The 56,916-nt window shown below is 59.5% G+C and carries 53 protein-coding genes (2 of these 53 only partly in view); 32 read left to right on the top strand and 21 right to left on the bottom strand.

Annotated features, from left to right (window positions below):
* The 10 genes from atpA to CLU80_RS13415 all read left to right on the top strand — a co-directional run.
* Positions 1–381: the end of a F0F1 ATP synthase subunit alpha gene (gene atpA, locus CLU80_RS13465; protein WP_016984064.1), read on the top strand. 1,164 nt of this gene lie to the left of the window's left edge; 381 of the gene's 1,545 nt are visible here — the last part of the coding sequence; the start codon falls outside the window, past its left edge; it ends in the stop codon at positions 379–381.
* 50 nt (positions 382–431) lie between these two features.
* Positions 432–1,292 carry a F0F1 ATP synthase subunit gamma gene (gene atpG / locus CLU80_RS13460; RefSeq protein ID WP_099757596.1) on the top strand — a complete coding sequence of 287 codons (861 nt, stop codon included), beginning with the start codon at positions 432–434 and terminating at the stop codon, positions 1,290–1,292.
* Positions 1,293–1,319: 27 nt separating this feature from the next.
* On the top strand, positions 1,320–2,699 hold the full coding sequence (gene atpD, locus CLU80_RS13455) for a F0F1 ATP synthase subunit beta (protein WP_007911961.1): 1,380 nt from the start codon (positions 1,320–1,322) through the stop codon (positions 2,697–2,699).
* A gap of 45 nt (positions 2,700–2,744) precedes the next feature.
* A complete protein-coding gene (locus CLU80_RS13450) occupies positions 2,745–3,170 on the top strand; it encodes a F0F1 ATP synthase subunit epsilon (protein ID WP_093429554.1) in 426 nt (141 codons plus the stop codon).
* A gap of 117 nt (positions 3,171–3,287) precedes the next feature.
* Positions 3,288–4,655 carry a bifunctional UDP-N-acetylglucosamine diphosphorylase/glucosamine-1-phosphate N-acetyltransferase GlmU gene (gene glmU / locus CLU80_RS13445; protein ID WP_099757595.1) on the top strand — a complete coding sequence of 456 codons (1,368 nt, stop codon included), beginning with the start codon at positions 3,288–3,290 and terminating at the stop codon, positions 4,653–4,655.
* A gap of 231 nt (positions 4,656–4,886) precedes the next feature.
* The gene (locus CLU80_RS13435; RefSeq protein ID WP_007911964.1) at positions 4,887–5,663 is read left to right on the top strand and encodes a DeoR/GlpR family DNA-binding transcription regulator; all 777 of its coding nucleotides are present in this window, start codon (positions 4,887–4,889) and stop codon (positions 5,661–5,663) included.
* 2 nt (positions 5,664–5,665) lie between these two features.
* A complete protein-coding gene (gene glmS / locus CLU80_RS13430) occupies positions 5,666–7,498 on the top strand; it encodes a glutamine--fructose-6-phosphate transaminase (isomerizing) (protein WP_099757594.1) in 1,833 nt (610 codons plus the stop codon).
* A 73-nt stretch (positions 7,499–7,571) separates the two neighbouring features.
* Positions 7,572–8,498 carry a LysR family transcriptional regulator gene (locus CLU80_RS13425; RefSeq protein ID WP_099757593.1) on the top strand — a complete coding sequence of 309 codons (927 nt, stop codon included), beginning with the start codon at positions 7,572–7,574 and terminating at the stop codon, positions 8,496–8,498.
* 105 nt (positions 8,499–8,603) lie between these two features.
* On the top strand, positions 8,604–9,230 hold the full coding sequence (locus tag CLU80_RS13420; RefSeq protein WP_093429558.1) for a glutathione S-transferase family protein: 627 nt from the start codon (positions 8,604–8,606) through the stop codon (positions 9,228–9,230).
* A gap of 45 nt (positions 9,231–9,275) precedes the next feature.
* Positions 9,276–11,306 carry a pyridoxamine 5'-phosphate oxidase family protein gene (locus CLU80_RS13415; RefSeq protein ID WP_099757592.1) on the top strand — a complete coding sequence of 677 codons (2,031 nt, stop codon included), beginning with the start codon at positions 9,276–9,278 and terminating at the stop codon, positions 11,304–11,306.
* A 118-nt stretch (positions 11,307–11,424) separates the two neighbouring features.
* On the opposite strand, the gene CLU80_RS13410 is transcribed toward CLU80_RS13415, so the two are convergent.
* From CLU80_RS13410 to CLU80_RS13375, 8 genes are read right to left on the bottom strand one after another with little or no spacing between them, the layout of a single operon-like run.
* Positions 11,425–12,555 carry a glycosyltransferase family 4 protein gene (locus CLU80_RS13410; RefSeq protein ID WP_093429560.1) on the bottom strand — a complete coding sequence of 377 codons (1,131 nt, stop codon included), beginning with the start codon at positions 12,553–12,555 and terminating at the stop codon, positions 11,425–11,427.
* Positions 12,556–13,686 carry a glycosyltransferase family 4 protein gene (locus tag CLU80_RS13405; protein WP_093429561.1) on the bottom strand — a complete coding sequence of 377 codons (1,131 nt, stop codon included), beginning with the start codon at positions 13,684–13,686 and terminating at the stop codon, positions 12,556–12,558. It abuts the gene before it with no gap.
* On the bottom strand, positions 13,670–15,037 hold the full coding sequence (locus CLU80_RS13400) for a glycosyltransferase family 4 protein (protein WP_099757591.1): 1,368 nt from the start codon (positions 15,035–15,037) through the stop codon (positions 13,670–13,672). The genes CLU80_RS13405 and CLU80_RS13400 overlap by 17 nt, the downstream gene beginning before the upstream one ends.
* Entirely contained in the window at positions 15,034–16,287 is a 1,254-nt protein-coding gene (locus CLU80_RS13395) for an ABC transporter ATP-binding protein (RefSeq protein ID WP_099757590.1), read from the bottom strand. Before CLU80_RS13395 ends, CLU80_RS13400 begins: the two co-directional genes overlap by 4 nt.
* Entirely contained in the window at positions 16,287–17,084 is a 798-nt protein-coding gene (locus CLU80_RS13390; RefSeq protein ID WP_099757589.1) for an ABC transporter permease, read from the bottom strand. The genes CLU80_RS13395 and CLU80_RS13390 overlap by 1 nt, the downstream gene beginning before the upstream one ends.
* Positions 17,085–18,527: a mannose-1-phosphate guanylyltransferase/mannose-6-phosphate isomerase gene (locus CLU80_RS13385; protein ID WP_099757588.1), complete on the bottom strand. Its 1,443-nt coding sequence runs from the start codon at positions 18,525–18,527 to the stop codon at positions 17,085–17,087.
* A gap of 3 nt (positions 18,528–18,530) precedes the next feature.
* Positions 18,531–19,502, bottom strand: coding sequence for a GDP-mannose 4,6-dehydratase (gmd, locus tag CLU80_RS13380; RefSeq protein WP_093429566.1), 972 nt, complete (start codon positions 19,500–19,502; stop codon positions 18,531–18,533).
* Positions 19,499–20,413, bottom strand: coding sequence for a GDP-mannose 4,6-dehydratase (locus CLU80_RS13375; RefSeq protein WP_099757587.1), 915 nt, complete (start codon positions 20,411–20,413; stop codon positions 19,499–19,501). Before CLU80_RS13375 ends, gmd begins: the two co-directional genes overlap by 4 nt.
* A gap of 416 nt (positions 20,414–20,829) precedes the next feature.
* Between CLU80_RS13375 and CLU80_RS13370 the strand changes: the two genes are divergently transcribed.
* Genes CLU80_RS13370 through CLU80_RS13345 form a run of 6 tightly spaced genes read left to right on the top strand, consistent with a single transcriptional unit; the run spans position 20,830 to position 29,130 of the window.
* Positions 20,830–22,410 (top strand): glycosyltransferase family 4 protein, encoded by a 1,581-nt coding sequence (locus tag CLU80_RS13370; protein WP_286079737.1) that lies wholly within the window; start codon positions 20,830–20,832, stop codon positions 22,408–22,410.
* Entirely contained in the window at positions 22,404–23,708 is a 1,305-nt protein-coding gene (locus CLU80_RS13365; protein WP_099757585.1) for a glycosyltransferase, read from the top strand. The genes CLU80_RS13370 and CLU80_RS13365 overlap by 7 nt, the downstream gene beginning before the upstream one ends.
* Entirely contained in the window at positions 23,705–24,634 is a 930-nt protein-coding gene (locus tag CLU80_RS13360; protein ID WP_099757584.1) for a class I SAM-dependent methyltransferase, read from the top strand. Before CLU80_RS13365 ends, CLU80_RS13360 begins: the two co-directional genes overlap by 4 nt.
* Complete coding sequence (locus tag CLU80_RS13355; protein WP_099757583.1) at positions 24,624–25,772, top strand: acyltransferase family protein; 1,149 nt, start codon at positions 24,624–24,626, stop codon at positions 25,770–25,772. The genes CLU80_RS13360 and CLU80_RS13355 overlap by 11 nt, the downstream gene beginning before the upstream one ends.
* Before the next feature lie 48 nt (positions 25,773–25,820).
* On the top strand, positions 25,821–27,005 hold the full coding sequence (locus tag CLU80_RS13350) for a DUF3142 domain-containing protein (protein WP_099757582.1): 1,185 nt from the start codon (positions 25,821–25,823) through the stop codon (positions 27,003–27,005).
* Positions 26,992–29,130, top strand: a complete 2,139-nt coding sequence (locus CLU80_RS13345) for a hypothetical protein (RefSeq protein WP_099757581.1) — start codon at positions 26,992–26,994, stop codon at positions 29,128–29,130. Before CLU80_RS13350 ends, CLU80_RS13345 begins: the two co-directional genes overlap by 14 nt.
* Here the strand turns inward: CLU80_RS13345 and CLU80_RS13340 are convergent.
* The gene (locus CLU80_RS13340) at positions 29,127–29,756 is read right to left on the bottom strand and encodes a LysE family translocator (protein WP_093429574.1); all 630 of its coding nucleotides are present in this window, start codon (positions 29,754–29,756) and stop codon (positions 29,127–29,129) included. The genes CLU80_RS13345 and CLU80_RS13340 overlap by 4 nt on opposite strands.
* Before the next feature lie 144 nt (positions 29,757–29,900).
* On the opposite strand from CLU80_RS13340, the gene CLU80_RS13335 reads away from it, so the two are divergent.
* Entirely contained in the window at positions 29,901–30,374 is a 474-nt protein-coding gene (locus CLU80_RS13335; RefSeq protein WP_099757580.1) for an Lrp/AsnC family transcriptional regulator, read from the top strand.
* A 130-nt stretch (positions 30,375–30,504) separates the two neighbouring features.
* Here CLU80_RS13335 and lpdA read toward each other — a convergent pair whose 3' ends face one another.
* Positions 30,505–31,905, bottom strand: a complete 1,401-nt coding sequence (lpdA, locus tag CLU80_RS13330; RefSeq protein WP_099757579.1) for a dihydrolipoyl dehydrogenase — start codon at positions 31,903–31,905, stop codon at positions 30,505–30,507.
* Between the two features lie 210 nt (positions 31,906–32,115).
* On the opposite strand from lpdA, the gene hflK (CLU80_RS13325) reads away from it, so the two are divergent.
* The 8 genes from hflK (CLU80_RS13325) (at position 32,116) to cfaB (ending at position 41,394) form a co-directional block, all read left to right on the top strand.
* Positions 32,116–34,077: a protease modulator HflK gene (hflK, locus tag CLU80_RS13325; protein WP_099757578.1), complete on the top strand. Its 1,962-nt coding sequence runs from the start codon at positions 32,116–32,118 to the stop codon at positions 34,075–34,077.
* On the top strand, positions 34,074–35,120 hold the full coding sequence (hflC, locus tag CLU80_RS13320) for a protease modulator HflC (RefSeq protein ID WP_095049602.1): 1,047 nt from the start codon (positions 34,074–34,076) through the stop codon (positions 35,118–35,120). Before hflK (CLU80_RS13325) ends, hflC begins: the two co-directional genes overlap by 4 nt.
* A complete protein-coding gene (hflK, locus tag CLU80_RS13315; protein WP_099757577.1) occupies positions 35,117–36,166 on the top strand; it encodes a protease modulator HflK in 1,050 nt (349 codons plus the stop codon). Before hflC ends, hflK (CLU80_RS13315) begins: the two co-directional genes overlap by 4 nt.
* A complete protein-coding gene (locus CLU80_RS13310; RefSeq protein WP_099757576.1) occupies positions 36,163–38,070 on the top strand; it encodes a heavy metal translocating P-type ATPase in 1,908 nt (635 codons plus the stop codon). Before hflK (CLU80_RS13315) ends, CLU80_RS13310 begins: the two co-directional genes overlap by 4 nt.
* A 110-nt stretch (positions 38,071–38,180) precedes the next feature.
* The gene (gene bufA2 / locus CLU80_RS13305) at positions 38,181–38,432 is read left to right on the top strand and encodes a BufA2 family periplasmic bufferin-type metallophore (protein WP_099757575.1); all 252 of its coding nucleotides are present in this window, start codon (positions 38,181–38,183) and stop codon (positions 38,430–38,432) included.
* 65 nt (positions 38,433–38,497) lie between these two features.
* Positions 38,498–39,343 carry an MNIO family bufferin maturase gene (gene bufB / locus CLU80_RS13300; RefSeq protein WP_093429582.1) on the top strand — a complete coding sequence of 282 codons (846 nt, stop codon included), beginning with the start codon at positions 38,498–38,500 and terminating at the stop codon, positions 39,341–39,343.
* Complete coding sequence (locus CLU80_RS13295; RefSeq protein ID WP_099757574.1) at positions 39,334–40,122, top strand: HvfC/BufC N-terminal domain-containing protein; 789 nt, start codon at positions 39,334–39,336, stop codon at positions 40,120–40,122. The genes bufB and CLU80_RS13295 overlap by 10 nt, the downstream gene beginning before the upstream one ends.
* An 84-nt stretch (positions 40,123–40,206) precedes the next feature.
* Positions 40,207–41,394, top strand: coding sequence for a C17 cyclopropane fatty acid synthase CfaB (gene cfaB / locus CLU80_RS13290; protein WP_099757573.1), 1,188 nt, complete (start codon positions 40,207–40,209; stop codon positions 41,392–41,394).
* A 35-nt stretch (positions 41,395–41,429) separates the two neighbouring features.
* On the opposite strand, the gene cls is transcribed toward cfaB, so the two are convergent.
* Positions 41,430–42,869 carry a cardiolipin synthase gene (gene cls, locus CLU80_RS13285; protein ID WP_099757572.1) on the bottom strand — a complete coding sequence of 480 codons (1,440 nt, stop codon included), beginning with the start codon at positions 42,867–42,869 and terminating at the stop codon, positions 41,430–41,432.
* A 131-nt stretch (positions 42,870–43,000) separates the two neighbouring features.
* Here cls and CLU80_RS13280 point away from each other — a divergent pair, with 131 nt between their 5' ends.
* A complete protein-coding gene (locus CLU80_RS13280; RefSeq protein ID WP_034152149.1) occupies positions 43,001–43,519 on the top strand; it encodes a DUF3617 domain-containing protein in 519 nt (172 codons plus the stop codon).
* Positions 43,520–43,612: 93 nt separating this feature from the next.
* Here the strand turns inward: CLU80_RS13280 and CLU80_RS13275 are convergent, their stop codons facing one another.
* From CLU80_RS13275 to folE2, 6 genes are read right to left on the bottom strand one after another with little or no spacing between them, the layout of a single operon-like run.
* Positions 43,613–44,944 carry a dihydroorotase gene (locus CLU80_RS13275; RefSeq protein ID WP_099757571.1) on the bottom strand — a complete coding sequence of 444 codons (1,332 nt, stop codon included), beginning with the start codon at positions 44,942–44,944 and terminating at the stop codon, positions 43,613–43,615.
* A 3-nt stretch (positions 44,945–44,947) separates the two neighbouring features.
* Positions 44,948–45,508, bottom strand: coding sequence for a gamma carbonic anhydrase family protein (locus CLU80_RS13270; RefSeq protein WP_093429587.1), 561 nt, complete (start codon positions 45,506–45,508; stop codon positions 44,948–44,950).
* A complete protein-coding gene (locus tag CLU80_RS13265) occupies positions 45,505–46,380 on the bottom strand; it encodes a metal ABC transporter substrate-binding protein (RefSeq protein WP_099757570.1) in 876 nt (291 codons plus the stop codon). The genes CLU80_RS13270 and CLU80_RS13265 overlap by 4 nt, the downstream gene beginning before the upstream one ends.
* Before the next feature lie 11 nt (positions 46,381–46,391).
* Positions 46,392–47,258, bottom strand: coding sequence for a metal ABC transporter permease (locus CLU80_RS13260; RefSeq protein WP_099757569.1), 867 nt, complete (start codon positions 47,256–47,258; stop codon positions 46,392–46,394).
* A complete protein-coding gene (locus CLU80_RS13255; protein ID WP_099757568.1) occupies positions 47,258–47,926 on the bottom strand; it encodes a metal ABC transporter ATP-binding protein in 669 nt (222 codons plus the stop codon). Before CLU80_RS13255 ends, CLU80_RS13260 begins: the two co-directional genes overlap by 1 nt.
* Positions 47,923–48,819, bottom strand: a complete 897-nt coding sequence (gene folE2, locus CLU80_RS13250; protein WP_099757567.1) for a GTP cyclohydrolase FolE2 — start codon at positions 48,817–48,819, stop codon at positions 47,923–47,925. The genes CLU80_RS13255 and folE2 overlap by 4 nt, the downstream gene beginning before the upstream one ends.
* 84 nt (positions 48,820–48,903) lie before the next feature.
* Between folE2 and CLU80_RS13245 the strand changes: the two genes are divergently transcribed.
* Positions 48,904–50,106 (top strand): N-acetylmuramoyl-L-alanine amidase, encoded by a 1,203-nt coding sequence (locus CLU80_RS13245; protein WP_099757566.1) that lies wholly within the window; start codon positions 48,904–48,906, stop codon positions 50,104–50,106.
* Here CLU80_RS13245 and CLU80_RS13240 read toward each other — a convergent pair.
* A complete protein-coding gene (locus CLU80_RS13240) occupies positions 50,103–50,480 on the bottom strand; it encodes a glutamine synthetase (RefSeq protein WP_099757565.1) in 378 nt (125 codons plus the stop codon). The genes CLU80_RS13245 and CLU80_RS13240 overlap by 4 nt on opposite strands.
* A 224-nt stretch (positions 50,481–50,704) precedes the next feature.
* Here CLU80_RS13240 and zigA point away from each other — a divergent pair, with 224 nt between their 5' ends.
* Complete coding sequence (gene zigA, locus CLU80_RS13235) at positions 50,705–51,910, top strand: zinc metallochaperone GTPase ZigA (protein WP_099757564.1); 1,206 nt, start codon at positions 50,705–50,707, stop codon at positions 51,908–51,910.
* Positions 51,910–52,554: a DUF1826 domain-containing protein gene (locus CLU80_RS13230; RefSeq protein WP_099757563.1), complete on the top strand. Its 645-nt coding sequence runs from the start codon at positions 51,910–51,912 to the stop codon at positions 52,552–52,554. The genes zigA and CLU80_RS13230 overlap by 1 nt, the downstream gene beginning before the upstream one ends.
* 4 nt (positions 52,555–52,558) lie before the next feature.
* Here the strand turns inward: CLU80_RS13230 and CLU80_RS13225 are convergent, their stop codons facing one another.
* On the bottom strand, positions 52,559–52,915 hold the full coding sequence (locus tag CLU80_RS13225; RefSeq protein WP_099757562.1) for an NADH:ubiquinone oxidoreductase: 357 nt from the start codon (positions 52,913–52,915) through the stop codon (positions 52,559–52,561).
* 29 nt (positions 52,916–52,944) lie between these two features.
* On the opposite strand from CLU80_RS13225, the gene CLU80_RS13220 reads away from it, so the two are divergent.
* Positions 52,945–53,910 carry a CobW family GTP-binding protein gene (locus CLU80_RS13220; RefSeq protein ID WP_099757561.1) on the top strand — a complete coding sequence of 322 codons (966 nt, stop codon included), beginning with the start codon at positions 52,945–52,947 and terminating at the stop codon, positions 53,908–53,910.
* A gap of 78 nt (positions 53,911–53,988) precedes the next feature.
* Here CLU80_RS13220 and CLU80_RS13215 read toward each other — a convergent pair whose 3' ends face one another.
* Entirely contained in the window at positions 53,989–54,402 is a 414-nt protein-coding gene (locus CLU80_RS13215) for a DUF3301 domain-containing protein (RefSeq protein ID WP_026000521.1), read from the bottom strand.
* Between the two features lie 117 nt (positions 54,403–54,519).
* Between CLU80_RS13215 and pdxY the strand changes: the two genes are divergently transcribed.
* Positions 54,520–55,392, top strand: a complete 873-nt coding sequence (gene pdxY, locus CLU80_RS13210) for a pyridoxal kinase PdxY (protein WP_099757560.1) — start codon at positions 54,520–54,522, stop codon at positions 55,390–55,392.
* 127 nt (positions 55,393–55,519) lie between these two features.
* On the opposite strand, the gene CLU80_RS13205 is transcribed toward pdxY, so the two are convergent.
* The gene (locus tag CLU80_RS13205) at positions 55,520–56,002 is read right to left on the bottom strand and encodes an acyl-CoA thioesterase (protein WP_003229693.1); all 483 of its coding nucleotides are present in this window, start codon (positions 56,000–56,002) and stop codon (positions 55,520–55,522) included.
* Between the two features lie 279 nt (positions 56,003–56,281).
* Between CLU80_RS13205 and CLU80_RS13200 the strand changes: the two genes are divergently transcribed.
* Positions 56,282–56,916: the beginning of a cation:proton antiporter gene (locus CLU80_RS13200; RefSeq protein ID WP_007912064.1), read on the top strand. It continues 1,129 nt past the right edge of the window; 635 of the gene's 1,764 nt are visible here — the first part of the coding sequence; its start codon is at positions 56,282–56,284; the stop codon falls past the right edge of the window.

The raw sequence follows: 56,916 nt of genomic DNA, 5'->3' as shown, positions 1-56,916 counted from the left end.
AAGCTCTCCGGTGGTATCCGTACCGCTCTGGCTCAGTACCGTGAACTGGCGGCATTCGCCCAGTTCGCTTCTGACCTGGACGAAGCGACCCGTAAGCAACTTGAGCATGGTCAGCGCGTTACCGAGCTGATGAAGCAGAAGCAATACGCACCAATGTCGATCGCTGACATGGCGCTGTCGCTGTATGCCGCTGAGCGTGGGTTCCTGACTGACATTGAAATCGCCAAGATCGGCAGCTTCGAACAAGCGCTGATTGCTTTCTTCAACCGCGATCACGCCGATTTGATGGCCAAGATCAACGTTAAAGGTGACTTCAATGACGAAATCGACGCTGGCATGAAAGCCGGTATCGAGAAGTTCAAGGCCACCCAAACCTGGTAAGCCGCAGCGGGAGCCGCGAGGCTCCCGCTTGCTAACCTGATAGGTGTTACATGGCAGGCGCAAAAGAGATTCGCAGTAAGATTGCGAGCATCAAAAGCACGCAAAAGATTACCAGCGCCATGGAAAAAGTGGCGGTCAGCAAAATGCGCAAGGCACAAATGCGCATGGCTGCTAGCCGTCCTTATGCGGAGCGTATCCGCCAGGTTATTGGGCATCTGGCCAACGCCAACCCGGAATACCGCCACCCGTTCATGATCGACCGCACTATCAAGCGTGTCGGTTATGTCGTGGTGAGCAGTGACCGTGGTCTGTGCGGCGGCTTGAATACCAACCTGTTCAAGGCCCTGGTCAAGGACATGGCGGTAAACCGCGAAAACGGCGTCGAGATTGATCTGTGTGTTGTTGGTAGCAAGGGTGCGGCCTTTTTCCGCAACTTCGGCGGTAACGTCGTTGCAGCTATCAGCCACTTGGGTGAAGAGCCGTCGATCAATGATCTGATCGGCAGCGTCAAGGTGATGCTGGATGCCTACCTGGACGGCCGTATTGACCGCCTGTCCGTGGTGTCCAACAAGTTCATCAACACCATGACGCAACAGCCTACCGTGGAGCAGTTGATTCCACTGGTGGCCACCCCGGATCAGGATCTCAAGCACCACTGGGACTATCTCTACGAACCGGATGCCAAAGAGCTGCTTGACGGCTTGATGGTCCGCTACGTTGAGTCGCAGGTCTACCAGGCGGTGGTCGAGAACAACGCGGCTGAACAAGCTGCGCGGATGATCGCGATGAAGAACGCTACCGACAACGCCGGTGATTTGATCAGCGATTTGCAGCTGATCTACAACAAGGCGCGTCAGGCTGCGATCACCCAAGAGATCTCGGAAATCGTCGGCGGCGCTGCCGCGGTTTAACGGTTCAAATATTCAGAGGATCCAGCTATGAGTAGCGGACGTATCGTTCAAATCATCGGCGCCGTTATCGACGTGGAATTTCCACGCGACAGCGTACCGAGCATCTACAACGCGCTGAAAGTAGTGAGCGCGGCTGAAACCACTCTGGAAGTTCAGCAACAGCTGGGCGACGGCGTGGTTCGCACCATTGCGATGGGTTCCACCGAGGGCTTGAAGCGCGGTCTGGAAGTTACCGACTCTGGCGCAGCCATCTCCGTACCGGTCGGTAAAGCGACCCTGGGCCGGATCATGGACGTCCTCGGTAACCCGATCGACGAAGCTGGCCCGATCGACACCGAAGAGCGTTGGGGCATTCACCGTCCAGCGCCTTCGTTCGCTGAACAGGCAGGCGGCAACGACCTGCTGGAAACCGGCATCAAGGTTATCGACCTGGTTTGCCCGTTTGCCAAAGGCGGTAAAGTCGGTCTGTTCGGTGGTGCCGGTGTAGGCAAAACCGTAAACATGATGGAACTGATCCGTAACATCGCCATCGAGCACAGCGGTTATTCCGTGTTCGCCGGTGTGGGTGAGCGTACTCGTGAGGGTAACGACTTCTACCACGAGATGAAGGACTCCAACGTTCTGGACAAAGTGGCACTGGTTTACGGTCAGATGAACGAGCCGCCGGGTAACCGTCTGCGCGTAGCACTGACCGGCCTGACCATGGCCGAGAAGTTCCGTGACGAAGGTAACGACGTTCTGCTGTTCGTCGACAACATCTATCGTTACACCCTGGCCGGTACTGAAGTATCCGCACTGCTGGGCCGTATGCCTTCGGCAGTAGGTTACCAGCCGACCCTGGCTGAAGAGATGGGCGTTCTGCAAGAACGTATCACTTCGACCAAGGAAGGTTCGATCACTTCGATCCAAGCGGTATACGTACCTGCGGATGACTTGACCGACCCGTCGCCAGCGACCACCTTCGCCCACTTGGACGCCACCGTCGTTCTGTCCCGTGACATCGCTTCCCTGGGTATCTACCCAGCGGTAGATCCACTGGATTCGACTTCGCGCCAGCTGGACCCGAACGTAATCGGCCAGGACCACTACGACACCGCTCGCGGCGTTCAGTACGTTCTGCAACGTTACAAAGAGCTGAAGGACATCATCGCGATCCTGGGTATGGACGAGCTGTCGGAAGCCGACAAGCAGTTGGTAAACCGTGCTCGTAAGATCCAGCGCTTCTTGTCGCAGCCGTTCTTCGTGGCTGAAGTCTTCACCGGTGCTTCGGGTAAATACGTTTCCCTGAAAGACACCATTGCTGGCTTCAAAGGCATCCTCAACGGTGACTACGACCACCTGCCAGAACAAGCGTTCTACATGGTTGGCGGCATCGAAGAAGCGATCGAGAAAGCCAAGAAACTGTAATCCCGGCGCCCGGCAACGGGCGCTAATTTAGGTTGAGGCAATCAGATGGCTATGACAGTCCATTGCGATATCGTCAGCGCGGAAGGGGAAATCTTTTCCGGCCTGGTCGAGATGGTGATTGCGCACGGTGCACTGGGTGATCTTGGTATCGCTCTGGGTCACGCGCCGCTGATCACTAATCTGAAGCCAGGTCCGATCCGCCTGATCAAGCAAGGCGGGGAAGCCGAGGTGTTCTACATCTCCGGTGGTTTCCTCGAGGTTCAGCCGAACATGGTCAAGGTACTTGCCGATACCGTGCAACGTGCTGCCGACCTGGATGAAGCCTCCGCTCAGCAAGCCGTTCAGGCTGCCGAGAAGGCATTGCATGAACGTGGCGCCGAGTTCGACTACGGAGCTGCGTCCGCGCGACTGGCCGAGGCTGCAGCTCAGCTGCGCACCGTCCAGCAGATCCGCAAGAAGTTTGGCGGTTAATCCGTCAGCCGCTTGTTGTGCGATTGATAAAAAAGGGTAGCCTCGGCTACCCTTTTTTCTTTTCCGATTTTTACAACCCGGTCGCAGTTGCTGACCACCCAGGATTGGTAGCCAGTCATGTCTCTTGAAATCGTTATCCTCGCGGCCGGTCAAGGCACGCGTATGCGCTCGGCCCTGCCGAAGGTGCTGCACCCGATTGCCGGCAACTCCATGCTGGGTCATGTTATCCACAGCGCTCGGCAACTCGATCCACAACGCATTCATGTGGTGATTGGTCATGGTGCCGACGTGGTGCGCGAGCGACTGGCTGCCGACGATCTGAATTTCGTCCTGCAGGACAAGCAACTCGGCACCGGCCACGCCACCGCTCAAGCGGTGCCGTTCATTACTGCCGACACCGTGCTGATCCTCTACGGGGACGTGCCGCTGATCGAAGTCGAAACCCTGCAGCGTCTGCTCAAGCATGTCGTGCCTGGACAGATGGGCTTGCTCACCGTCGAGCTGGATGACCCGACCGGTTACGGCCGCATCGTGCGCGATGCCGACGGTAAGGTGGCCGCGATCGTTGAGCACAAAGATGCCAGCGAAGCGCAACGCGCAATTACTGAAGGCAACACCGGCATTCTTGCTGTCCCGGCCAATCGTCTGGCTGACTGGATGAGCCGTCTGTCGAACAACAACGCTCAAGGCGAGTACTACCTGACCGACGTGATCGAGATGGCGGTCAATGATGGTCTGGTGGTCGCCACCGAGCAACCACACGACCCGATGGAAGTGCAGGGCGCCAATGACCGCAAGCAGCTGTCTGAGCTGGAGCGTCATTACCAGTTGCGCGCTGGTCGTCGGTTGATGGCGCAAGGCGTCACTTTGCGTGATCCGGCGCGCTTTGACGTGCGTGGTGAAGTGACCGTCGGTCGCGATGTGCTGATCGACATCAACGTGATCCTCGAAGGCAATGTGGTCATCGAAGATGACGTGGTGATCGGCCCGAACTGCGTGATCAAGGACAGCACCCTGCGCAAAGGCGTGGTCATCAAAGCCAACAGTCATATCGAAGGTGCCGTACTGGGCGAGGGCAGTGACGCCGGCCCGTTCGCGCGTCTGCGTCCAGGCACCGTGCTTGAAGCACGCGCGCATGTGGGTAACTTCGTTGAGCTGAAAAATGCCCGCATGGGCGAAGGCGCCAAGGCGGGACACCTGACTTATCTGGGCGATGCCGAGATCGGTGCGCGTACCAACATCGGCGCCGGCACCATCACTTGCAACTACGATGGCGCCAACAAGTGGAGAACCGTGCTGGGTGCAGATGTGTTCATCGGTTCCAATAATTCGCTGGTCGCGCCTGTGGATATCTCCGACGGTGCAACCACGGCGGCCGGCTCGACGATTACGCAGAATGTGGATAACGCGCAGTTGGCCGTGGGCCGAGCGCGGCAGAGAAATATCGACGGCTGGAAGCGGCCGGAGAAGATCAAGAAGAGCTGAGTTATCCACAGTTTCTTTTTAACGACGAAAATCCAATGTGGGAGCGAGCTTGCTCGCGAATGCCGTAGATCATTCAACATTGATGTTGACTGACACGATGCCTTCGCGAGCAAGCTCGCTCCCACATTTTTGTTTGTGTCGTTTTCAAAAAAGCCTTGCTGCCGCTTGACGATTTAGAGCCGATAGGTTTTGATTGCTTCCGTTATCTTTCGAAACGAAACTTAAGTCGCCATGTCGAAACGCAACACGCCGCAACGCCGTCACAACATCCTCGCCTTGCTCAACGAGCAGGGCGAAGTCAGTGTGGATGAACTGGCCAAGCGCTTCGAAACCTCGGAAGTTACGATCCGCAAGGATCTCGCCGCCCTGGAAAGCCACGGTCTGTTGCTGCGCCGCTACGGCGGGGCGATCACCATGCCGCAGGAACTGGTCGCGGAAACCGCGCAGAGCGTTTCCAAGTACAAACAGGCCATCGCCCGCGCGGCGGTGAAACGCATCCGCGAACACGCGCGGATCATCATCGACAGCGGCAGCACCACCGCCGCGATGATCCCCGAACTTGGCCAGCAGCCGGGTTTGGTGGTGATGACCAATTCCCTGCATGTCGCCAACGCCCTGAGTGAACTTGAGCACGAACCGGTGCTGTTGATGACCGGCGGCACCTGGGATCCGCATTCGGAATCCTTTCAGGGCCAGGTCGCCGAGCAGGTACTACGCTCTTACGACTTCGACCAGTTGTTCATTGGCGCCGACGGTATCGATCTGGTGCGCGGCACGACGACTTTCAATGAATTGCTGGGACTGAGCCGGGTCATGGCCGAGGTGGCGCGAGAAGTCATCGTCATGGTCGAGGCCGACAAGATCGGTCGCAAGATCCCCAATCTGGAACTGCCGTGGAGCAGCGTCCATACCCTCATTACCGATGATCGCCTGCCTATCGAAGCGCGCGATCAGATACAGGCCCGCGGTATCACCGTGATTTGCGCGGCTGTCAGTCAGGAGAAATAAGCATGTGTGGAATTGTCGGCGCAGTTGCTGAACGTAATATCACCGCCATCCTGCTCGAAGGCCTCAAGCGCCTTGAATACCGTGGCTATGACAGCGCCGGTGTCGCGGTCTTCACCAACGACGAAACCCTCGAGCGCATGCGTCGCCCGGGCAAGGTCAGTGAACTCGAAGCGGCGCTGGCCGAACACCCACTGGTGGGCCGTCTCGGCATTGCTCACACCCGTTGGGCCACCCACGGCGCTCCTTGCGAGCGTAACGCGCACCCGCATTTCTCCGGCGACATCGCGGTGGTGCACAACGGCATCATCGAAAACCACGAAGCCCTGCGTGAACAACTGAAAGCGCTGGGTTACGTGTTTACTTCGGACACCGACACCGAAGTCATTGCCCACCTGCTCAACCACAAGCTCAAGGACCAGCCAGACCTGAGCGTTGCGCTTAAAACGACGGTCAAGGAACTGCACGGTGCTTACGGTCTGGCCGTGATCAATGCCAAACAGCCGGATCGTCTGGTCGCCGCGCGCAGTGGCAGCCCGTTGGTGATCGGTCTGGGTCTGGGCGAGAATTTCCTCGCCTCTGACCAATTGGCCCTGCGTCAGGTCACGGACCGCTTCATGTACCTGGAAGAAGGCGATATCGCCGAAATTCGCCGCGATAACGTACAGATCTGGGACATCAACGGTAATGCCGTCGAGCGCCAGACCGTGCAGTACAGCGATGGTGCCGAAGCTGCCGACAAAGGTGAATACCGCCACTACATGCTCAAGGAAATCCACGAGCAACCGGCCGTTGTACAACGCACCCTCGAAGGTCGCCTGAGCAACGATCAGGTGCTGGTGCAAGCGTTCGGCCCACAAGCGGCCGAACTGTTCGCCAAAGTCCGCAACGTACAGATCGTCGCCTGTGGCACCAGCTATCACGCCGGCATGGTCGCGCGTTACTGGCTCGAAGAACTGGCCGGTATCCCGTGCCAGGTCGAAGTCGCCAGCGAATTCCGCTACCGCAAAGTGGTGGTGCAGCCGGACACCTTGTTCGTGACCATCTCGCAGTCCGGCGAAACCGCCGACACCCTGGCGGCGCTGCGCAATGCCAAGGAACTGGGCTTCCTCGCCAGCCTGGCCATCTGCAACGTTGGCATCAGCTCACTGGTGCGCGAATCCGACCTGACCCTGCTGACCCAGGCCGGCCGCGAAATCGGCGTCGCCTCGACTAAAGCCTTCACCACGCAATTGGTCGGCCTATTGCTGCTGACCCTGTCGCTGGGCCAAGTGCGCGGCACACTGGCCGACGGCGTCGAAGCACGTCTGGTCGAAGAACTGCGTCGCCTGCCAACCCGTCTCGGCGAAGCACTGGCCATGGACAGCACGGTGGAAAAAATCGCCGAGCTGTTCGCCGAGAAGAACCACACGCTATTTCTCGGTCGTGGTGCGCAATTCCCGGTAGCAATGGAAGGCGCCTTGAAACTCAAGGAAATCTCCTACATCCACGCCGAAGCCTACCCGGCCGGCGAGCTGAAACACGGCCCGCTGGCGCTTGTGGATAACGATATGCCGGTGGTCACTGTGGCGCCGAACAACGAACTGCTGGAAAAGCTCAAATCCAACCTGCAGGAAGTCCGCGCCCGTGGCGGTGAACTGATCGTGTTCGCCGATGAAAAAGCCGGGATGACCAACGGCGAAGGCACCCACGTGGTGCAGATGCCGCACATCCACGACATCCTCTCGCCGATCCTCTACACGATTCCGCTGCAGTTGCTGTCGTACTACGTTGCGGTGCTCAAGGGCACGGACGTCGATCAGCCACGTAACCTGGCGAAGTCGGTGACGGTGGAATAAGTTATCCACAGCTGACCTACGCGCAAAAATCGCAGCTTCGGCTGCGATTTTTGTATCTGACTCGAGAGGCACCATGGATCGCTTCCAGGAAATGCACATCTTCACCACCGTCGCCCAAGAGCAAGGCTTTTCCTCTGCCGCGCGGCGTCTGGGATTGTCGGCTGCCAGCGTCACGCGGGCGGTGGCGGCGCTGGAGCAACGCATCGGTACGCAGTTGTTGATCCGCACCACGCGCAGTGTGCATTTGAGCGAAGCCGGGCAGCGTTATCTGGAGGATTGCCGGAGGATCCTCGCCGAGGTGCAGGAGGCCGAAGATTCGGCAGCGGGCAGTCATGCCGAGCCGCGTGGGCAACTGACGGTCACAGCGCCGGTGTTGTTCGGTGATTTGTTTGTGACGCCGCTGATGGCGCGTTATCTGGCGCAGTATCCGGATGTCACGATCAATGCGGTACTGGTCGATCGGATCGTCAACATGGTCGAGGAGGGCATCGATGTGGCGGTGCGTATCGGTGATCTGCCGGACAGCAGTCAGCATGCTGTTCGCGTGGGTGAGGTGCGTAGGGTCGTTTGCGGCTCGCCGGACTACTTTGCCAAATATGGCCGACCGGCTCATCCCCACGCGTTGGCGGGCGCGCCAGTGGTGGCGACTTCAGCGATTAGCCAGCAACGCAGTTGGCCGTTTCTCGACGCGGGCGAACCGCTTAGCGTGCGTCCTGAGCCGCGTCTGATCGTGACCGCCAATCAGGCAGCGATTACCGCAGCCTGCATGGGGCTGGGCTTGACTCGGGTGCTGTCTTATCAAGTTGCCAGCAAAATCGCGACCGGTGAGCTGGAAATCGTCCTCGCTGAATTTGAACTGCCGACATTGCCGATCCATGTGGTTTATCAGGGCGGGCGCAAGGCGCCGGCGCGGATTCGCAGTTTTGTCGATTTCACCGCCAACGCTTTGCGCGAACATCCTGCTTTGAAAGGCGCTGCGTTATTGCACCCAATGAAATAATCGATTGCAGTTACTGGTTATTCTGTTGTTTTTGCGATCAGCGCAAGATGGCCTCCATCGGCGCTCTCATTCCCGCAGTGGCGCCCCTGTTCAGCGGAGTCGACCATGCAAGCGATCAAACTCTACAACTTTCCACGTTCCGGCCACGCCCACCGTGTCGAGCTGATGTTGTCCCTGCTGCAACTGCCGACCGAGCTGGTTTTCGTCGATCTGGCCAAGGGTGAGCACAAGCAGCCGGCGTATCTGGCGATCAACAGTTTTGGCCAAGTACCGGCGATTGATGACGGCGGCGTGGTGCTGGCCGACTCCAACGCGATTCTGGTGTACCTGGCGCAGAAATACGGCAACGGCCGTTGGTTGCCAACGGATCCTGTCGGCGCCGCACGTGTGCAGCGCTGGTTGTCGGCCGCAGCCGGACCTATCGCTTTCGGGCCCGCTGCAGCGCGACTGGTCACGGTGTTTGGCGCACAACTGAATGCGGACGAGGCAATCACCCGGGCGCATAACCTGCTCAAGGTGATGGACATCGAGTTGGGCAAAACCGCGTACCTGGCCGGCGACGAACCGACCATTGCCGACGTTTCTGCCTACAGTTACATCGCCCACGCACCGGAAGGCAACGTGTCGCTGGACGACTACGGCAACGTCCGCGCCTGGCTGGCGCGGGTTGAAGCCTTGCCTGGTTTCGTCGGCATGCCGCGTACGGTTGCCGGTCTGCAAACCACTGCCTGATTTTCGCAATCGACACTGCGCCGACGGTGCAGGGGAGAGGTCGTGATGGAACGTTCACCGTGGCACGCTGGCGAACAGCAATTGCAGGCCCATGTCGGCGTTGCCGATCGTATGGAAGCATTCGGGCGTAAGGTGATTCGCACCTGGATGCCGGATCAGCACCGTGAGTTCTATCAGCAACTGCCCTTCATGCTGTACGGCGCAGTCGATGCGCAGGGGATGCCGTGGGCCAGTGTGCTCGAAGGTGCGCCGGGGTTTGCCCGGTCGCCGGATCCCGAGCATTTGCATTTCGCCAGCCAGCCTGCTGCCGATGACCCGGCGCAACTGCGCAATGGCGAGCCGATCGGTTTGCTTGGCATCGAATTGCACACCCGCCGGCGCAATCGGCTCAACGGCCATGTCGGCAATCTAAGCGCTGATGGTTTTGACGTCAGCGTGGATCAGGCCTTCGGCAACTGCCCGCAGTACATTCAACTGCGGCAGTTTCAGCGGGTGCCGCTGACAGATCCGCAGACACGCCCGGCTGAGCATCTGAGCGGCCTCGATGATGCAGCCATAGCGCTGATCGCTGGCGCTGATACGTTTTTTGTCGCCAGTTATGTCGATGTCGACGGCCAGCGTGCGGTGGATGTTTCTCACCGGGGTGGCCAGGCCGGTTTCGTACGGGTGGAAGGCAATCGTCTGACCATCCCTGACTTTGCCGGCAACCTGCATTTCAACACCCTCGGCAATCTGCTGCTCAATCCCAAGGCCGGCTTGCTGTTCATCGACTTTTCCACAGGTGATCTGCTGCAACTCAGCGGGCGTACCGAGATCCTTCTCGATGACCCGCAGATCGAGGCCTTTCAAGGTGCGGAACGGCTGTGGACATTTGAGGTGGAAAAACTGGTGCGGCGTCCGGCAGCTCTGGCGTTGCGCTGGCGCTTCGAAGGCATGTCGCCGACCAGCCTGCTGACCGGTAATTGGGCCGAAGCCGACGCCCGTTTGCAGGCGCAGGCACTGGGTAATCAATGGCGGCCGCTGCGCGTGGCGAAGATCGAAGCGGAGAGCCGCCACATCCGCTCGATCTATCTGGAGCCGACCGACGGCGCCGGTTTGCCGGTGTTTCTCGCCGGCCAGCATCTGCCGCTGCGTTTTACCCTCGACGGTGAGGTACACATCCGCACCTACAGCCTTTCGAGTGCGCCATCGGATGGTTTCTACCGGATCAGCGTGAAGCGCGAAGGGCTGATCTCCTCGCACCTGCATGAGCAGATTCGCGTTGGTGATGTACTGGAGGCGCGGGCACCGCAAGGGCATTTCACTGTCGCGCCACTGGAGCACCGACCGTTGGTGCTGTTGGCGGCCGGAGTAGGCATCACGCCGTTGCTGTCGATGTTGCGTGAGGTGGTTTACCAAGGCTTACGCACTCGAGGGATTCGTCCGACATTGTTGCTGCAGAGTTCGCGCAGCCTCGCCGATCAGCCGTTTCGCAGGGAGCTGGATCGTCTGCTCGAAACCGCAGGCGATTCTGTACGAGTGCTGCGTCTGCTCAGCCAGCCGGAAGCCGATCTGCAAGAGGGCGAGGATTTCGATGTGCATGGGCGCATCGACGGCGCGGTGCTGAGGAACCTGCTGGAGGCCGAGGATTTCGACCAACTCGACTTTGTCCTCTGCGGTCCCGGTGGTTTTACCCAAGGGCTTTACGACACCCTGCGCGAACTGGATGTGCGCGACGCGCAGATTCACGCGGAAACCTTTGGCCCGTCGACGCTGAAACGTCAGGCCGATCCGGATGCGATCGTGATCGAGCAACCGCCCGCAGCGACCACTTCGGTGCCGGTGGTGTTTGAGCGCTCGGCGAAAGAGGCACGTTGGCAACCCGATGGCGGCAGTTTGCTGGAACTGGCAGAAAGTCGCGGACTACGCCCGGAGTTCAGTTGCCGTGGTGGGTCGTGCGGTACCTGCAAGACCCGGCTGGTCAGTGGCGCGGTGAATTATCCACAGGTGCCGGCGGATATTCCGGAAGCGGGGCATGTGCTGATTTGTTGCGCGGTTCCAGCGCAAAGCACGCAGCCACTGGTACTGGATCTGTAACCTGACCCTGTAGGAGTGAGCCTGCTCGCGATCGCGTCGGGTCAATCAACATCATTGTTGCTGACAGACCGCTATCGCGAGCAGGCTCACTCCTACAATGAATTTGTGTTGAATAGCATTATGCGTAAGACAGGGATTTCTCTTCCAGCAATTCCTGATACAGCTCTGTCCACTTGCGGCCCATGTCATCGGCTGTGAATAACTGCCGGTAACGCGCTTCGGCTTTCACCCCCATCGCGGCGGCGCGCACCGGGTCTTCCCACAGTGTGCGCATCGCCTCGCGAAACGCCTGTGGATGACTCGGAGGCACCACCAGCCCGGTTTCGTTGTGAATATTGATGTAGCTGGTGCCAGTGCCGATCTCGCTGGAGATCATCGGCTTGCCGTACATCGCGCCTTCCAGCAAAGAAATGCCGAACGCTTCCGAGCGCAGGTGCGAAGGGAAGACGATGGCGTAGCTCAGTTGCAGCAGTGCGACTTTGTCTTCGTCACCCAGGCGCCCGAGGAAATGAATGTTGCGCAGGCCCAGCGCCCGAGCCTGAGCGTGCAGTTCCAGTTCCAGAGGCCCGGCGCCGACAATGACCACGGGATAGTCCACGTCTTTCAGGGCCTCAAGCAGGATGTGCAGGCCTTTGTAGTAACGCATCACGCCGACAAACAGAAAAAACTTGTCCCCAACCCGCTGGCGCCAGCGATTCATTCGTTCGGTATCCGGCTGTGGATAACCGGCCTTGTTCAAACCGTAGGGAATCACTCGGGTCTTGTCCTGGAACTGCTGCAGCACATCGCTGGTGTGCAGGTAGTTCGGTGAAGCGGCAACGATGCGGTCGGCGCTGGCGAGGAAGCGATTCATCAACGGGCGATAGAGTTTGAGCAGGTGCTTTTGGCGAATGATGTCCGAATGGTAGGTCACCACGCTTGGTTTATTCATCGCACTGGCGAAATGCACCATGTCCATGAACGGCCACGGGAAGTGGTAATTGACCACGTCGGCCTCGGCGGCCAGCTCGCGAAACTGTTTGAACACACTCCAGGAAAAACCGGTGGAGGCGAATTGAATATCGAGTTTGGCCCGGTGCACTTCGTGCTGACCGAGTTGCACCACGGCCGGTGTCGGGTCAGCGCTCAATGTCAGCACCTGGCCATCGATGCCGTGCTGGGCGCCGCTCTCGCAGAGCTGGAAGATCACTTGCTCAATGCCGCCGACGGAGTCAGGCAGGTACGTCTTGAAAAAATGAAGAACTCGCATTCAACCTCCCATGGCCTGGCGGTAGGCACTGGCTGTGGCCTGTGCACAACGCTCCCAGGAAAAAAGCCGTGACTGCTGTAACCCGGCTTCTTGGCATGCCTGCCAATGCGCTTGATCGTCGATCAGTCGGCTCAGCGCGTCACGCAGGCCTTCTGCATCGTCAGCTTCAATATAGTTGCCCGCCGCGCCCGCGACTTCCGGCATCGCTGAAGAACGCGTGAGCACCACCGGTGTGCCGCTGGCCATGGCCTCCAATACCGGCAGACCAAAACCTTCATACAGTGATGGAAAAATCAGCGCCCGGGCGCCGGCCAGCAGTTGCGCGACCTGTTCATCGGGCAGATAACCGAGCAGGCACACGTGCCCGCTGGCCAGTGCCTGACGCAAGGGGTCGCTGAACTGTTCGCGCTCCCACCCGGCCATACCGACGATCAACAGCGGAAAGCGCTGGCGCACAGCCTCCGGCAACAGGGCATGGGCACGTAGGGCCAGGCCAAGATTCTTGCGCGGCTCCAGCGTACCCACACTCAGGAAATATTCCCGCGCCTCGACCGCGTGCGCCTTGAGCACCGCGTCAATGGTGCTCGCCTCGCGTGGATGAAAGCGCTCGGCGACGCCCAGTGGCGCCACCACAAAACGCTCGGCAGGCAGGCCGAAATAAGCTTGAGCTTCCTCAGCAATGGCTTGCGAGTCGGTGAGAATCACCTGCGCCTGTTGCACACCCTGAGCCAAGCGACGCTCGATTTCCTTGAGCCGCGCCGGGGGCTGGGTCTCGGGGAAATGCAGGTGTGTCAGGTCGTGGAGGGTGATTACGGTCGGGCCGTCGAAGGCCAGCGGCCACAGACTTGGCTCGTGATAGAGGTCGATACCTTGCGCGCGCCCCTGATCGAAGCGTTTCTGCTCCAACCAGCGGCGCGCCTGATAGGCACCGGGGATTTGCCGCAGCAGTGGCGTCAGACGCGAGTAACCGGGCATGGCCGCTTCCGGCAGCGCCGAACTCCAGCCCCAGCCATGGAATAACGTCACATCCATATCAGGCTCGCTGCGCAAGGCGTTGACCAGTTCGGCGACGTAGTGGCCGATGCCGGTACGCGGCGCCTGGAGAATTCGTGCGTTAAGGGCAATGCGCATGCAGCCTCGCTGGCGCCGCCGGCGCTTGCAGAACGTTACGCACGCTGCGTTCGGCCAGTTGCAGACTGGCTTCGCGCCAGCCGATCCACTGCCAGTCCGTGACGTCGCGAGCAGCGGGGAACTGGCCGCTGCGCTGGAATTGATTGATCAGGTCGGCAAGGCTTTGCGGATCCTGCAGATCAAAGTACGCCATGAACTCGCCGCCGATTTCACGGAACACCGCGATATCACTGCCCATCGCCGGCAAGCCACGCTGCATGGCTTCCACCAGGGGCAGACCAAAGCCTTCGACGAACGAGGGAAACACCAGCGCACTGGCATGGGCGTAGGCGTGTTCAAGGCTGGTGTCACTGAGGTCGTTGAACATGAACAGACGCTGGTTCAGCTCGGGATGATTGCGCACCCGGGCGAGGAGGGTGTCGCATTTCCAGCCGACCCGCCCGGCGATGCACAGCCGGGCCGTCGAGCCTGTGGCCCAGGCGCGCTCGAAGGCATCGAGCAGATACGCATGATTCTTGCGCGGCTCGATGGTGCTGACCATCAGGTAAACCGGGTCTGTTGTCGTGAACAATTGTCTTAGGCGTGGATCAACCGTGGCCTGGTCGTTGTGCAGATCCAGTTCGGAACCCAAGTGAAAGAAATCGAACCAGCGCTTATTGGACTGCTCGGCACCGATTCTGCGCTGCATCTCTTCATGCATTTGATCGCGCACCGTGGCGGAAATCGCCATGTAGCCATCCGCTGTGCGAGTGATCCAGTCGAACCATTCGCTGAAGACCTCGACCAGACGCGTATCGTAAAACTGTGGGTGAGTCAGCGGGATCAGGTCGTAGATCACCGCAATCATGCCGACGCCGTCGCGTTTCAGTCGCTCGACGTGGGCAAAAAAATCCGAGTGCCAGGATGAATCCAGCAGCACCAATTGATCGCCCGGCTGATGTTGCAGTGGTGAACAACGCTTGAGCAATTGCCTGCGGTTGATTCTTCGGATCAGGCGGATCGGCAGGCCGAATGCGGCGAAGATGGTGAGCCGGTATCCGACATACAAAATTCGTCGCGCCAGCTTCGAGGTGCATTGGGCGTCACGCCGCTGGTGCCATTGCCAGACGCGATGGGCGAGGCGCTCCAGGCGTCCACCGAAGGTTTCCAGCGCGTTGAAAAAAGGCGTATCGCACGCTGCCAATTGCAGGACGCGATAAAGTTCGCCATTGAGCACCACCACTGGCATGCACTCGACGCCTGCGGCGCTGGCAGGCAGTTGCTTGATGACGTTGCGCACCACACGCTGAATCCCCGAGTTGACCGTCGGGTTTTTGAATACATGGGTGCACTCCACCAGCAAGCGGGTCATGGTGTGCGCTCGACATGGCTGACTTCGGTGTCACGGCTGATCGTGGTCTGCGCGTTGAGCCATGCGCAACCGACGAAATCTTCTCGTCGATTGTTGATGACATGAAACACCAGACCGAGATCACGCCACTCGTAATTTCGATCCAGGTGCGAGTCCAGCCGCGACAGGCTCAGGGCCACGGAGTAGTTGCCTTTGCCCAGCCCCATGACAAACGCAAAGCGATAGCTGATGCGCTCGCCGGCCCGCAGGTTTTCCAGTGCCTGATGCTGGCGATGAGTGTTGATGCCGTACATGGGCTGGCCGAGGCGATCCTTGATCATGAACCCCAATACCAGCCGTTCGATGTCCTGACGCACTTCGACGTCAACCGCCAGTACCACTGGCTGACCGACTTCGGCGGCTTCGATCGAGCGTTCGGACTCGTCCAGCAGGCGCACCCGCAGAATGCCGGCTTCGCCAGTGCCCGACACCGTTTGCACCTGGCCGTCGCTGAGTATTTCCTGACGTACGGTCTGGCCTTCACGTTCAGCGAGCAAGGCGTTGTAGTAATCCATCACCGTTTCGGGCGTGTCGTGCATGGCCATGCGGCCACCCTCTAGCAGTATCGCCGAATCGCAGATCGATTGAATCGCCGAACGGTCATGGGACACGATCAGCAGGGTGGTGCCGGCCGCGCGGAAGCCGCGGATGCGTTCGAAGCTTTTATGCTGGAAATAGGCATCGCCCACGGACAACGCTTCGTCGACGATCAGAATATCGGGGCGGCGCGCGGTGGCGACGCTGAATGCCAGCCGCATCTGCATGCCACTGGAGTAGGTGCGCACCGGATGATCAATCGCCTCGCCGATTTCAGCAAAGCGCTCGATCTGCGGCATCAATGCATTGATTTCCTCCAGTTGCATACCGAGCAGTTGCCCGGCCATCACGGCGTTTTGCCGGCCAGTGAAGTCCGGGTGAAAGCCCATGCCCAGTTCCAGCAATGCGGCGACCCGACCCGATAGCTCAATGGTGCCGCAAGTCTGTCGGCTGGTGCCGGTAATCATCTTCAGGAGCGTACTCTTGCCCGCGCCATTGGCCCCGACGATGCCCACGGCCTGGCCGGCCGGGATCTCGAATGTCAGGTCCTTGAGTACCCAATGCTGGCGGTGACGCAGTGCTGAAAAAGGAATCAGCCATTCAGCCAGGCGACTCCAGCGGCTGGGGTATTGCTTATAGGCTTTGCCCAGCCCGGTGACACGGATATGTCCCATCAGAGTTCATCCACCATTTCACCAACCCGTTGACGGAACAGGCGCAGGCCGATGGCGCAGAACACTGCGCCGATCACGAATGTCGGCAGCAGTGAGCTCCAGAGTGGCCATTGGCCGTAGAGGAACAGATTCTGGTAGCTGGCGATCAGGTTGGTCAGCGGGTTGTATTGCAGCAGGCTCTGCAACCACTCCGGCAAGATGGAGATGGGATAGACGATCGGCGTCAGCCAGAACCAGAATTGCAGACAGATACCGAAGAGCTGCCCGACATCACGGAAGAACACATTGAGTACGCCCAGCACCATACCGAGTCCGGCGCAGAGCATCATTTGCAGGGCCACCAGCGGCACCAGCGCCATCAGGGCCATGCCCGGCCAGCGTCCGGTGACGAGCAGGAAACCGAGAAACAAGCCGATGATGATGGCGAAATTTATCCCGGCATTGATCAACACGATCACCGGCAGGCAGACCCTCGGGAAACTTATTTTCTTCAGCAGGTTGGCGTTGTCCAGAAACATGTTCTGGCTGCGCAGGGTGATTTCCGAAAACAGCCCCCACGTCAGCAGGCCGGCGCACAGGTAAATGCTGTAGGCCATGCCGTCATCCACACCGGGCAAGCGGGCGCGCATGATGTGAGAAAAGATCACGGTGTACACGATGATCATCGACAGCGGATTGAAGATCGGCCACAGGGCGCCGAACAGCGAATTGCGATAACGCGCTTGAAACTCTCGTTGTACGCTGCCGAGGATGAAACCCCGGTATTCATGCAGCGAGCGGAACAGGGAAAGCAGCATCTAAACCGTCCTGCCGTACTGGTCTTCGAAGCGGACGATATCGTCCTCTCCCAGGTATTCACCGCTTTGCACCTCGATGATCACCAGATCGATCACCCCGGGGTTTTCCAGGCGATGCTTGTGGCCGGCGGCGATGAAGGTCGATTCGTTCTTGGCTACCAGCGTCGTACCGCTGCCATTGTTGGTGACCTTGGCCATGCCTTCGACCACTACCCAGTGTTCATTGCGGTGATGGTGCATTTGCAGCGACAACTTGCCGCCAGGCTTGACCACGATGCGTTTGATCTTGAATCGCGGGCCTTCCTCGAGCACGGTGTAGGTGCCCCACGGACGGCTGACGGTGCGATGCAGGCGATAGGCTTCGTGGGATTTGTCCTTGAGTTGCTTGGCCACGCGGCGCACATCCTGCGCACGGTCGGCGTGGGCTACCAGCACGGCGTCAGCAGTATCGACCACGATCAGGTTATCCACACCCACTGTTGCTACCAGCCGGCCATCGCTCTGGACAAAGTTGTTATGGCTGTCGATAAAGATCGCTTCACCGCTGGCGCGGTTGTTGTCGGCGTCGGCCGGTACCAGGGCCGCGACGGCGCCCCACGAACCGATGTCGCTCCAGTCGAAACCGGCGGGCACGACCACCACTTTTTCCGAGCGCTCCATCAGTGCGTAATCGATGGAAATGTCGGTGATTTCAGCAAACAGCGCCGGTGAAAGCTCCTGTTGCAGGCAGCCGACGGTTTCGATCGGCGCACTGGCGGCCATACAGACGCGGGTCTGCTCCAGCAGTTCAGGCGCATGTAATTGCAGTTCGGCAATCACGCTGGCAGTGGTGAAGCAGAACATTCCCGAGTTCCACAGGAAGTTGCCGCTTTCCAGGTAATGGGTCGCGGTTTGCAGGTCGGGTTTCTCGACGAAACGCTGCACTTTCGCCGCGCCTTTGGCATCCAGCGGGGCACCGGTTTCGATGTAGCCGAAGCCGGTTTCCGGCGCCGTCGGAATCACACCGAAGGTCACCAGATAACCGTCTTTGGCCAGATTGACCGCGTGCTCGACCGCCGTCTTCAGCGCGTCCTGATTTACGATCAAATGATCGGCGGGCATCACCACCATGATCGCGTCGTCACCGTGCAGTGCTTGCAGCGACAACGCGGCAGCAGCAATGGCCGGCGCGGTGTTGCGCCCGCTCGGCTCCAGCAGGAAATGCCCGCGATGACGCGAGACATGGGCGGCGCAATAATGATCCTTGCTCTGGAAGTAGTACTCGCGGTTGGTCACCGTGACGATGTCGCCCCAGCCGTCGAGCAACGCTGCCGCACGCTGATAGGTCTTGCCCAGCAGCGATTGGCCGTCGGGCAGATTCATGAACGGTTTCGGATGGCCCTCGCGGGACACCGGCCACAAACGGGTGCCGGCACCGCCGGACAAAATCACGGGAATCAGCATGGCCTACTCCTTGGCGACGCGTTTCATGTCCGCATCCATCATCATGCGGATCAAGGTATCCAGGTCTGTTTTCGGCTTCCAGCCCAGCACGCGCTGAGCCTTGGCCGGATTGCCGAGCAGCACTTCAACTTCGGCGGGGCGGAAGAACGCCGGGTCGATCTTCACGTAATCGCGGTAGTTGAGGCCGACGTGATCGAAGGCGATGCGGCACATTTCCCGCACGGTGGTGGTGACACCGGTGGCCACCACGAAGTCGTCAGGTTTGTCCTGTTGCAGCATCAGCCACATGGCTTCGACGTAATCACCGGCAAACCCCCAATCGCGTTTCGCATCGATGTTGCCCAGGGCCAGCTCCTGCTGTTTGCCTTGCTTGATGCGTGCGGCGGCATCGGTGACCTTGCGTGTGACGAACTCGATGCCGCGCAGCGGCGATTCGTGGTTGAAGAGGATGCCGCTGTTGGCGTGCAGGTTGAAACTTTCGCGGTAGTTGACGGTGATCCAGTGACCGTAGAGTTTGGCCACTCCGTAAGGGCTGCGCGGATAGAACGGCGTGTTTTCATCCTGTTGCTCGGCCTGGATCAGACCGAACATTTCGCTGGTCGAGGCTTGATAGAACCGGGTGTGCGGGCTGAACTGGCGGATCGCTTCGAGCAGGTGGGTAACGCCCAGGCCATCGACGATGCCGGTGGTCACCGGTTGACTCCACGACGCGGCGACAAAGCTCTGCGCGGCGAGGTTATAGACCTCGTCCGGCGCTGATTGAATGACTGCTCGCTGTACCGAACAGGCATCGGCCATGTCACCGTCCAAATAGACGATGTCGGCTTCGACGCCCATTTCGCGCAGACGCCAGCGCGAGTCGCTGCTGCGTCGTGCAACGAGGCCGTGAACCTTATAGCCCTTGTCGAGCAGCAACTTGGCCAGATACGCGCCGTCCTGGCCGGTGATCCCTGTGATGAGTGCACTTTTTGTCATTCTTGTCGTACTCGCGTCTCCCAGTCGGACAGGATCGTCCGCAGGGATTGTTGTGTGGTGATGGCTGGCGACCATCCGGTGGCTTTGGCCAGTTTTGCGTGGCTGCCGCAAACGCGACGCTGATCGGCGCGGCGTATGCGCGCGGGGTCTTGCACCAGTTGCATCTCCACTTCGGCCAGGTCGCCGAGTTGCTCGATCAGGCTGCGGATGCTTTGCTCACGACCCGAGCAGATGTTGTAGACCTGGCCGGGTGTGCCTTTTTCCAGCAGCGCGAGATAGGCCGAGATCACATCGCCGACATCGAGAAAATCTCGCGTCACGTCGATATCGCCGACTTCAAGTTGCGGTGCTTGACGGCCCTGTTTGATGCGACTTATCTGGCGGGCGGCACTGGCGATGACAAAGCTGTCTTTCTGGCCGCTGCCGATGTGGTTGAACGGACGCGCCACCAACACCGGCCAGCCTTCACTCAGGCCCCATTGGAGGCTGAGAAATTCGGCCGAGAGCTTGCTCACTGCGTAAGGATTGCGCGGGCAGGGCGCCTGTTGTTCGGTGATGGGCAGATCGCTTTCGCCAACCTGGCCGTAAACGTCACCGGAGCTGACATACAGGAAAGTGCCGGCAAAGCCGCGTGTCTTGAGGGCTTGCAGCAGATTGAGCGTACCGAGCAGATTGATCTCGAGTGTGCGTGCCGGATCGCGGAAAGCTTCGGGGACGAAAGTCTGCCCGGCTAGATGAATGACTGCATCAGGCAGTTGCGGCCACAGATCGGTGAGGCTGCTCGCATCGGTGAGGTCGTAAGGCAAAGCGGCAGGCAGCAGCTCCCACGACGAATCCGGCAATGCCAGACGCGACTGAATATGGTGTCCCACGAATCCACTGAGACCCGTGACGAACAGACGCTTTTTCAAACAGCGACCCCTTGGTCTTGAACTTGCGCCACTTTCCCACAGGCTTTGAAGGAAGGTCTGTCAGAACAGTAGAAAAACTGCTTTTAAGAAAGGCGAAGTCAGTTGTTGTAGTTGTTTGTTGCCAATCTGTGCCAAATGCTCGGCAATTTCAACAGGCCAAACCGTGACCGGTCAGTTCTCGTTAGCGTAGTCCGGTTTATTCTCGCCGGGCGGTTCACGAACCCTTCGCGGATGTGTTTAGAATGCGCCTTGTCACGATTGGCCGGGCTCGTCGGCATCGTCGTGAAAAAAGGTGAAACTGACCACTAAAACAAGAACAAGACGGGACCGAAGACGGAGGACGGATATTGATCCGATCCAACGCTTTGCCGTCATAGTGTGAGGCTGCCGGGATGGCAGTTTCATTGTGGAATGCCATGAATTTCATTCTTTATTCGGACATCAACGACAGTTCAATCAGCCAGAATCTTGGGCATCCCGATGCCAGTCACTACTTTGTGCTGAAGGCCTATGTGCCGTTGCTCGAAACGCTCGGGCGAGTGCACGTGGTCAGTGCTGTGACAGAGGTAGATCCGCTCTACCGACAGTTGCTCGCCGCTGGCCAGGAGAGTGTTTTCCTCTCGTTCACCCGGCCGCAGAAAACCCTGACCGATCTCCAATGCCCGACCGTTTGTGTTGTGACGTGGGAGTACGACTCCATCCCCAACGAGCAGTGGGGCAACGATCCACGCCAGGACTGGACGCGCATGCTGGCCAAACATGGCCGCGTGATCACACTGTCCAGCTACACCGCCCGAGCGATCCAGCGCACCATGGGCGAAGACTTTCCGGTGTTGGTCTTGCCAGCCCCGCTGTGGGAGCACTTTGCAGCGATTCGTGAGCAACACGTCAGCGCGCCGGTCAATGCGGGTACGACATTGACGGTCAAAGGTTGCATCTTTGATTCTCGCCAGATGAACCTGCATCCGGATAATCTGCTGCCCGAGCCGCTGACCCCCGAAGAGCTGGCCGAAATCGAGGCACAGCTGGAGGCCTTGCGTCCACCACCGCTGACCTTGAAGCGGCGCTTTGTCATTGCCCGACATTTCCTGCGGTTGTGGTTGCTGAATCTGGGCCACGAGCAGGAGCCGCCAGTGCCACGCGTGAGGTTTCTGCAGAACTGGTACTGGGAAGGGATTCGCGATCTGGTTCCAGAGACTTTGCATGACTGGCTCGGCAAACGTCTGCCAAACATCGCAGGCCCACAGCCTTTACCGGTAGCCGTCCAACCGCCACCCCGAGATATGCCGGACAGTTCATTAACGGTGCAAACCCGTGTGGACGGTGTGGTCTACGTGACGGTGTTCCGCCCCGATGACGGGCGCAAGAACTGGCTACAGATCCTGACGGCCTTTTGCGCAGCGTTTCGTGACACCCCCGACGCCACACTGGTGATGAAATTTACCCAGAGTGATCTGGCGGCGGTGTACGCACACTTGATGACACCGCTGGCGCAACTGGCGCCGTTCTCCTGCCGTGTCGTGATGATTCAGGGCTATCTGGATGATGCTGAATACGCGCGGCTGTACCAAGCGGCGAGTTTTTACGTCAACGCTTCGCACTGCGAAGGCTTGTGCTTGCCGCTGATGGAGTTCATGGCGTGCGGCAAACCGGTGATCGCTCCCGATCACTCGGCGATGCAGGATTATATCGATGAGTCTGTGGCGTTCGTGGTCGGCTCCAGCGTAGAGGCGTGCACATGGCCCCATGACCCGCGAATGCTGTTTCGCGCACAACGGCATCGACCGGACTGGGGGTCATTGAAGACGGCCTACGAAAACAGCTATCGGATGGCCAAGACACAACCCCAGGAGTATCAGCGCATGTCGCTGGCGGCGATCGAACGCATGCACGATTACTGCGCGCAACCGGCGTTGCAAAAGCGTGTCGCCGATTTTTTCGGGTTGGCATCACCGGTCGACAACGTTGCCCCGATTACGGATAACGCCTCATGCTGATCATCATCCATTCGGAAACCAACCAGCACACCATCAGCCGCAACCTCGGGCGTTCCGAGTACAGCTATTACTTCGTACTCAAGGAGTATCGACCGGTGCTGGAGCGGCTCGGGCGGGTGATCGAGGTCCTGGACCCGAACACTGAAGTCGATGCGCTGTATGCAGATTGCCAGTCCCGAGGCGAGCCTTGTGTATTTCTGTCGTTCTCGCCTCCGCACCGCACCCCGGTGCATCTGGCCTGCCCGACGTTGCCGGTATTCGCCTGGGAATTCAGCACCATCCCCAACGAGCCGTTTGCCGGCGATCCGTTGAACGACTGGCGTACGGTACTCAACGCCTGCGGTGCGGCGATCACCCATTCCAGTTACACGGTCGATGCGGTGCGCGAAGCGATGAGCGTCGGTTACCCGATTGTTGCCGTACCCGCCCCGGTCTGGGATCGATTCGCCGCGCGTGGCGTTCAGTTGCAGGGGCAACCTGTGGTCGATTCGGTACGACTGACGATCAGAGGGCTGGTGGTCGACAGTCGCGAAGTCGATCTGGATGCCTTCGGCCCGGTGCATTTGCGCAGTGGCCCGGGCATCGATTTCCTGGCGCCTGTCACCGAGCAGACGTTGTTGCTTGAAGGCGTGGTCTACACCTCGGTGTTCAACCCGCGCGATGGCCGCAAGAACTGGGAGGACATGATCAGCGCATTCTGCGCGACGTTCCGTGAGACTGATGACGCGACACTGGTGCTCAAACTCACTCACCACGATGCCGAAGAAGCACTCACCGACATCCTTCATCATCTGTACAAAAACCAGCCTTATCGCTGCCGCGTCGTATTGGTCTATGGCTATCTGGCGGACGCGGATTACGAGCGGCTGGTGCAGGCGACGCGCTACGTGGTCAATACGTCCTACGGCGAAGGCCAGTGCCTGCCGCTGATGGAATTCATGTCTTGCGGCAAGCCGGCCGTGGCGCCGTGCACGACGGCGATGATCGATTATCTGAACGCCGATAACGCGTTCCTGATCGAGGCGACCGAGGAGTTTACGGCCTGGCCGCACGATCCGCGCTCGGCCTACCGGACCCTGCGCTACGCGGCCAATTGGGCGTCGATTTGCGCGGCCTACCGAGCCAGCTACGCGGTGGCCAAAAACGATCCGCAGCGTTACGCGCACCTGTCGGCGCAAGCCGTGGAGAGTCTGCGAGGGTTTTGCAGTCAGGCTGTGGCTGAACAGCGCTTGCAGGCATTTTTTGCGCAACTGTTCGAGCGCCGCGCTGAACTTGCCATGGAGGCTGCCGGAGCATGATACGTCGATTGTTCCAGCGATTTTTAGCCGAACCGCAAGCGCCGCAAGCCGTTGAACCCGTCGACGAACTCGTGGTTGATCCGACACCTGAATCCGAACCGGAACCTTTGTTCACCTGGTCGCCGCGCGACGTCGGTTTGCGTGATGCGGTTCTGGACGGCTGGTTTCTCAATGACAGCGGCGAATTGCTCAAGGGCTTCGCCATAACGCCTGAAGACACCTTGCTCGATGTCGGTTGTGGCGAGGGTGCCGCGACGTTGTTTGCGGTACGTCAGGGCGCATCGGTGATCTTTACCGACAGTGAGCACGACAAAGTGAGCGAGCTGGCGCGTCAGGTTGAAGCCAAGAGTTCCAGGCCGAGTCTGGGGCTGGTCAGTAACAGCTTGCCCTTGCCTCTGGCGGACGGTTGCGCGAGCCGAGTGGTGTGTATGGAGGTGTTGGAGCACGTCGACGAGCCCGAGCCGTTCATGGCCGAACTGGCGCGTATGGGGCGGCCCGGTGCGTTGTATCTGCTCAGCGTGCCGGCACCGGTTGGCGAGCATCTGCAGAAAGGTATCGCCCCCGCGAGTTATTACCAGTCTCCCAATCATGTACAGATTTTCACCCCGGAGCGCTTCGAGGCGATGGTCGAGGATGCCGGATTGGTCATCGAACATCGGCAAGCCACCGGGTTCTTCTGGGTGATGGGGATGATTTTTTTCTGGGCCAGCGAAAAGGCTGCCGGCAAGGATCCGGGCGGTGCGGTGCGCGATCGCATTCATGCACCGTTCCCGCATTTGATGGGCGGGTGGGCGAGGACCTGGGAAGAGATGCTTGACCGGCCCGACGGGCTTGCGATCAAACAGGTACTCGACCAGTTCATGCCCAAGAGCCAGGTGATCATTGCCCGTAAACCACTCGATGCGGGGGAGCCGGATGGGCAGTAAGCGAATCATGGACATCGAGGTGCTGCGCGCCATTGCAGTGCTTGGTGTGTTGTTTCATCACTTGCCTGCTCTGTTCAGAGACCCCGTGCCGCTGCTCGAATCCAGTCGTGCCTGGTTTGGACTGTGGTGGGGGGTGGATCTTTTTTTTGCGATTTCCGGATTTGTCATCGCCCGCAGTCTGATTCCTGCGCTGCGCAGTTGCAGCAATCGTCAGGAGTACTGGGAGCAAACGCGTAACTTCTGGTTGCGGCGAGCCTTTCGCCTGCTGCCATCGGCCTGGTTGTGGCTGGCACTGATACTGCTGCTGTGCGTTTTTTTCAACCGCTCCGGGGCGTTTGGCACGGTGCAAGCCAACGTGCAGGCCACGCTTGCGGGGGTATTTCAATACGCCAATTTCCGCTTTGCTGATGCGATTTTTCATTACGAGTACGGCAGCAGTTTCGTCTACTGGAGCCTGGCGCTGGAGGAACAGTTCTATCTGCTGTTTCCGTTGCTGATCCTGCTCTGTCGCAAGCACCTGGTGTGGGTCTTGCTGGCGCTGGTTGCGGTGCAACTGTTCACGGTGCGGACAACGCTGTTGATGACCATACGAACCGACGCGCTCGCCCTTGGCGTTTTGTTGGCAATGTGGAGCGTTCAACCGGGTTATCGACGCTGGCAGCCGACGTTTCTGCGCCGTCCGTGGACCGGGATTTCGGTGCTGGTCATTGTCGGGTTGCTGATGGCTTTCCTGGGCGCCGAACGCTTTACCATGGCGCCCTATCGCATCGGTGCCATCGCCATTCTCAGCGCCGTGCTGGTATGGATCGCCTCGTACAACAGAGACTATCTGTTGCCGACCGGGCGCTTGCAGCGAGTGATGGCGTGGGTAGGCAACCGTTCCTACGGGATCTACCTGATCCACATTCCGGTGTATTTACTGGTACGCGAGGTCACTTTCCGTTTGCAGAGTGCAGGCCTGCCGAGTCCGGCGGGACACCCGATCGTTACCCTGTTGCTTGCAGGGGGCCTGATTGTATTGATCAGCGAACTGAATTATCGCTTCATTGAAATGCCTATGCGACTTCGCGGTACCGCACTAATACAACGTCTCGGGACGTCGCGAAAATCCGTTGCGTCTACTGAAGCCACGTTCTGATCGATTTGTGTAACCTTGCAGCCTTGAGGTGTCAGGGATCTGGAAGGTATGCGGTTTATTGTCGGTCTGTTTGCTTTGATGGTGCTTTGTGCTTGCGAGCAGCAGGATGCGCCAGCCCTCGACCAACAACTCTACATCTGGCAACGGCAATGGACGCCGGCCCATGAGACGGCGTTGCGTGACAGCCGCCAAGACTTCTCGACGCTGCGCGTGCTGGCGCTGCAGGCCTTTCCGAACGCGGGATGGAGTCGGGCGCGGATCGATGCGCACTTACTGAAAGCCGAGGGTCGTCCGTTGATTGCGGTGATTCGTCTCGACGGCCAGCTCATGTCGCTGGATCAGGATCAGGTCACCGCGCAGATTCTGCAGGTGCTTGCCGATTGGCAGGCGCAAGGGCTGACGCTGAGCGGTGTCGAAATCGACCACGACGCGGGCAATGCGCGGTTGCCGGCGTATGCTGAATTTCTCAGACATCTGCGCTCGGCCTTACCGACGAATCTGCCCTTGAGCATCACGGCACTACCGGCCTGGCTCGGCAGTGTGCAATTGCCCGAACTTCTGCAAACCGTCGACAGCAGCGTGCTGCAAGTGCATGCCGTCAGCGATCCACGCCGGGGTTTGTTCGATCCTGATCAGGCGTTGAAGTGGGCCAAGGCCTGGGCACGGATTACCGACAAACCTTTTTATCTCGCGCTGCCGGCTTACGGTGTCGCGCTGTTGCCGGATGACGGCGGGGCGCCGGTGGTGGAAAGCGAGGTGCAACTTGAGCGCGGCGGTGAGCGTCAGGAGTTGCTCGCCGATCCGCTGCAGTTGAGCCAACTCGGCAAGACCCTGCGCGAAGACCCGCCGGCGCATCTGGCCGGGCTGATCTGGTTTCGCTTGCCGCTGGCCAATGATCGCCGCGCCTGGAGCCTGACCACCCTGCGCGCGGTGGCCCGGGGTGATCAACTCGTCAGCCAGCTCGGCGTGACGTTCAGCGAACACGACGGTCTCTACGACATCAAACTCGAAAACCCCGGTAACCTCGACAGTGCCTGGCCTGCGCAAATCACCTTGAAGGCGCAAAGCTGTGAAGGCGCCGATGCGCTCGCCGGTTACTCGTTGCAACAAGCCCCGGATCTGCTTACCTTCACCCGCCTGCGCGACGGCCGTTTGCCGGCGGGCGGGCAGCGCGCCATCGGTTGGGCGCGTTGCGCCAATATTGATCAAGGAGGTTCGCATGTTGACCCGTAACTGGCCCCGCCATCTGCTCTGCCTGAGCCTCTGCCTGCCGCTGGGTTCGGCGCTGGCCTGCGGACCGGATTTCCCCATGCGCCTGCTCGACAATCGCGGGCAAACCCTCGCGGATCTGCCTGAGAGCAACTTCAACTTCGAACTCAGTCGCCTCGGCAAAGCCATCGCCGGGCTGAAGAATGTCACCGCGGCAACGCACAATCCGAACGATATGTACGGCGAGGAAAACGCGGCCGCCGAGGCACGGGAGAAGGCCGAGCAGGCCGGACTGAGCGCCGAGCAGCAAGCGTTGGTCAAACAACTGCGTGGCCTGACCGATGCGCGTCAGGTCGAGGTGCAGGGCGCCAGTCTGCCGACGGAAATCCGTTTGTATGTGGCCGGTGCGGTGGCGTTTGCCACAGGCGATCATCAACTCGCGGTCGCGTATTTCAACAAGCTGCTGGCGCTGCCGGCAGATCAGCGTCCGTTGCGCAGCACGTGGGCGGCGTATTCGCTGGGCCGTACCTGGTTTGCGATGAGCAGCGAAGGAGGGGATGGGGTCGAGGCGCTGGAACAATCGCGTGATGCGTTCCGCCAGGCCCGGCAACTGAGCATCGACGGTTTCAGCGATCCGCTGGAGTTGGGTGTTGCCAGCCTCGGTGAAGAGGCGCGGGTGTTGCGCTCGGCAGGCGACTGGAGCGGCGCCATCGAATTGTATGAAGCACAGAATCTGCACGGTTCGGCCGTGGGTTACACCTCGCTCAAGCAATTGATGAATGAACTGGCGGAGTTGCCCGAGGCCGAACTGGCCGAGCTGCTGCAACACAAAGCCGTGCAGCAAATGGTCACGGCATCGCTGGTCAGCCGCCAAGGCTGGTCGTTTGGCGATGAGCCGCCGAACGAGAAGAAACTGGTCAAGCTGCTGCAAAACAGCACCCGTGGCAGCCTCGACAACGCTGATCGTCTGGCGGCAATGAGTTATCAACAGGGTGATTACGCTGGGGCCAAGGCTTTTCTCGAGAACGCCGGCGACGGCGGATTGGCGTGGTGGCTACGGGCGAAACTGGCGGTGCGTGACGGCGATAAAAATGCCGCGGCCGCAGCCTATTCGAAAGCCGCGCAGGCCTTCCCGCAGAGCGAAGACTGGGGTTACCGGCGCACCCCGGACTGGGCGTATGAAGCCGTTCAGCCGAAGTGCCGGGTCGAGGGCGAAAGCGCGATTCTCGCCTTGCAGCGCGGCGAATACCTGCAAGCCTTCGTGCAGTTGTATCGCAGCAACAGCACCTATTGGTTCGACGCTGCGACCGTGGCCGAACGCGTGCTGACGGTCGAGGAATTGAAAAAATACGTCGACGACAACGTCCCGGCGCCGCCGGCGTTGACCCAGCAGGAGCGTGACAACTACGTGCCGCTGCCGGTCGCCGCCAGCCTGCGCAATCTGCTCGGTCGACGCTTGCTGCGTGAAGGGCATTACGCCGACGCGGTGGCTTATTTCGACAATTCCGACCTGCAAAACAAGGCCCGACTCTACGGCGAACAACGGCTGAAGGCTGATGCCGCGTGGTGGCCGACCAAGCGCGCCAGTGCCTTGTACAACGCGGCGTGGACAGCCCGCGAGTGGGGCATGGATATTCTCGGTTACGAGATGGCGCCGGACTACGCCACGTTCGGTGGCAACTACAGCCTGGAAAGTACCGAGCTGAAAGTCGGTCCGCTGGTGAGCGAAGCCGAAGTGCAACGTCAGGTCGCCAGCGAAGCGAAACCGGATCAGCGCTATCACTACCGTTTCGTCGCCACCGCGCTGGCCGGGCGCGCCGCTGACAACCTGCCGCACACCAGTCAGGCGTTTGCCGCAGTGCTGTGCAACGCCGCTGGCTGGAACAGCAGCCTGGAAGATCAGAGCGCGCTGTATCAGCGTTACATCAAGGAAGGTCCGTTTGTCCCGTGGGCGGTGGATTTCGGCAATCAGTGCCCGTACCCGGATTTCGAAAACGCCGACAAGCGTTACGTCACCCAGGTCACGGATGCCGTGCGTTCATCGCTGCGGCCGTACAAGTGGCCGGTGCAGATCGGCGCGGTTGTGCTGGTCGCCGGTGCTGCGTTGCTGTTGATCAGCCGTCGCCAGCGCAAGGTCCGTAAAGGCTAAGCTTGCTGGACGAAGGTCAGGCGCACGGCGAAACCGATCAGCAAGCTGCCGAACAACCATTGTTGTACGCGTTGGGCCGTTGGACTGTGTTGCAGCCAACGACCCAGCGCGGCGCCGGTGAGGGCGTAGGCGCTGTCGAACAGCAGGCCGATACCGACAAGCAGCATGCCCAGCACGGCGAACTGGCTTAGCACCGCCACGCCGTCATTGACGATGAACTGCGGCAGCAACACCGAGCAGAACAGCAGCGCTTTGGGGTTGAGCAGGTTGGTCAGCAAACCGCGTCGGACGGCTTCGCGCCATTGCCCGTGCGCGTCGACAGCTTCACCGGTATTCAGGTTCGGCAGCAGGGTGCTGCGCAGGCATTGAATGCCGATCCACAGCAGATATGCTGCCCCCGCCAATCGCACCACCTCGAATGTCCACGGCGCCGCTTTGAACAGCGCCGCCAGCCCCAACGCCGCAAGGGCCACGTGACAACCACGGGCGATGCCCAGACCGACAGCGGTGGCCAGCGCCGCGCCGCGTCCCTGCCGAGCGCCGGTTTGCAGCAGCAGGATCATGTCCGGGCCGGGCAACAGATAGACCACCGCCAATGCCAGGAAGAACAGCCAGAGACTCGCCATGTTGCAGCCCTTTCGTTGTCGATTCGGTGCGCCAAGTCTAGGCCCGAAAGGTGAGGCAGGTGCTTGCGTAGTCCGCTTCAAAAGCCTGCTGCTTTGGCATAATCTGCTGGTTTTCAACGCCCCGACTATCAGGATCTGCCAACCATGAAACTCGACGCCTTCGACCGCAAGATTCTCGCGGCGCTGCAACGCAACGGACGCTTGAGCAATGTCGAGCTGGCGGACGAAATCGGCTTGTCGGCCTCACCGTGTCTGCGCCGGGTGCGGATGCTCGAGGAGGCCGGGGTGATTCGCGGTTATCAGGCCAATCTCGATCGCGATGAAGTCGGGCTGGGACTGACGGTGTTTGTCGGGGTCAAGGTCGAGCGCCACAACGATGCACAGGCCGAGGCGTTTTACACCGCAGTGACGGCATTGCCGGAAGTGATTTCAGCATTTCTGGTGTCGGGGGAGTCGGATTTTTTGCTGCAAGTGGTGGTGCCGGATTTGCGTGCGTATGACCTTTTTCTCAGCGGCTGCCTGTTGAAACTGCCGGGGGTGAGTGACATCCGCAGCAACTTTGCGATTCACACGGTGAAGACGCCGGGGGCGTTGCCGCTGGGGCATCTTCCTGCCTGAGACCGAGTTGTCCCCAATCGCGAGCAGTCTCGCTCCCACATTGATCGCGATGCTTCTGAACAAACGCGATCAACTGTAGGAGTGAGCCTGCTCGCGATAGCAGACGCCCAGTCACCACATACTTTTTTGCTTACATCTGCGTCGCCATCCCCTCGACATTCATCGCCGCCTGGCGCAACGCCTCTGACCGCGTTGGATGCGGATGGCACGTCAACGCAATGTCCTCCGCCGAAGCACTGAACTCCATCGCCACGCAAAACTCGCTAATCATTTCACTCACGCTCGGACCGACCAGGTGTACGCCGAGGACTTCATCAGTGCGCTCGTCGGCGATGACTTTGGCAAACCCCTCGGTCTCGTGGTTGATCTTCGCCCGGCTGTTGGCGGTGAACGGGAATTTGCCGACCTTGTAGGCGCGTCCTTCAGCCTTGAGCTGTTCTTCGGTCTTGCCGACGCTGGCCAGTTCCGGTTTGGTGTAGATCACGTTGGGGATCAGGTCGTAATTGACCTCGCCGGCCTTGCCATGGATCTGCTCAACGCAGGCCATCGCTTCGTCTTCAGCCTTGTGCGCGAGCATCGGCCCGGAGGTCACATCGCCGATCACCCAGACCCCTGCCGCTTCGGTGCGGTGCTGTTTGTTGGCGAGCATGCCGCGCTTGTCGGTGCTCAGGCCGACGTTTTCCAGACCTAGGCCCTGGGTATAAGGGCGGCGACCGATAGCGACCAGCACGTAATCGGCTTCCAGCAACTCGGCAGTGCCGCCAGCGGCCGGCTCGACGCTGAGTTGCACACCGTTGGCGGAAGCGGTGGCGCTGGTGACTTTCGAACTCAACTTGAACGCGATGCCCTGTTTGCTCAGCGAGCGCTGCAGGGTTTTGCCGGCCTCACCATCGACGCCCGGGCAGATGCGGTCGAGGTATTCGACCACGGTGACCTGCGCGCCGAGCCGCCGCCACACCGAGCCCAACTCCAGACCGATCACACCGGCACCGATCACCACCAGGTGTTTGGGCACTTCGCTCAGGGAAAGCGCACCGGTCGAATCAAGGATACGTTTGTTGTCGATCTCGACACCGGGCAGGGGAGTGGGCTCGGAACCGGTGGCGATGATGATGTCCTTGGCGGTCAGTTCGACTTTGCCGCCCTGATCGTCGGTCACCGTAACCTTGCCGGGGCCGTCGATGTGGCCCCAGCCCTTGATCCAGTCGACCTTGTTCTTGCGAAACAGAAATTCGATGCCTTTGGTCAGGCCTGCCACGCTTTCGTCTTTCTGTTTCATCATTTGCACAAGGTTTAGCGTCGGTTTGACCTCGATGCCGAGGTTGGCGAATTCCGCACCCATCGCCGCATCGTAAAGCTCTGATGCATGCAGCAAGGCTTTGGACGGCATGCAACCAACGTTCAGGCAGGTGCCGCCGAGGGTTGCCCGGCCTTCGACGCAAGCGGCCCTGAGGCCCAACTGGCCGGCGCGGATCGCCGCGTTATAACCACCCGGGCCGCCGCCCAGAATCACTACGTCATAGTTGCTCATGTGCTTGCTCCTGATGGATGGATGCAGATCGCTAACGGTAGTTTCGGATAAAAATTACGAACGTAATATGTGCGTTTGCGGACATTTCGGTCAAGGCTTCAGCCAAGCGACAGGTTGGGCATCTTTGAATAAGCGTAATTGTGTACGAATATTTCACGCTTTTCGTTATATCGTAACGATATGCAGTGTGGGCTAATGAATTGGGGTGATATGCAAGTCGATCTGGAGGTGGATGGCACGCACGTGACCGGACTGCCGCGTTTTCAGCAAGCGGCCGTGCAGAGCCGGCGTCTGCGCCGCTGGGCGATCGGCTTCGGCGGATTGGCCGGGGCAGGGTGGGTGCTGGCGTTCTTTGTCGGGCTGTTTGCCCCGCAATCATTGTGGCTGCCGCTGCTGGTCAATCAGAGCGCCGCGCTGCTGGTGCTGGTTGCCGGGCTGCAATCGGCGTGGTGGGTGACGCGATGGCGTGCGCGGGTGATCAATCCTGTGGTGCTGGCGCCGCTTGCTGGGGAGGAACAATTCCCGCCGCTGGGGTGGTATGAGCGGCTGCTGGACCGTTTGAGCCAACGTAGCCTGCACCTGCTCGGCCAGATCGGCGCGGCGACGCTGTGGTTGGGTGGCTGGGCGCTGCTGGCGGTGCTGAGCATCGAGCAAGTGTGGAACCTGACGTTGCCGGCCGCTGCGGTGGGTTTATCGGCAACGGTGGGCGCAGCGCTGGCATTGTTGCTGGCGTTCGGTCTGCTGGTGCTGGAGCGGCAACTGGCCCAGGAAAACCCGGCGCAATGGCCCGAAGCGGTTTCACTCGCGCAACTGACGCGTGTGGCGATCATCAGCCTGGTGCTAGGCGCACTGTGTTTGTTGTTCGCTGGCGAGAATGCGGTGTGGCCAGTTCGTGTCGCTGTCCTGATCGGTATCTTGCCGGGATTGGTCGCGATCGAGTTGTTATTGCGCGCCGTTCTTTCAGTGTTCAGCCCTCGTCGCGAGCAGCTTGAGCCGCGCCTGCTGGCGCGCAGTTTTGTCGCCGATATGTTGCGCTGGCCGCCACAACCTTTACTCGCGTTGCAGCATGAATTGCACAACCGTTTTGGCATCGATCTGCGCCAGATCTGGGCGTTCAGCTACATGCGCCGTGCTTTTCTACCGGTGCTGGTGCTAGTAGCCGCAGCCGGTTGGTTGCTCACCGGGATCCATGAAATTCCGTTACAGGGACGCGGTATTTATGAGCGCTTCGGCAAACCGGTGCAGGTATTCGGCCCGGGGTTGCACAGCGGCTTACCCTGGCCGCTGGGGCGGGTGCGGATCATCGAAAACGGCGTGGTGCATGAACTGGCCACCAGCGTCGGCGACAACCCGGTCCCGCTGCAAGCCGACCCTGCTGAGGGTCCGGCACCGATGACCGCCAACCGTTTGTGGGACGCCAGCCACGTCAACGACAAATCGCAAGTGATCGCCAGCAGCCGTGGCGATCAGCAGAGCTTTCAGATCGTCAACATGGACGTGCGCTTCGTCTATCGCATCGGCCTCAGCGATCAGGCCGCACTGGCGGCGACGTATAACAGCGCCGATGTGCCAACGCTGATTCGCAGCACCGCCAGCCGGATTCTGGTGCACGACTTTGCCTCGCGCACGCTGGACGGCTTACTTGGTCAAGACAGGGTAGGGCTGGGCGATGAGATTGGTCGCGCGGTGCAGCATGATCTGCAAACACTCAACAGTGGCGTGGAGATTCTCGCCACGGTCGTCGAAGCCATTCACCCGCCGGCCGGTGCCGCCAATGCCTATCACAGCGTGCAAGCCGCGCAGATCGGCGCGCAGGCATTGATCTCCCGCGAGCGTGGCGCGGCAGCTGAAGCGAGTAATCAGGCGCAATTGCAGGCCAGCTTGGCTCGCGATCAGGCCAGCGCCAATGCGCGGGAAATCAATGCTACGGCGCAGGCGGCGGATCTGAAATTCAGCGCCGAGCAAAAAGCTTACGCCAGTGCCGGCCAAGCTTTCGTGCTGGAGCAATACCTCGGTCAGCTCAGCCAAGGGCTGAGCAAGGCCAAGTTGCTGGTACTCGACCATCGTCTCGGGGGCAGCAGCAATGCGCCGACCATCGACTTGCGGACCTTCACGCTGCCGGCTGACCCGACGCCCGCGCGTACCACCGCTCAACCAGGAGTCGCCCATTGAGCCAGTCGCATACTCACGAACCGCATGATCACAGCGGCCACGATCATGGCAACGGCGGACATCACCATCATCATGGGCATCATCACCATCACCACGGTGCGCCGGAAGAGGCAGGGCCTTTCCCGTGGCGACGCATGAGTTGGGCCCTATTGCTGGTGGCGTTCGCCATCGCGGCGGCAAGCCTGGTGCAAGTGCGCTCGGGCGAGGCCACGGTCATCACGCGTTTTGGTAACCCTGCGCGGGTGTTGCTTGATCCGGGTTTGAGCTGGCGTTGGCCAGCGCCGTTCGAGGCGGCGATTCCGGTCGACTTGCGTTTGCGCACGACGTCCAGTGGCTTGCAGGATGTCGGCACCCGTGACGGCTTGCGCATCATTGTGCAGGCCTACGTGGCGTGGCAGGTGCAGGGCGATGCGGACAATGTGCAGCGTTTCATGCGTGCGGTGCAGAATCAGCCGGACGAAGCGGCGCGGCAGATTCGTACCTTTGTCGGCTCGGCGCTGGAAACCACCGCGAGCAGTTTTGATCTGGCGAATCTGGTGAACACCGATGCCAGTCAGGTGCGTATCGCCGATTTCGAAGCGCAGTTGCGCCAGCAGATCGATCAGCAATTGCTCGCGACGTATGGCGTGCGGGTTGTGCAAGTCGGCATCGAGCGTTTGACCTTGCCGTCGGTGACACTCACTGCCACGGTCGATCGCATGCGCGCCGAGCGTGAAACAATTGCCACTGAACGCACGGCGATCGGCAAACGTGAGGCCGCGCAAATCCGTTCCGCAGCTGAGCGCGATGCGCGAATTGTGCAGGCTGACGCGACGGTAAAAGCGGCAGAGATCGAAGCGCAGTCTCGTGTCGAAGCGGCGCAGATTTATGGCCGTGCTTACGCCAGTTCACCGCAGCTTTACAACTTGCTGCGCTCGCTCGACACCCTCGGCACCATCGTTACGCCGGACACCAAACTGATTCTGCGCACCGACGCCGCGCCATTTCGAGTATTGGTCGACGGCCCGCCGACACTCGACAGCAAATCCGGATCGCAGCCATGAATGATGAAGTTCCACGTGGAACATCTTCGCTGAACAGTCCATGGATTCAGGCGGGGCGTTTGGCATTTTTTGCCTTGTACGCGGTGACGATCCTGGCTGCATTGGTCTGGGTGTTTTCCAATGTGCGGCAAATTGATCCGCAAAATCGTGCCGTGGTTTTGCATTTCGGCGCGCTGGATCGCATCCAGAATGCCGGTCTGCTATTGGCTTGGCCGCAGCCATTCGAACAGGTGATTTTGCTGCCGGCAGCCGATCGGGTGATCGAGCGTCGCGTCGAGAATCTGTTGCGCAGTGATGAGGCGCTGAAGGCCGATCGGGTCGCTTCCTTTGCCACCCCCCTGAGTGATGCGCTGGCCGGATCCGGTTATTTATTGACCGGTGATGCCGGCGTGGTGCAACTGGATGTGCGGGTGTTCTACAAAGTCATTGACCCTTACGACTTCGTGTTGCAGGGCGAGCATGTCTTGCCGGCGCTGGATCGTCTGGTGACACGCAGCGCGGTGGCGCTGACGGCCGCACGCGATCTGGACACCATCCTGGTCGCCCGCCCGGAGTTGATCGGTGCCGACAATCAAGCCGCAGAACGTCGTGAAAAACTACGTGGCGATCTGGTGCAAGGCATCAACAAACGCTTGGCCGAGTTGAAGGCAGGCGGGCAGGGCATCGGCATCGAAGTGGCGCGGGTGGATGTGCAATCGAGTCTGCCCGATCCGGCGGTCAGTGCTTTCAACGCGGTATTGACCGCTAGTCAGCAGGCCGACAAAGCTGTGGCCAATGCACGCACCGACGCCGAAAAACTCACCCAGACCGCCAATGAACAGGCCGACCGCACGCTACAAGTCGCTCACGCGCAGGCTGGTGAGCGCTTGGCCAAAGCCTCAGCCGACACAGCCACGGTGTTGAGTCTGGCCAACACTACCGACCCGCAAATGCTCCTGCGCCTGTACCGCGAGCGCATGCCGAAAATACTCGGCCAGGCCGGATCGGTGACCACGGTCGACCCGAAAGACGATTCCCGTCTGATCATTCAGGGAGCCAGTAAATGACTGCGACCACCGCCGCACCGAGCCTGTTGTCTTCGGCAGAACAACGCCGTGCTGCACGGCAACTGACCTTGGCCATGCTTGCGCTGGGCCTGCTTGGTCTGGGTCTGATCTGGCGCTGGCAGATGCCCGAGCAAACCGGTGTCAGTCAGTTGCTGCTTGGGTTTGCATCTTTATTGGTTGGCGTGCCGGTAATGCGCTCGGCGTGGTACAGCCTGCGCTATCCGAGCTTGCACGGCATCACCGATCAACTGATTGCCCTGGCTATGCTCGGTGCATGGGCGACTGGTGACTTGCTGACAGCGGCGTTGCTGCCAATCATCATGATCTTTGGCCATGTGCTGGAGGAGCGCAGCGTCATCGGCTCGCAAGAGGCGATCCATGCCCTTGGCCAACTGACGCGCAGCCATGCGCGCAAGGTGCAAGTGGATGGCTCGATCATCGAAGTGGACAACGGCACGTTGAAAGCCGGCGACACCGTTGAAGTGCGCGCCGGTGATCGGATTCCCGCCGATGGTCGAGTGTTGTCAGGTCAGGCCAGTCTCGACACTGCATCGATTACCGGTGAATCGGTGCCGGTCGAGGCGGGTGTCGGCATGTCGGTGTTCGGCGGTGCGATCAACCTCGACGGTCTGTTGCGTATTGAAGTGACGCGCACCGGTGGCGAATCGACGCTGGGCAAGGTCATTGCGTTGATGCAGAACGCCGAGCGCTCGAAACCGCCAATCACCCGGTTGCTCGAACGTTACGCTGGCAGCTACATGGTGCTGGTCTTGCTGCTGGCGGCAGTGACCTGGTTTATCACTCACGATGCGCAAGCGATGCTTGCGGTATTGGTCGCCGCTTGTCCGTGTGCGTTGGTGCTGTCGGCTCCGGCCACGGCGATTGCGGGTGTGGCGGTGGCCGCACGTCACGGCATACTGATCCGCAGTTCGGCGTTCCTTGAAGAACTGGCCGACCTGACTTCGCTGGTGGTCGACAAGACCGGCACCCTGACTTTCGGCACCCTGCGCCTGCAGTCGATCAACAATCCGTGTGCAGATACGTCCGTGATCATCGCGCTTGCCGCCAGCCTTGGCGCGGCAAGCAGTCATCCGGTCAGTCGTGCGCTCGCAGGGTTGGTCAGTCAGGAAGAATGTTTGGCACTCAGTGATATCCACGAACGTCAGGGCCTCGGCGTGGTGGCCATGACCGCGCAAGGCGAAGCCGCGTTGGGCCGACCGGAGTTGTTCGCGCAACTGGGCATCACCACGACGACGGTTCCCGATCACGACGGTCCGATTGCCGGGTTGGCATTGAACGGTGCATTCCTCGCTTGGTTGTTGCTCGCCGACACGGTTAAACCGGAAGCGCGTTTTGCCCTCGACGAATTGCGCGAGTTGGGTCTTGGTCGGCAATTGCTGCTGACCGGCGATCGCCAAAGCGTGGCGCAATCGCTGGCCAGCGAGGTCGGCTTGCATGAGGTGCAAGCCCAAGCCCTGCCCGAGGACAAACTCAATCACGTACTCAAGGAAATCAACAATGGTTTCCGGCCGATGGTAGTCGGTGACGGTATCAACGATTCCCTCGCACTGAAGGCGGGCGTGGTCGGTGTAGCGATGGGCGCGGGCGGAGCGGACATCGCGCTGGCCTCAGCCGACATCGTGTTGATCGGCAGTGACCTGCGCCGTCTCGGTACATGTGTGCGGCTTAGCCGCCAGTGCCGCAGGACGTTGCAGGTCAACGTGATCATCGGCCTGGGCTGGACGCTGGCCATTGTCGTGTTTGCCGCTTTCGGTTGGCTGGGTGCCGCCGGGGCGATGATCGCCGCGCTGCTGCACAACCTCAGCACGTTGCTGGTCCTCGGGAATGCCGGGCGCTTGCTGCGCTTTCAGGAGCCGTTGCTCAAGCTCAAGAACGATCTTTGAAATTATTTTTCGATCCTCTGTAACGCCGTCGGGGCCGCTCTCTCTAGTGCTATGTCGGGACTGAACAACCTTCCAGCCGACACCCCTGACGATTACCGAGGATAAGAAAAATGACCATCAAGACCGCTGCTGCTGGTGTCGCTCTCGCTTTGGCTGCCGCCACAATGTTTGCCGGTGTTGCCTCCAACGCGATGGCCGCCGATGCCAACGTTCACTGCTACGGCGTGACCGCTTGCAAAGGCCAGAACGACTGCAAAACCAAAGACCACGCCTGTAAAGGCATGGGCGCCTGCAAAGGCCAGGGCTTCAAGGCAATGACTCAGGCGGCGTGCGAAAAAGCCGGTGGCAAGGTCGGCGAATAACTGACCGGCAAGTGTTGTCGCAGTGGTTTGCGCCACTGCGGCCACTTTTTATCAGGAGTCCGCACATGTCCGCCTCTTTTCCTTTTCTGGGTTATGGCCTGGGTTTACGCAGTGCTTATTATCAACAGATCCTTGAGCAGTCGCCGGATGTCGACTGGTTCGAGGTGGTCTCGGAAAACTTCATGGTGCAGGGCGGCAAGGCTCTGTATTACCTCGATGCCTTCGCCGAACGCTATCCGTTGGTGATGCACGGCGTATCGTTGTCCATCGGCGGGCCGCATGCCCTCGATCCTGACTACCTCAAACAACTCAAACAATTGGCCGAACGCGTCCGACCGGCATGGATTTCTGATCACCTGTGCTGGAGCCGCGGCAATGCCCATCAGCTACACGATTTGCTGCCGTTGCCTTACACCGAAGAAAGCCTGGTCCACATTGCTGCTCGGGTGATGCAGGTTCAGGACATTCTGCAGCGCCCGTTGGTGCTGGAAAACGTCTCCAGTTACGTGCGCGGCGCCTCTGACGAATTCACCGAGTGGGAGTTTCTTGCTTTGCTCAGCCATGTGAGCGGCTGCGAATTACTGCTGGATGTGAACAATGTCTACGTCAGTTCACGTAATCATGGCTTCGATCCATGGGACTTCATCAGCAGCCTGCCCGTTGATAAAGTCCGCCAACTGCATCTGGCGGGGCACAGCGATTACGGCGATTACGTGATCGACACCCACGACCATCCGGTGAGCGATCCGGTCTGGGCGCTCTATCAACGCACACTCGAACATTTCGGCCCGGTGGCGACGTTGCTGGAACGCGACGATCATTTTCCGCCCTTCGAAGCGCTGCTTGATGAACTGCAAACGGCCCGTCAGCTCGGGAACAAGGTTCTTGCGCGGAGGCAACCATGCTCCTGAAAGAGTGGCAACTGGCGTTTGAAGCGTTTCTGCTCGAAGAAGACCCCAACGCGAATCCGACGTTGAGCGAGAGCCTGATCGGTGGCCCGACACTGGATGTCGGCACGGGACTGGCGATCTACCACAATGCTTACAAGGCGCGTTTGCTGGACGTGTTGCGCAATGACTTTCCCACGAGCCTGCACTGGCTGGGCGATGAGGAATTCGACCGCCTCGCAATGGCTTACATCTATCGGTATCCGTCTGCGCACTTCAGCCTGCGCTGGTTGGGTAAAGGCTTCGAAGGCTTCGTCCGCGAGCATCTGGTGCCGGAACAGAGCGCGCCGCTGGCCGAGCTGATTGCGCTCGAATGGGCCTTCACCCTGGCTTTCGATGCACCTGCCGCTGAGCCGCTGACAATTGAGGCCATGGCGGCTTTGGCTCCGGAGGAGTGGCCCGAATTACGCGTCAGAGCGGTGTCGTCCATGCAACGGCTGGAGTGCCGTTTCAACAGCCTATCTTTATGGCGCTCGGTGAAGGAAGAAGCGCAATTCCCTGAAAGCGCGCCGCTCGAAATCCCACAGATCTGTCTGATCTGGCGAAACCAGTTGATCTGCAGTTACCGCAGCCTGGATTCAGCCGAAGCCTCAGCTCTCATGGGCATACTCAACGGTGGCTGGAATTTCGCCGAACTGTGCGCCGAGTTAGCAGTCACTTATGGTGAGGGCGCGCCACTTCACGCGGTTACCTGGTTGAAACAGTGGATACAGGATGGTTTGCTGGAGCGTCTGCAACGATAGACAAGGTTAATCAAATCGATAGCCTGCTATTTTTTCGGGATGGTCTACCCTCAGATCTGACGTCTGAAACAAGGGGGATTTTCCATGCTCGCGCAACTTCCACCGGCCTTACAGAATCTGCAGCTTCCGCTGCGCCTGCGACTCTGGGATGGCCATGAGTTCAATCTGGGGCCGGCGCCCAGCGTCACCATCGTGGTCAAGGACCCGACGATGGTCACCCAGTTTACCCATCCAAGCCTCGACACGCTCGGAGCGGCATTCGTTGAAGGCAAGCTGGAACTGGAGGGCTCGATCAGCGAGGTCATCCGGGTCTGCGACGAATTGAGCAACGCGTTGCTCGGCGAAGATGACGACAGTCAGCCAGTGCGTACCTGGCACGACAAGGAAACCGACGCCAAAGCCATTTCCTACCATTACGACCTGTCGAATGCGTTCTACCAGCTCTGGCTGGACAGCGACATGGCCTACTCCTGCGCGTATTTCGAAACCGGCAGCGAATCCCTCGAGCAGGCGCAACAAGCCAAATTCCGCCACCTTTGCCGCAAGCTGCGTTTGCAGCCGGGTGACTATCTGCTGGATGTCGGTTGCGGCTGGGGTGGGCTGGCCAGGTATGCCGCGCGGGAGTTCGGGGCGAAAGTGTTCGGCATCACCCTGAGCAAGGAACAGCTGGAACTGGCCCGCGAGCGGGTCAAAGCCGAAGGCCTGGAAGACCAGGTCGAACTGCAATTGCTCGACTATCGCGACCTGCCTCAGGACGGGCGTTTCGACAAGGTAGTCAGCGTCGGCATGTTCGAACACGTTGGCCATGCCAACCTGGCCGAGTACTGCAAAACCCTGTTTGGCGCGGTGAAGGAGGGCGGTCTGGTGATGAACCATGGCATCACCGCCAAGCACACCGACGGCCGCCCGGTGGGACGTGGTGCCGGGGATTTCATTGAGAAATACGTCTTCCCCAACGGCGAATTACCGCACCTGGCGATGATATCGGCCGAGATCAGCGAAGCCGGTCTGGAGATTGTCGACGTCGAAAGCCTGCGCCTGCACTACGCGCGCACGCTGGACCACTGGAGTGAGCGGCTGGAGGACAACCTGGAAGCCGCTGGCAAACTGGTGCCGGATCAAGCGCTGCGTATCTGGCGTCTGTACCTGGCCGGCTGCGCTTATGCGTTTGCGCGCGGCTGGATCAATCTGCACCAGATCCTCGCGGTGAAGGCGCATGCGGATGGCAGCCATGAACTGCCGTGGACGCGCGACGATATCTACAACCCTTAACCGTTAAGCAGTCCTTTTCTTACCGGTGAGGGCTTTCATAGAATCGGTGAAATGAGCCGGGCGATCCGCATGCCGACCTGTTGCAGGCGGTGGATCTCCCGGCTTTCTTCTTTGGCGACCTCGTAGGCTTGCGCGAAATCGGCGCTGAGCATGTTCTCCACGCTGGCGGCGAAGTCACTGTCGACGGTCAGCAGCATCACTTCGAAATTCAGCCGGAACGAACGGTTGTCCAGATTGGCGCTGCCGATCGCGCTGATCTCGCTGTCGATCAACACCACTTTCTGATGCAGGAAACCGGGTTCGTAGCGGAATACCCGCACGCCGGCCCTCACGGCTTCAAAGGCGTAGAGACTGGAAGCAGCGTAAACGATGCGGTGATCGGGACGCGACGGCAGCAGCAATCGCACGTCGACGCCACGCAATACGGCCAGCCTCAGTGCGGCGAATACGGCTTCGTCCGGAATGAAATACGGGCTGGTGATCCACACCCGTTCGGTCGCCGCGTGGATCGCTTCGACAAAGAACAACGAGCAGGTTTCGTAGGCATCCGCCGGGCCGCTGGCGAGCAATTGGCAGAGCACGCCGTCATCCGGGTACTCGTCAGGCAGGATCAGTGGCGGCAGTGCGCGCGCGGCCCAGAACCAGTCTTCGGCAAAGGATTCCTGCATACACGCGACCACCGGGCCACGTACCTTCACATGCGTATCGCGCCAGGGTGCCAGCGGTGGTTTTTCACCCATGTATTCATCGCCAACGTTATGCCCGCCGACAAACCCGACCACTCCATCGACCACGACGATCTTGCGGTGATTACGGAAGTTGACCTGAAAACGATTGAGCCAGCCACTGCGTGTGGCGAAGGCTTTGACCTCGACGCCGCCATCACGCAACGTCTGCACATAGCTGTGGGGCAGGGCGTGGCTGCCGATGCGGTCGTAAAGCAGATGGATTGATACGCCTTCAGCAGCCTTCTTCAGTAGCAGATCACGCAAACGCTGACCGAGCCGATCATCGTGGATGATGAAAAACTGAATCAGCACCGCTTCTTTAGCTTGATCGATGGCCTGAAATATAGCGTCGAAGGTGGCTGCACCGTTGACCAGTAATTGCACTTCGTTATTCGCCAGACATGGCATGCGCCCGAGTTTGGGCATTGCGCGTAACGAAGCGTAGGCATTCGAGGCGCGTGCAGTCAGCGCTTCTTCCACCCACGGACGCCAGTTCAACTCGGAGATGGCCTGACGCATCTGTTCGTTGGCCTGGCGTCGTGCCTTGATGTAACCATCAAAGGTGCTGCGCCCAAATACCAGGTACGGAATTAGCGTGAGGTAGGGAATGAAGATCAGCGACAATGCCCAGGCGATCGAGCCTTGAGCCGTGCGCACGGTGAGCACCGCGTGAATTGCGGCGATCAGACCGAGGGTGTGTATCAGGGCGATCAGATAACCGAAAATGTGCGGTCCAAAATAATCCATGGGGCAGCCTTGCTCCGGAAGATTCAATGCTTAACAGACCATGTTCTGCCGCGAATGTCGCTATTTAATTGGTGCATGAACCGAAGCAATCGGCCGACGTCTAACGGCCACTACTGATCAGGAGTTTTTTGATGAACGTTCGTCTGCTGGGTTTGGCGCTGGGCCTGGGTTTGGCATTGCCGGTGGTTGCGCAGGCGCAGATGCTGCAGCCGGGGCTGTGGGAAATGACATCGAGCAACGTCAAGGTCGATGACCAGCCGATGGATGTGCAATCGATCCTCGGCCAGTTGCAAGGCCAGATGACCCCGCAACAGCGTGCTGCGCTGGAGAAGAACGGGATCAATATCGGCGGCAAAGGCATTCGTGCCTGTCTGACGCCGGAGCAGGTGGCGACCAACGATATCCCATTGGCCGACCCGCAATCGGGCTGCAAACAGCAGATTACCGATCGCACCGGCAACCAGTGGAAATTCCGTTTCAGTTGCCCGAAAGCGCAGGGTACCGGGGTGGCGACGTTCCTCAGTGATCGTGAATTCACCACCGTGGCCAACGGCACGTTCAATGCGATCGGGATCAATCAGAAGGGCAGTCTGGAGACTCGCGCGGTTTGGTTGGGTCAGGACTGCGGCGCTGTGAAGCCAAGAGCTTAAAAGCTTCGCGAGCAGGTCGAATCGTCGTACCGTCGCTCCCACCTTTGAAATGCAGTCTAATGTGGGAGCCTGCTCGCGAAAGCGTCTTCGTATTCAGCGCATAAACCTCAGCGCCAGCCCCCGACATCCCTCGTTCACCCGACCCTCCCGCCAGGCAATCTGCCCCGACACCATCGTCGCATTCACCCGATGCCGAAAGCTGCGCCCGGCAAACGGCGTCCATCCGCACTGCGACAGAATCGGTTGCCGATCGACCTCCAGCGTCTGCGCCTCAACCAGCACCAGATCCGCCCAGTAGCCCTCACGTAGATACCCACGATCGGGAATCGTAAAAAGATCCGCGACTCTGTGGCTGGTCTTCGCCACCAGCGTAGTGATTGGCAGCACATCGTCCGCCACCAACTCCAGCAGTGCCGGTAACGCGTGCTGCACTAAAGGCAAACCCGCAGGTGCCTGCGCATAAGGTCGCTGTTTTTCAGCCCAGGTATGCGGTGCATGGTCACTGCCGATCACATCGAGTCGATTGCTGTTCAGTGCCGCGCGTAGTGCATCGCGATCGGATGGGGTTTTGATCGCCGGATTGCATTTGATCAGGTTGCCGAGGTGGGGATAGTCGCGATCATCAAACAGCAAATGGTGCAGGCAAACTTCCGCCGTGATGTGTTTTTGCGCCAGCGGTTTGTCCTCGAACAACGCCACTTCACGCGCCGTGGTCAGGTGCAAAACATGCAGGCGCGTGCCGTGACGTTTCGCCAGATCAACCGCCATTGAAGAAGAGCGATAACAGGTCACGGCATTACGGATCAACGCATGGGCAGCCGGGGGCAAACGATCACCGAACAGCTCATGCAAGTTGGCGGCATTGGCGTTGATGCTGGGCGTGTGCTCGCAGTGAGCCAAGAGGATCGTCGGCACCTCGGCGAACAGTCGCTCGAGGATCTTCGGATCGTCCACCAGCATGTTGCCGGTCGATGCGCCCATGAACACTTTCACCCCGGCGACTTCACACGGATTGAGCGCCGCCACTGTATCGAGGTTGTCCTGGCTCACGCCAAAGTGAAACCCGTAGTTGGCCACGGAGTTGATCGCAGCCCGGCGCTTTTTATCCGCCAACGCTTCGAGGGTGAGAGTGGCCGGGGTTGTATTCGGCATGTCCATAAAACTGGTGATGCCACCGGCGACCGCCGCCCGCGACTCGGTATGAATGCTGCCCTTGGCTGGCGCACCAGGCTCACGAAAATGCACTTGGTCGTCGATCATCCCCGGCAGCAGCCATTGGCCCTTCGCGTCGATTTCCACCTTGGCGTTTTCGCCTTCGATGCTGCGGGCAATCTTGACGATGCGCCCATTGCTGACCAATAGATCGCCGTCGAACTCGCGTCCTTCGTTGACCAGCCTTGCGTTGCGAATCAGCACGCTGCTCATGGTTCAGAACTCGTTCTGCAAGGCTTTGTAGCCGCGCACCAGGTCGACGTTGGTGCGCGCCACGTCTTCGGAAAACTCCGAGGCGCTGACGCTCACCGGTGGAAATTGCGAGAGGTCGGTGTTCGGGCCGATGCGAGTCGTCGAGGGCACATAGAAAGCGTCCGGCAAATCCCGACCGTCGACCACCGAGTTGTGCCGCACCACACAACCGTTGCCGACGACGCAGTTGAACAGGACGCTGTTGAAACCGATGAACACTCGATCGCCGACGACGCAGGGGCCGTGCACGATCGAGCGGTGGGCGATGGAACTGTACTCACCGATGGTCACTGCCGCGCCGGATTTGGAATGGATGACCACGCCGTCCTGGATATTCGAATTGGCGCCGATGATGATCGGCTCCATCTCGCCTGAGGCGTCCACTTCGTCGGCGCGAATGACTGCATAGGGGCCAACGAAGACGTTCTCGCCGATCACCACTTTGCCGCAGATGATCGCGGTTTTATCGACGTAGGCCGACTCGGCAATGTGGGGCAGATCACCTGAAGGATTCTTGCGGATCATGGTTGGCTCAGTGCGTCGTAAAGAGTGTTGAGGTTGTATTCGAACAGACCGGTGAAGGTACTGGCGGGACCGCTGGCGGCGAGGGCATCCGAGTACAGCGTGCCGCCAATGTGCGCGCCGCTTTCGTCAGCGATCTGTTTGAGCAGGCGTGCGTCCTTGATGTTTTCCATGAACACCGCTTTGACGTGGGCCTGGCGAATCTGGGTGATCAGCGCAGCGACTTCGGCAGCCGAGGGGTCGCGTTCGGTGGACAGGCCTTGCGGTGCCATGAAGTCGATACCGTAGGCCTGACCGAGATAACCAAAAGCATCATGGCTGGTAACGATCTTGCGGTTGCCCGGTGGCAGCGCACCGAGTTTGGCTTTGGCTTCGGCGAGCAGGGCGTAGATCTGCTTAAGGTAGGTTTTGCTGTTGCGTTCGTAGTCGGCCTTGTTCGCGGGATCCGCAGCGATCAGTGCTTTGGTGATATTGGCGACGTACAACTCGGCGTTTGCCAGATTGTGCCAGGCATGCGGGTCGGGAACGGTTTCGCCGTCTTCATCCAGCGAGCGTGGAATCACGCCGTGACTGGCACTGATGACCGTGGCTTTGGTCTCGGTGCTGGTCACGAGGCGATCCAGCCACGGCTCGAAACCAAGACCGTTCTTGATGATCAGTTTGGCGCTGAGCAGCGCTTTCGCATCATCCGGTGTCGGCTCGTAAGTGTGCGCATCGGTGTCCGGGCCGACCATATTGGTGATCTGGATATGCTCACCACCGACTTGATGAACCATGTCGGCGAGAATGCTGAAACTAGTGACCACAGGCAGTTTTTCTGCCGCCGACAATGACATCGACAGCATCAGGCTGAACAGCACGAGTAGAGCGCGCATCGGGAAGCACCTCATTGGGATGTGAGCAAAGGCGGGCGGCGCAACAGACCGTGCACCGGCCCGAACACCACGGACAACAGATAGCCAAGGCCAGCGATCAGCACGATGGCCGGGCCGCTCGGCAACGAGTAGTAGAACGACAGCAGCAAGCCGAACCAGACCGAGAGGCAACCGATGACGGCCGCGATGGCAATCAGGGTCGGCAGCCGGCGGCTCCAGAATCGCGAAGCCGCAGCGGGAAGCATCATCAGGCCGACCACCATCAGCGCGCCGATGGCCTGGAAACCGATTACCAGATTGAGTACGACCAGCGTCAGGAACACGCCGTGGGCGAGTGGGCCGAGGCGGCTGACGGTTCTCAAGAACAACGGATCGAGGGTGTCGAGCAGCAGCGGTTTGTAGATCAGCGCCATGGCGATCAGGCTGAATCCCGAAACCCACAACATGCCGATGAGGGTCGGACCATCGACGGCCAGTGCTGAGCCGAACAGCAGGTGCAACAGGTCGAGGCGTTTGCCGGCGATGCCGAGGATGAGTACGCCACTGGCCAGCGAGATCGGATAGATCGCAGCGAGACTCGCGTCTTCGCGCAGGCCCGTGCGACGGGTGATCCAGGCGGCGAGGCCAGCCATGCTCAAACCGGCGCCCAAGCCTCCCAGCGTTAACGCGGGCAGGCTCAGTCCGGCAAACCAGAAACCCAGTGCCGCGCCGGGAAGGATACCGTGGGCCACGGCGTCACCGATCAGGCTCATCCGTCGCAGGATCAAGAACACGCCGAGGGGGGCGGTGCTGCACGCCAATACCAATCCGCCGAGCAGGGCACGGCGCATGAACACGAACTCATTAAATGGTTGCCAGAGGTGGGCGACGGTGAGCATCAGGCCACCTGTGTGTGAGGTGTTTGCTGAATGAGTTCTGTGCTCGCACCAAACAGGCAGTCGCGGTTTTTGATCAGCAACGTTTTGGGGATGTGTTGGCGTACAGCGGCGAGGTCGTGACACACGACGACCAGTGTCCGACCTTCGCCGTGCCAGGCGTGGATGTGCTGCCAGAGCAACTGCTGACCGAGTTCATCGAGTGCGGCGTGGGGCTCGTCGAGCAGCAGCACGGGCGCGTCGGTCAGGCTCAGTCGAGCGAGCAGGGCGCGTTGCAGTTCGCCACCGGACAGGGCCATGAGTGGGCGTTGCTCGAGTCCGCTCAGGTGCCAGTTCGCCAGTGCGTCTTTCAGGCGCTGGCTTCGTAGTTGAGTCGAGAGCCTGCGTCCCCAGAAACCGGCGGCGACCAGATCTTCAAGGCTGATGGGGAATTGGCGATCCAGATGCTGTTGCTGGGGCAGAAAGGACAACCCGCTTTGACGTGGGACACTCAGCCCGACATTGCCTGCCAATGGCTTTTGTAGCCCGGCGATTACTTTCAGCAGGCTGCTTTTGCCACAGCCGTTGGCACCGATGATCGCCGTCAGGCTGCCGCTGTCGAGTTCAAGGTCCAGGGGCACGGTCAGTGGTTGGCCGGGTGCACCCCAACTCAGGGATTGGCAGCGGATCATGCTTGCTCACGCTGCCAATGGCTTTCGGCGACGGCGTCGTGAGCGTGCAGACTTTCGGCGTGGATCACTCGCAATTGAAATGCGCTGATACCGGGAGTACGTCGCAGGGCCAGATTCAGACGGCGTGCCGCGTCTTCGCAGAACATCAGGTTCTGCCCGTTGGCGAGGGCGAAGGCTTGTTCGTCTGCGCGTTTCACGGCGGTTTGTACGGCGGTGCCGAGGGCAGCTTCAGCGTCATTGATGATCACGCTAAGAGGAAACTCATCAATGAAGTCGTCGAGGTGAAGGTGCAATTGTGCTGTGCTGCGTTGGCTGTGAGGCGTGGCAAGGATGCCTTGGGGCGAGCCAAGCCATGCCAGAACGTCGGCGTGTTGTAGAGCTTTGTTGGCGAAGTCGGCGATGAATTTCTGCTGGATCAACTGTCGCGCCAAGGCTGCTGAGCAAGGGCAAGTTGAGGAGTAGGGCACTTCGATTTTAAGTTCCACGTGGAACACTTCATTTATCAGGCTGGCGAAAATGCTCGCGGGATATGACTTCCAGCCGGCCAATGGGCTGATTAGCGCTAACCTCTTTAGCAGCAAATCGGTGTGGATATTCAGGTAGGCGCGGGTGGATAAACCTTCGTGGCTTTGCAGGAAATCCTTGAGCACCTGATGCAGTAGCGCTGGGGACAGGTTCTTCTGTTCGAGTGCTTCCAAGGCCAGATACAGCCGCGACATGTGAATGCCACGCGCCTCGCCATCATCAAGACTGACACCCGCATCAGCCTTGGCGCTCAATCGCTGACCCTCTAACAAAACAGGTAACGCAATGCCGCGCATGCCCACCCATTCGAGTGGCAAAGTTTGGCGTGCGGCCTGCGCGGCGATATCCGGAAGTGTCATCGAATTCATGTTCGGGACCGTCATGTTGATTGAATTGAATGTTACATTATAACAATTCAAATCACGACGCCTTTTTCATGAACAGGCTTTCATATGCACAGACGCCAATTGCTTAATCTCATCCTGGCCAGCGCGGCCCTTGCCCTCCCTTTCAGTGTTTCAGCTACGCAAATTCGTAATGCGCGCCTATGGCGCTCGGATGAAAAGCTGCGATTGGTGTTCGATCTAAGCGGCCCGGTGCGCTATAAAACCCTCACGCTAACGGCCCCGGAACGTCTGATAATTGATGTGTCTAGTGCGAGCGTAGGCGCAGATTTCCGTCAGCTCGCGCTAAATGGAACGGTGATTCGTTCGATTCGCTCCGGGCCTTTTGGTCACGGTGACACACGGATTGTTCTGGATCTGAGCAATCCGGTGCTGTTGAACAGCTTCCTTTTGGCGCCGCTGGACGGCCAGGGCCATCGCTTGGTTCTGGATCTGGTTAGCGCCAAATCAACGCCAAATACGCCAATGGTTCCACGTGAAACACCTGCGCTGAAAGCGCATCCCAGACGCGACATCATTGTTGTCGTTGACCCTGGGCACGGCGGAAAGGATCCCGGTGCTGTCGGTGCCAAGGGCGAAAGGGAAAAGGATGTGGTGCTTGCCATTGCGCAACTGCTCGCCAAACGCCTGAAAAAAGAGAGGGGCTTCAATGTAAAACTGGTGCGCAATGACGACTTTTTCGTGCCGTTGCGCAAACGCGTGGAGATCGCGCGTCAGCATAAGGCGGACATGTTTATCTCAGTGCATGCCGATGCAGCGCCGCGTCTGACTGCTTCCGGCGCGTCGGTCTATTGCCTGTCTGAGGGCGGTGCGACATCGGCGACGGCGCGTTTCATGGCGCAGCGGGAGAACGGTGCGGATCTGCTCGGCGCCACCAGTCCGCTCAACCTGAAAGATAAGGATCCGATGCTGGCGGGGGTGATTCTCGACATGTCGATGAACGCGACGATCGCTGCCAGTCTGCAGTTGGGCAGCACGGTACTTGGCAGTCTGGCCGGCATCACTACGCTGCATCAGAAGCGTGTGGAGCAGGCAGGATTCTCGGTCCTGAAATCGCCAGACGTACCTTCAATTCTGGTGGAGACAGGCTTCATTTCCAATGCGCGCGACAGTCAACGGCTGGTTACTGCGCGACATCAGCAGGCCGTGGCCAACGGTTTGTTTGAAGGATTGCAGCGTTATTTTGCAAAGAATCCGCCCATCGACAGCTACCTTGCCTGGCAGCAGGCGCAGAAAAACACCCAGGTTTAACAGCCGGTAATGCGGCTGCAGGTGAATTTTGCGCTGCTGCCGCCCGAGCTGGAGAAACGATTGATGGTCGTCCAGCCGACACGTCGGGTGTAACCAACCCAGGCTTCGCCGTCAGAGGCGATCCCGGTGAAAAACGTCAATTGCCCGAAACGGCTGTTGGTCTGCGCCCAATAACGTTGGCCATTCTTCTCAAAACCGCGCAGATAAAGGGTGTTGCCTACGGTATTGACGCTATAAGCGTTGCCATCGGCGTCGACACAAGCCAGCAGGTTGGCGCTGCGTGTGCAGCTGGCGAGTGCCGGCAATTGCGCGCAGGCATTGCCGCCCAGCAACAACCCAAGGCTCAACATCGAGCATTTCAGCGCATTTCTCATGGCGATTTCCGGGTGCGGGATTGGTGAAGCTTCCTGTTGTTTGTCGATCAAGACAAGAGAAGGCTGGTTTCTTTTTATTGTTATAATATAACATTGATTTGAATTAAGCCTGGGCAGCCCGATTTCAAGGCGTTGGTTTTCTACGTAATCCACCCGTGGGAAGCGCAAAAACGCCATGCGCCAGTAAAAGCGCCAATTGGCTGCCTTCTGAAGAGGATTATCCAATGTCAGCAGAATTGCCCGTCACCGTACTTTCAGGATTTCTCGGCGCTGGAAAAAGTACACTTTTGAATTACGTACTACGTAATCGAGAGGGTTTGCGCGTGGCTGTTATCGTTAATGATATGAGCGAGATCAACATTGATGGCAGCGAAGTCCAGCGTGATGTCAGCCTGAACCGCGCCGAAGAAAAAATAGTCGAAATGAGTAACGGCTGTATCTGCTGTACGTTACGTGAAGACCTGCTGGAAGAGGTCAGCAAGCTGGCCCGCGAAAATCGCTTCGATTACCTGCTGATCGAGTCCACCGGGATTTCCGAGCCACTGCCCGTGGCAGAGACGTTTACCTTCCGCGATGAGCACGGCCAGAGTCTCTCCGACATCGCGCGTCTGGACACCATGGTCACTGTAGTCGACGGTGTGAACTTCCTGCCGGACTACCAGGCAGCGGAAAGCCTCGCGTCCCGTGGCGAGATCCTTGGCGAAGAAGACGAACGCTCCATCACCGATCTGTTGATCGAACAGATCGAGTTCGCCGACGTGTTGTTGATCAGCAAGATCGACTTGATCAGCCAGTGCGAGCGTGAGGAGTTGATCGCGATCCTCCAGCGTCTCAACGCCCAAGCGGAAATCATCCCGATGGTGATGGGTGAGGTGCCTTTGGAAAAAATCCTCAACACCGGGCGTTTCGACTTCGAGAGAGCCGCACAGGCACCGGGTTGGTTGCAGGAATTACGCGGCGAACACGTGCCGGAAACCGATGAGTACGGCATCGCCTCCACAGCCTATCGCGCCCGCCGACCCTTTCACCCGCAACGGTTTTTCAGCTTTATCGATCGTCCTTGGCTGAACGGGAAATTGCTGCGCTCCAAAGGCTTCTTCTGGCTCGCGAGCAAACCCACCGACGCCGGCAGTTGGTCGCAAGCCGGTGGTTTGATGCGCCACGGTTTTGCCGGGCGCTGGTGGCGTTTCGTGCCAAAGGAGCAGTGGCCACAAGATCAGGAAAGCACCGCTGCCATCATGGAAAACTGGCTGTCGAGCGTAGGAGACTGCCGCCAGGAGCTGGTGTTTATCGGTCAAAATATTGATTTCCTACAGCTCTCAGCCGAACTGGATGCCTGCCTGCTCAACGATGAAGAAATGGCGCTCGGTGTCGAAGGCTGGCAATTGTTGCCCGATCCGTTCGGCCCTTGGCACGAAGAGGCTGCCTGATGCTCGCGCTAAAGCTGCTGCAGAACCGTACGCGCCATCAGCATCAAGGTCCGACACCGAAGGCGTTGACGCGAATCCTCGAAGACGACACCAACCTCGCCGTCTGGCAACGCCAACTGCCGTTGCACATCAGCGAGTTCGCCCACCTGCTGCTGTCGCTCAATGAACCCTTGGCGGAATCGTTGTGCCTCGAGTTGCCGGATGAGGACGCCGAGCCTGATCTCACCGGTGTGGCATCAGGCTTCCGTGATCTGGAAGGCTACGAGGGCTTTATCGCCGACCTGAAATGGCTGGTCAGCGCATTCGCCTGCTTACTGGGGGCAAAGCGCGTGGGCCTGCGCCTGCGGGTACTGGATAAAGCCATGTGTCCACGCTTCCATGTCGATCACGTGCCGGTGCGACTGATCACGACTTATGCGGGCGTTGGCAGCCAATGGCTCAAGGAAGGTGCGATGGATCGCAGCCAGCTGGGGCAGGCCAACGCCGAGCCCCACGTGCAAATCCAGCAACTCAACAGCGGCGACGTGGCGCTGTTGAAAGGCGAGAAATGGCACGGCAATGAAGGCTTTGGCCTGATCCACCGCTCGCCGCACCCGGACGCGGGGCAGCGCCGTCTGATACTGACCCTCGACTGGCTCGGCTGACGCCTCAAGGCTTGAGCCACTTACCCTGGCTCAGGCCTTCGCAGTACGGTTGCAGATACGCCGCATCCGTGGCCACGCCGTAATAGTGGATATCCTGGCGATAGGGCATATTGGCGACTTGCGCGTTGCTGCACACGCCAAATGCACCGCTCGGGCACTGATCGACGTACTGCACTTCGACTTTTTGCCCGGCCAGCGTCGGCTGGCAGAAACCGTCGTTGAACAGTTTCTCCGGGATATTGCGGTTCTGCTGACAGACTTTGACGTCGAGCCGCTCGCCCTGACTGTGCACCACGCAGGCCTGGGCCCATGCTTCACTCGACAGCAGCGCCAACAGCAACGACCATCCCCTCCAACGCATCTTTGAATCTCCCAAGAAAGCTCCCGGCCATGTTGCAGAACATTCCTACCCATGTCATTGCTGGCCCTTTGGGCGCCGGAAAAACCAGCCTGATTCGCCAACTCATGGCCCAGCGTCCAGAAGGCGAACGTTGGGCGGTATTGATCAACGAGTTCGGCCAGATCGGCCTCGACGCCGCCCTGTTGACGAGTGACGCCGAGGGTATCGCGCTGGGCGAAGTGGCCGGCGGCTGCCTGTGTTGCGTCAACGGCGCGCCGTTTCAGATTGGCCTGGGGCGGTTGTTGCGCAAGGCGAAGCCGGATCGGTTGTTTATCGAACCGTCCGGGCTGGGGCATCCGGCGCAGCTGATTAGCCAGTTGAATGAGGCGCCGTGGCGAGGTGTGCTGGCGGTGCAGCCGTGTGTGTTGGTGCTGGATGCTCAAGCGCTGCAGGCAGGGAAAGCCTTGCCGGTAGCGCAACAAGAAGCCTTAAAAGCCGCTGGCCTGCTGTTGTTGAACAAGGCTGAAAACCTTGATGACAGGGCCAGAGAAAAAATCGCCAGTCAGTTGCCGGCAGTGCCGTTGGTCTGGACTCAAGAGGCGCAACTAAGCCTGGGCGAACTGCCGGGCCTAGCCGCAAAAGCGGTCAACGGTGTGGATAATTTGGCCGTACCCAAGGGATTAGGACAAATGCCGGCCGTCTGGACTGATCCGACGCTGCCGATTTGCCTGAGTCAGGCGCAGGAGGGAGGCTGGAGTATTGGTTGGCGTTGGCATCCGGGACAGACGTTCGACAAGCGGCACATTGCTGACTGGCTAGCCAGCCTCAATTGGCAGCGGGCGAAACTGGTTATCCACAGCTCGGAGGGTTGGGTGTCGGCTAATGCTCTGAATAATGCCGAACTGATCTGGCAAGCCAGCGAATGGCGAAAAGATTCGCGACTCGAGCTGATCTTCGCTGAGGCACAGAGTGTTGAAGTGTTGCAGCGGGAGCTATTGGGGTGTCGGGAGGGTTAGATCAAAAGATCGCAGCCTTCGGCAGCTCCTACATGGGATTTTTGTGCACCCTTTAGAAGCTGCCGAAGGCTGCGATTTTTACGGTTTCCACTTCGTATGTTCTTGCCGCCACTGGCTCAACTCGATCACTTCCGCCCGCGGCTTGTGCACTTCCACTACTGGCGGCGTGTCGTCGAACGGTGCCGGGTAGGGCGCCAGTTCGATCTGCGCACTGTGCGCGCCAAACTGGGTGATGGTGCCGTTATGCCGGGTTTCGCCGGTCACGGTGAATTCAAAGTTGTACACCCGTGCCAGTCGTCGGCGACCGTTGGCGTCCTTGATGAAACCGATCTTCTTCAGGGCAACGTTGCCGTCGAGCAACTCGACCCGTACGTTCAGGCAATGCTGTTTGACCCGCTCCAGCGCGCGCTCGCGCAAGCCGTGGTTGTGCCATAACCACGCGCCGGCAGCGGCGAACAGTATCAGCACGAAGATGTTTTCCAGGGTCAGCATCAACATCGAACTCCAAAAGATAGCGTCAGCTTAACTGCGTCGCTGGTCTGTCGTACAGGCTGCGTTTCGTCGCATACTGCGCGGCTTGAATTTCAATCGTTTTACGGAATGACCCGAATGAAACGTACGCCTCATCTGCTCGCCATTCAGTCCCATGTGGTGTTCGGCCACGCCGGCAACAGCGCCGCGGTTTTTCCGATGCAGCGGGTCGGGGTTAATGTCTGGCCGCTCAACACCGTGCAGTTTTCCAACCACACCCAGTACGGTCAGTGGGCTGGTGAAGTGCTGGCACCGCAACAGATTCCCGAGCTGGTCGAAGGGATTGCTGCGATTGGCGAGCTGGGCAATTGCGATGCGGTGCTGTCCGGTTACCTCGGCAGCGCGGCGCAGGGCCGGGCGATTCTCAGCGGCGTCGAGCGCATCAAATCGGTCAATCCGAAGGCGCTGTATCTGTGCGATCCGGTGATGGGCCATCCGGAGAAGGGCTGCAGCGTGCCGACCGAGGTCAGCGATTTCCTGCTGGAAGAGGCGGCGGCCGTAGCGGACATCATGTGTCCAAACCAGTTGGAGCTGGACAGCTTCTCCGGGCGCAAGCCGCAGTCGCTGTTCGATTGTCTGGCAATGGCGCGGGCCTTGCTGGCGCGCGGGCCGAAAGCAGTACTGGTCAAGCATCTGGATTATCCGGGCAAACCGGCCGATGGCTTTGAAATGTTACTGGTGACGGTTGAAGGCAGCTGGCATCTGCGCCGTCCGTTGCTGGCGTTCCCGCGTCAGCCGGTGGGTGTGGGCGATCTGACGTCCGGCTTGTTTCTGGCGCGGGTGCTGCTGGGTGATAGTCTGGTGGCGGCGTTCGAATTCACTGCGGCGGCGGTGCATGAGGTGCTGCTGGAAACTCAAGCCTGCGCCAGCTATGAGCTGCAGCTGGTGCGGGCGCAGGATCGCATTGCGCATCCGCGGGTGAAGTTCGAGGCGACGGCGATCAGTTTGTAAGACCGCGCTGCCCCCATTCGCGAGCAAGCTCGCTCCCACATTTGGTTTTGTGTACGCCACAGGTCCAGTGTGGGAGCGAGCTTGCTCGCGAAGGCTATAGCTCAGACAGCATCAGTTCAAAGACTGATCAGGCGTCGCCCTTGATCTCCTGATAGCGCTTTTCCAGCTCCTGACGAATCTGCCGACGCTGCTGCGCCTGCATGTAACGACGTTTGTCTTCACTGTTCTGCGGTTGCAGCGGCGGCACGGCGGCCGGCTTACGCTGGTCATCCACCGCGACCATGGTGAAGAAGCAGCTGTTGGTGTGGCGCACCGAGCGCTCGCGGATGTTCTCGGTAACGACTTTGATACCGACTTCCATTGAGGTGTTGCCGGTGTAGTTGACCGACGCGAGGAAGGTCACCAGTTCGCCGACATGGATCGGCTCGCGAAAAATCACCTGATCCACCGACAGCGTCACCACGTAGCGACCGGCATAACGGCTCGCGCAGGCGTAGGCCACTTCGTCGAGGTATTTGAGCAGGGTGCCACCGTGGACATTGCCAGAGAAGTTGGCCATGTCGGGGGTCATCAGTACCGTCATCGACAGCTGGGCGTTTCCGGGTTCCATAACGTTCTCACGGATCAAGGCTGATTGCTGGAAGCACCTCTGCGGGTGCCTGGTCGCTTTTCAAAAGCACCGTTATCGGGACGCCGGGCGACTGGCCGTCGTCACGCCGGAATCGATCTGTTTCCATATATTGCACCGCCTTCCAGCCGCAAGTCGCGGTGTTAACCTGCAAAAGCCCCTTATAAAGGCAATTCCCACACGAAAAGCGGACTTTTACTACGCTCGCCCAGACCTTTCTGACGTCTGCTGACGGGCCTCGTCATTCAAGGAGCCCACACCATGCATGCCATCAGCTTTATTCAGGATCTGGCAGTGATCATGTTGGTCGCGGGCGTGGTGACCGTGTTGTTTCATCGCTTCAAACAGCCGGTGGTGCTCGGTTACATCGTCGCCGGCTTCATCATCGGCCCGCACACCCCGCCGTTCGGTCTGATCCACGACGAAGAAACCATCAAGACCCTCGCCGAACTCGGGGTGATTTTCCTGATGTTCTGCCTGGGTCTGGAGTTCAGCCTGCGCAAGCTGTTCAAGGTCGGCGCCACAGCGTTTATCGCGGCGTTCCTCGAGATCGTCCTGATGATCTGGATCGGCTACGAAATCGGTCGCTGGTTCGACTGGAACACCATGGACTCGCTGTTCCTCGGCGCGATTCTGGCGATTTCCTCGACCACCATCATCGTCAAGGCCCTCAACGATCTGAAGATGAAGAACGAGCGCTTCGCGCAGTTGATCTTCGGCGTATTGATCGTCGAAGACATCCTCGGCATCGGCATCATCGCACTGCTTTCAAGCATCGCCGTCAGCGGCACGGTCAGTTCCGGAGAAGTGTTTTCCACGGTTGGCAAACTGTCGCTGTTCATGATCGTCGCGCTGGTCATCGGCATTCTGCTGGTGCCGCGATTGCTGGCCTACGT

The sequence above is a fragment of the Pseudomonas sp. 29 genome (genome assembly GCF_002754355.1).
Taxonomy (GTDB): domain Bacteria; phylum Pseudomonadota; class Gammaproteobacteria; order Pseudomonadales; family Pseudomonadaceae; genus Aquipseudomonas; species Aquipseudomonas neuropathica.
The sequence above is the reverse complement of the archived record's forward strand: the minus strand, read 5'-3'. Positions and strand labels throughout refer to the sequence as shown.

Bases quoted from the DNA above. Each gene is read 5' to 3' on its own strand.
- CLU80_RS13260 (WP_099757569.1), bottom strand. From the start codon at position 47,258: ATGCTCACCGTCGCCCACCTCTGGCAACCATTTAATGAGTTCGTGTTC.
- CLU80_RS13340 (WP_093429574.1), bottom strand. From the start codon at position 29,756: ATGGCGAGTCTCTGGCTGTTCTTCCTGGCATTGGCGGTGGTCTATCTG.
- hflK (WP_099757578.1), top strand. From the start codon at position 32,116: ATGCAAGTCGATCTGGAGGTGGATGGCACGCACGTGACCGGACTGCCG.
- CLU80_RS13435 (WP_007911964.1), top strand. From the start codon at position 4,887: ATGTCGAAACGCAACACGCCGCAACGCCGTCACAACATCCTCGCCTTG.
- gmd (WP_093429566.1), bottom strand. From the start codon at position 19,502: ATGACAAAAAGTGCACTCATCACAGGGATCACCGGCCAGGACGGCGCG.
- CLU80_RS13270 (WP_093429587.1), bottom strand. From the start codon at position 45,508: ATGATCCGCAAGAATCCTTCAGGTGATCTGCCCCACATTGCCGAGTCG.
- CLU80_RS13280 (WP_034152149.1), top strand. From the start codon at position 43,001: ATGAACGTTCGTCTGCTGGGTTTGGCGCTGGGCCTGGGTTTGGCATTG.
- CLU80_RS13425 (WP_099757593.1), top strand. From the start codon at position 7,572: ATGGATCGCTTCCAGGAAATGCACATCTTCACCACCGTCGCCCAAGAG.
- CLU80_RS13420 (WP_093429558.1), top strand. From the start codon at position 8,604: ATGCAAGCGATCAAACTCTACAACTTTCCACGTTCCGGCCACGCCCAC.
- CLU80_RS13450 (WP_093429554.1), top strand. From the start codon at position 2,745: ATGGCTATGACAGTCCATTGCGATATCGTCAGCGCGGAAGGGGAAATC.
- CLU80_RS13415 (WP_099757592.1), top strand. From the start codon at position 9,276: ATGGAACGTTCACCGTGGCACGCTGGCGAACAGCAATTGCAGGCCCAT.
- CLU80_RS13365 (WP_099757585.1), top strand. From the start codon at position 22,404: ATGCTGATCATCATCCATTCGGAAACCAACCAGCACACCATCAGCCGC.
- CLU80_RS13215 (WP_026000521.1), bottom strand. From the start codon at position 54,402: ATGCTGACCCTGGAAAACATCTTCGTGCTGATACTGTTCGCCGCTGCC.
- CLU80_RS13395 (WP_099757590.1), bottom strand. From the start codon at position 16,287: ATGGGACATATCCGTGTCACCGGGCTGGGCAAAGCCTATAAGCAATAC.
- CLU80_RS13400 (WP_099757591.1), bottom strand. From the start codon at position 15,037: ATGACCCGCTTGCTGGTGGAGTGCACCCATGTATTCAAAAACCCGACG.
- CLU80_RS13255 (WP_099757568.1), bottom strand. From the start codon at position 47,926: ATGATCCGCTGCCAATCCCTGAGTTGGGGTGCACCCGGCCAACCACTG.
- CLU80_RS13335 (WP_099757580.1), top strand. From the start codon at position 29,901: ATGAAACTCGACGCCTTCGACCGCAAGATTCTCGCGGCGCTGCAACGC.
- CLU80_RS13205 (WP_003229693.1), bottom strand. From the start codon at position 56,002: ATGGAACCCGGAAACGCCCAGCTGTCGATGACGGTACTGATGACCCCC.
- CLU80_RS13405 (WP_093429561.1), bottom strand. From the start codon at position 13,686: ATGCGCATTGCCCTTAACGCACGAATTCTCCAGGCGCCGCGTACCGGC.
- cfaB (WP_099757573.1), top strand. From the start codon at position 40,207: ATGCTCGCGCAACTTCCACCGGCCTTACAGAATCTGCAGCTTCCGCTG.
- folE2 (WP_099757567.1), bottom strand. From the start codon at position 48,819: ATGAATTCGATGACACTTCCGGATATCGCCGCGCAGGCCGCACGCCAA.
- CLU80_RS13240 (WP_099757565.1), bottom strand. From the start codon at position 50,480: ATGAGAAATGCGCTGAAATGCTCGATGTTGAGCCTTGGGTTGTTGCTG.
- CLU80_RS13410 (WP_093429560.1), bottom strand. From the start codon at position 12,555: ATGCGAGTTCTTCATTTTTTCAAGACGTACCTGCCTGACTCCGTCGGC.
- CLU80_RS13370 (WP_286079737.1), top strand. From the start codon at position 20,830: ATGAATTTCATTCTTTATTCGGACATCAACGACAGTTCAATCAGCCAG.
- atpG (WP_099757596.1), top strand. From the start codon at position 432: ATGGCAGGCGCAAAAGAGATTCGCAGTAAGATTGCGAGCATCAAAAGC.
- glmU (WP_099757595.1), top strand. From the start codon at position 3,288: ATGTCTCTTGAAATCGTTATCCTCGCGGCCGGTCAAGGCACGCGTATG.
- CLU80_RS13230 (WP_099757563.1), top strand. From the start codon at position 51,910: ATGCTCGCGCTAAAGCTGCTGCAGAACCGTACGCGCCATCAGCATCAA.
- CLU80_RS13345 (WP_099757581.1), top strand. From the start codon at position 26,992: ATGTTGACCCGTAACTGGCCCCGCCATCTGCTCTGCCTGAGCCTCTGC.
- CLU80_RS13275 (WP_099757571.1), bottom strand. From the start codon at position 44,944: ATGAGCAGCGTGCTGATTCGCAACGCAAGGCTGGTCAACGAAGGACGC.
- CLU80_RS13220 (WP_099757561.1), top strand. From the start codon at position 52,945: ATGTTGCAGAACATTCCTACCCATGTCATTGCTGGCCCTTTGGGCGCC.
- CLU80_RS13225 (WP_099757562.1), bottom strand. From the start codon at position 52,915: ATGCGTTGGAGGGGATGGTCGTTGCTGTTGGCGCTGCTGTCGAGTGAA.
- CLU80_RS13245 (WP_099757566.1), top strand. From the start codon at position 48,904: ATGCACAGACGCCAATTGCTTAATCTCATCCTGGCCAGCGCGGCCCTT.
- cls (WP_099757572.1), bottom strand. From the start codon at position 42,869: ATGGATTATTTTGGACCGCACATTTTCGGTTATCTGATCGCCCTGATA.
- bufA2 (WP_099757575.1), top strand. From the start codon at position 38,181: ATGACCATCAAGACCGCTGCTGCTGGTGTCGCTCTCGCTTTGGCTGCC.
- CLU80_RS13295 (WP_099757574.1), top strand. From the start codon at position 39,334: ATGCTCCTGAAAGAGTGGCAACTGGCGTTTGAAGCGTTTCTGCTCGAA.
- atpD (WP_007911961.1), top strand. From the start codon at position 1,320: ATGAGTAGCGGACGTATCGTTCAAATCATCGGCGCCGTTATCGACGTG.
- lpdA (WP_099757579.1), bottom strand. From the start codon at position 31,905: ATGAGCAACTATGACGTAGTGATTCTGGGCGGCGGCCCGGGTGGTTAT.
- CLU80_RS13265 (WP_099757570.1), bottom strand. From the start codon at position 46,380: ATGCGCGCTCTACTCGTGCTGTTCAGCCTGATGCTGTCGATGTCATTG.
- CLU80_RS13350 (WP_099757582.1), top strand. From the start codon at position 25,821: ATGCGGTTTATTGTCGGTCTGTTTGCTTTGATGGTGCTTTGTGCTTGC.
- CLU80_RS13360 (WP_099757584.1), top strand. From the start codon at position 23,705: ATGATACGTCGATTGTTCCAGCGATTTTTAGCCGAACCGCAAGCGCCG.
- hflK (WP_099757577.1), top strand. From the start codon at position 35,117: ATGAATGATGAAGTTCCACGTGGAACATCTTCGCTGAACAGTCCATGG.
- CLU80_RS13385 (WP_099757588.1), bottom strand. From the start codon at position 18,527: ATGCTGATTCCCGTGATTTTGTCCGGCGGTGCCGGCACCCGTTTGTGG.
- glmS (WP_099757594.1), top strand. From the start codon at position 5,666: ATGTGTGGAATTGTCGGCGCAGTTGCTGAACGTAATATCACCGCCATC.
- pdxY (WP_099757560.1), top strand. From the start codon at position 54,520: ATGAAACGTACGCCTCATCTGCTCGCCATTCAGTCCCATGTGGTGTTC.
- CLU80_RS13355 (WP_099757583.1), top strand. From the start codon at position 24,624: ATGGGCAGTAAGCGAATCATGGACATCGAGGTGCTGCGCGCCATTGCA.
- bufB (WP_093429582.1), top strand. From the start codon at position 38,498: ATGTCCGCCTCTTTTCCTTTTCTGGGTTATGGCCTGGGTTTACGCAGT.
- CLU80_RS13390 (WP_099757589.1), bottom strand. From the start codon at position 17,084: ATGCTGCTTTCCCTGTTCCGCTCGCTGCATGAATACCGGGGTTTCATC.
- zigA (WP_099757564.1), top strand. From the start codon at position 50,705: ATGTCAGCAGAATTGCCCGTCACCGTACTTTCAGGATTTCTCGGCGCT.
- CLU80_RS13310 (WP_099757576.1), top strand. From the start codon at position 36,163: ATGACTGCGACCACCGCCGCACCGAGCCTGTTGTCTTCGGCAGAACAA.